At 43.3% G+C, this 46,479-nt stretch carries 35 protein-coding genes (1 of these 35 running past the window's edge); 17 read left to right on the top strand and 18 right to left on the bottom strand.

The window, feature by feature from the left end; all coding sequences use genetic code 11:
* Positions 1-483: 483 nt before the first annotated feature.
* From BLW16_RS18220 to BLW16_RS18195, 6 genes are all read left to right on the top strand, one after another.
* Positions 484-1,419: an outer membrane protein assembly factor BamD gene (locus BLW16_RS18220; protein WP_090559232.1), complete on the top strand. Its 936-nt coding sequence runs from the start codon at positions 484-486 to the stop codon at positions 1,417-1,419.
* On the top strand, positions 1,419-1,745 hold the full coding sequence (locus BLW16_RS18215) for a DNA-directed RNA polymerase subunit omega (RefSeq protein ID WP_090559230.1): 327 nt from the start codon (positions 1,419-1,421) through the stop codon (positions 1,743-1,745). The genes BLW16_RS18220 and BLW16_RS18215 overlap by 1 nt, the downstream gene beginning before the upstream one ends.
* Positions 1,746-1,791: 46 nt before the next feature.
* The gene (gene coaBC, locus BLW16_RS18210) at positions 1,792-2,991 is read left to right on the top strand and encodes a bifunctional phosphopantothenoylcysteine decarboxylase/phosphopantothenate--cysteine ligase CoaBC (protein WP_090559228.1); all 1,200 of its coding nucleotides are present in this window, start codon (positions 1,792-1,794) and stop codon (positions 2,989-2,991) included.
* Positions 2,988-3,887: a type IX secretion system protein PorD gene (porD, locus tag BLW16_RS18205; RefSeq protein WP_090559225.1), complete on the top strand. Its 900-nt coding sequence runs from the start codon at positions 2,988-2,990 to the stop codon at positions 3,885-3,887. The genes coaBC and porD overlap by 4 nt, the downstream gene beginning before the upstream one ends.
* Before the next feature lie 99 nt (positions 3,888-3,986).
* Entirely contained in the window at positions 3,987-4,370 is a 384-nt protein-coding gene (locus BLW16_RS18200; protein ID WP_090559223.1) for a BlaI/MecI/CopY family transcriptional regulator, read from the top strand.
* A 1-nt stretch (position 4,371) separates the two neighbouring features.
* On the top strand, positions 4,372-6,195 hold the full coding sequence (locus BLW16_RS18195) for a M56 family metallopeptidase (RefSeq protein WP_090559221.1): 1,824 nt from the start codon (positions 4,372-4,374) through the stop codon (positions 6,193-6,195).
* Positions 6,196-6,256: 61 nt separating this feature from the next.
* Here the strand turns inward: BLW16_RS18195 and BLW16_RS18190 are convergent, their stop codons facing one another.
* Entirely contained in the window at positions 6,257-7,450 is a 1,194-nt protein-coding gene (locus tag BLW16_RS18190) for an ATP-binding protein (RefSeq protein ID WP_090559219.1), read from the bottom strand.
* Positions 7,451-7,743: 293 nt separating this feature from the next.
* On the opposite strand from BLW16_RS18190, the gene recN reads away from it, so the two are divergent.
* The 3 genes from recN to BLW16_RS18175 all read left to right on the top strand — a co-directional run bounded on the left by recN (position 7,744) and on the right by BLW16_RS18175 (position 11,910).
* Complete coding sequence (gene recN / locus BLW16_RS18185; protein ID WP_090559249.1) at positions 7,744-9,405, top strand: DNA repair protein RecN; 1,662 nt, start codon at positions 7,744-7,746, stop codon at positions 9,403-9,405.
* Positions 9,406-9,560: 155 nt separating this feature from the next.
* Positions 9,561-10,790: a carboxypeptidase-like regulatory domain-containing protein gene (locus BLW16_RS18180; RefSeq protein ID WP_090559217.1), complete on the top strand. Its 1,230-nt coding sequence runs from the start codon at positions 9,561-9,563 to the stop codon at positions 10,788-10,790.
* A gap of 46 nt (positions 10,791-10,836) precedes the next feature.
* Positions 10,837-11,910 (top strand): PA0069 family radical SAM protein, encoded by a 1,074-nt coding sequence (locus BLW16_RS18175; RefSeq protein WP_090559215.1) that lies wholly within the window; start codon positions 10,837-10,839, stop codon positions 11,908-11,910.
* Between the two features lie 54 nt (positions 11,911-11,964).
* Here the strand turns inward: BLW16_RS18175 and BLW16_RS18170 are convergent, their stop codons facing one another.
* Positions 11,965-14,490 (bottom strand): ATP-dependent Clp protease ATP-binding subunit, encoded by a 2,526-nt coding sequence (locus BLW16_RS18170; RefSeq protein WP_090559213.1) that lies wholly within the window; start codon positions 14,488-14,490, stop codon positions 11,965-11,967.
* A gap of 785 nt (positions 14,491-15,275) precedes the next feature.
* On the opposite strand from BLW16_RS18170, the gene ettA reads away from it, so the two are divergent.
* The gene (gene ettA / locus BLW16_RS18165) at positions 15,276-16,955 is read left to right on the top strand and encodes an energy-dependent translational throttle protein EttA (RefSeq protein ID WP_090559212.1); all 1,680 of its coding nucleotides are present in this window, start codon (positions 15,276-15,278) and stop codon (positions 16,953-16,955) included.
* Between the two features lie 10 nt (positions 16,956-16,965).
* Here the strand turns inward: ettA and BLW16_RS18160 are convergent, their stop codons facing one another.
* The 4 genes from BLW16_RS18160 to BLW16_RS18145 all read right to left on the bottom strand — a co-directional run bounded on the left by BLW16_RS18160 (position 16,966) and on the right by BLW16_RS18145 (position 21,627).
* The gene (locus tag BLW16_RS18160; RefSeq protein WP_175470635.1) at positions 16,966-19,617 is read right to left on the bottom strand and encodes a TonB-dependent receptor; all 2,652 of its coding nucleotides are present in this window, start codon (positions 19,615-19,617) and stop codon (positions 16,966-16,968) included.
* Positions 19,618-19,799: 182 nt separating this feature from the next.
* Complete coding sequence (locus tag BLW16_RS18155) at positions 19,800-20,048, bottom strand: DUF1456 family protein (protein ID WP_090559208.1); 249 nt, start codon at positions 20,046-20,048, stop codon at positions 19,800-19,802.
* Positions 20,049-20,050: 2 nt separating this feature from the next.
* Positions 20,051-21,358 (bottom strand): DEAD/DEAH box helicase, encoded by a 1,308-nt coding sequence (locus BLW16_RS18150; protein WP_090559206.1) that lies wholly within the window; start codon positions 21,356-21,358, stop codon positions 20,051-20,053.
* 50 nt (positions 21,359-21,408) lie between these two features.
* Positions 21,409-21,627 carry a hypothetical protein gene (locus tag BLW16_RS18145; RefSeq protein WP_090559204.1) on the bottom strand — a complete coding sequence of 73 codons (219 nt, stop codon included), beginning with the start codon at positions 21,625-21,627 and terminating at the stop codon, positions 21,409-21,411.
* Positions 21,628-21,884: 257 nt separating this feature from the next.
* On the opposite strand from BLW16_RS18145, the gene BLW16_RS18140 reads away from it, so the two are divergent.
* On the top strand, positions 21,885-23,666 hold the full coding sequence (locus tag BLW16_RS18140) for a glycoside hydrolase family 15 protein (protein WP_090559202.1): 1,782 nt from the start codon (positions 21,885-21,887) through the stop codon (positions 23,664-23,666).
* Between the two features lie 53 nt (positions 23,667-23,719).
* Here BLW16_RS18140 and BLW16_RS18135 read toward each other — a convergent pair whose 3' ends face one another.
* Positions 23,720-25,912, bottom strand: a complete 2,193-nt coding sequence (locus tag BLW16_RS18135) for a bifunctional alpha,alpha-trehalose-phosphate synthase (UDP-forming)/trehalose-phosphatase (RefSeq protein WP_090559201.1) — start codon at positions 25,910-25,912, stop codon at positions 23,720-23,722.
* Positions 25,913-26,129: 217 nt separating this feature from the next.
* Here BLW16_RS18135 and BLW16_RS18130 point away from each other — a divergent pair, with 217 nt between their 5' ends.
* Positions 26,130-26,603, top strand: a complete 474-nt coding sequence (locus tag BLW16_RS18130; protein ID WP_090559199.1) for a ribonuclease H-like YkuK family protein — start codon at positions 26,130-26,132, stop codon at positions 26,601-26,603.
* A gap of 286 nt (positions 26,604-26,889) precedes the next feature.
* On the opposite strand, the gene BLW16_RS18125 is transcribed toward BLW16_RS18130, so the two are convergent.
* The gene (locus BLW16_RS18125) at positions 26,890-28,266 is read right to left on the bottom strand and encodes an ammonium transporter (protein ID WP_090559197.1); all 1,377 of its coding nucleotides are present in this window, start codon (positions 28,264-28,266) and stop codon (positions 26,890-26,892) included.
* Positions 28,267-28,693: 427 nt separating this feature from the next.
* Between BLW16_RS18125 and BLW16_RS18115 the strand changes: the two genes are divergently transcribed.
* On the top strand, positions 28,694-29,176 hold the full coding sequence (locus BLW16_RS18115; protein ID WP_090559194.1) for an SRPBCC family protein: 483 nt from the start codon (positions 28,694-28,696) through the stop codon (positions 29,174-29,176).
* On the opposite strand, the gene BLW16_RS18110 is transcribed toward BLW16_RS18115, so the two are convergent.
* Together BLW16_RS18110 and BLW16_RS18105 are read right to left on the bottom strand one after the other, a co-directional pair.
* The gene (locus BLW16_RS18110; protein ID WP_090559193.1) at positions 29,155-30,111 is read right to left on the bottom strand and encodes a tRNA modification radical SAM protein MnmL/YtqA; all 957 of its coding nucleotides are present in this window, start codon (positions 30,109-30,111) and stop codon (positions 29,155-29,157) included. The two genes, BLW16_RS18115 and BLW16_RS18110, sit on opposite strands and share 22 nt — an antisense overlap.
* A 66-nt stretch (positions 30,112-30,177) precedes the next feature.
* Positions 30,178-31,602: an APC family permease gene (locus BLW16_RS18105; protein ID WP_090559192.1), complete on the bottom strand. Its 1,425-nt coding sequence runs from the start codon at positions 31,600-31,602 to the stop codon at positions 30,178-30,180.
* 205 nt (positions 31,603-31,807) lie between these two features.
* Here BLW16_RS18105 and BLW16_RS18100 point away from each other — a divergent pair, with 205 nt between their 5' ends.
* The 3 genes from BLW16_RS18100 (at position 31,808) to BLW16_RS18090 (ending at position 36,371) form a co-directional block, all read left to right on the top strand.
* Positions 31,808-34,063, top strand: a complete 2,256-nt coding sequence (locus BLW16_RS18100; protein WP_090559191.1) for a sodium-translocating pyrophosphatase — start codon at positions 31,808-31,810, stop codon at positions 34,061-34,063.
* Positions 34,064-34,194: 131 nt separating this feature from the next.
* Positions 34,195-35,709 (top strand): amino acid permease, encoded by a 1,515-nt coding sequence (locus BLW16_RS18095; RefSeq protein ID WP_090559189.1) that lies wholly within the window; start codon positions 34,195-34,197, stop codon positions 35,707-35,709.
* A gap of 95 nt (positions 35,710-35,804) precedes the next feature.
* The gene (locus BLW16_RS18090) at positions 35,805-36,371 is read left to right on the top strand and encodes a MarC family protein (RefSeq protein ID WP_090559187.1); all 567 of its coding nucleotides are present in this window, start codon (positions 35,805-35,807) and stop codon (positions 36,369-36,371) included.
* Between the two features lie 2 nt (positions 36,372-36,373).
* Here the strand turns inward: BLW16_RS18090 and BLW16_RS18085 are convergent, their stop codons facing one another.
* Genes BLW16_RS18085 through BLW16_RS18065 form a run of 5 tightly spaced genes read right to left on the bottom strand, consistent with a single transcriptional unit; the run spans position 36,374 to position 42,325 of the window.
* The gene (locus BLW16_RS18085; RefSeq protein ID WP_090559185.1) at positions 36,374-37,537 is read right to left on the bottom strand and encodes an RsmB/NOP family class I SAM-dependent RNA methyltransferase; all 1,164 of its coding nucleotides are present in this window, start codon (positions 37,535-37,537) and stop codon (positions 36,374-36,376) included.
* Positions 37,534-38,766, bottom strand: coding sequence for an ABC transporter substrate-binding protein (locus BLW16_RS18080; RefSeq protein WP_090559183.1), 1,233 nt, complete (start codon positions 38,764-38,766; stop codon positions 37,534-37,536). The genes BLW16_RS18085 and BLW16_RS18080 overlap by 4 nt, the downstream gene beginning before the upstream one ends.
* Entirely contained in the window at positions 38,723-40,252 is a 1,530-nt protein-coding gene (gene guaA / locus BLW16_RS18075) for a glutamine-hydrolyzing GMP synthase (protein WP_090559181.1), read from the bottom strand. Before guaA ends, BLW16_RS18080 begins: the two co-directional genes overlap by 44 nt.
* 8 nt (positions 40,253-40,260) lie before the next feature.
* Positions 40,261-40,680, bottom strand: a complete 420-nt coding sequence (locus BLW16_RS18070) for a deoxycytidylate deaminase (protein ID WP_090559248.1) — start codon at positions 40,678-40,680, stop codon at positions 40,261-40,263.
* A 37-nt stretch (positions 40,681-40,717) separates the two neighbouring features.
* Complete coding sequence (locus BLW16_RS18065) at positions 40,718-42,325, bottom strand: MFS transporter (RefSeq protein ID WP_090559179.1); 1,608 nt, start codon at positions 42,323-42,325, stop codon at positions 40,718-40,720.
* Between the two features lie 148 nt (positions 42,326-42,473).
* On the opposite strand from BLW16_RS18065, the gene BLW16_RS18060 reads away from it, so the two are divergent.
* A complete protein-coding gene (locus BLW16_RS18060; protein WP_090559178.1) occupies positions 42,474-43,100 on the top strand; it encodes a LysE family translocator in 627 nt (208 codons plus the stop codon).
* A gap of 386 nt (positions 43,101-43,486) precedes the next feature.
* Here the strand turns inward: BLW16_RS18060 and BLW16_RS18055 are convergent, their stop codons facing one another.
* From BLW16_RS18055 to BLW16_RS18045, 3 genes are all read right to left on the bottom strand, one after another.
* On the bottom strand, positions 43,487-45,388 hold the full coding sequence (locus BLW16_RS18055; protein WP_090559175.1) for an amidophosphoribosyltransferase: 1,902 nt from the start codon (positions 45,386-45,388) through the stop codon (positions 43,487-43,489).
* 187 nt (positions 45,389-45,575) lie between these two features.
* Positions 45,576-46,400 (bottom strand): glutamate racemase, encoded by an 825-nt coding sequence (gene murI, locus BLW16_RS18050; RefSeq protein WP_090559173.1) that lies wholly within the window; start codon positions 46,398-46,400, stop codon positions 45,576-45,578.
* Between the two features lie 59 nt (positions 46,401-46,459).
* Positions 46,460-46,479: the 3' end of an OmpH/Skp family outer membrane protein gene (locus tag BLW16_RS18045; protein ID WP_090559171.1), read on the bottom strand. It continues 559 nt past the right edge of the window; the window shows 20 of its 579 coding nt (coding positions 560-579); its start codon lies beyond the right edge, outside the window — the gene reads right to left on this strand; it ends in the stop codon at positions 46,460-46,462.

Raw genomic sequence — 46,479 nt, 5'->3', positions numbered from 1 at the left:
CCAACCCTAACACAATGGTTTCCAAGTAGAAAAACTTCAGGGAGATCAAAAAGATCAGCACGCTATTTAGCTTAGATAGCGCTCCGAACACTATAGATAGGCTATAACTGCGTTGCGACTGCGCTTTTCCGCCACAAATAGCGCAGTCGCAACGCAGTTATCGGTCAATCATAGCGCTAGCGCCAACATCTTGCAACGAATAATGCAGTAAGAAGAAAGCCCAAACATATTCTATAATATATATACTGAATGTGCTTTGTTCTCTCTTTCTTCTGCTTAAAAGAATTCTGGCTGAGGGATGGAAAAGAGATAAACACATGTATACTATAAGGTGCCTGCAGTATTGAAAATACAATTTCTATATCACCCCTTCCCCCATTTGTTAAATTATGTTAACGGCTTGACTTATAAAAAGCCTTTATCTAGCTTAGCGGACAATTATTTTTAATTGACGTTATCGTATTATTAACTTATCTTTGCAGAATGTTTAAAATTAAACACGTTTTTATATTAAGTTTTACAGTAATTGCCTTGACTATTGCAGGTTGCAAAAGCCGTTTCGAGAAAATCAGGCTGAGCAATGACGTGGCTAAAAAGTACCAGGAGGCCATTAAACTGTATAATAAAAAGGATTACTCTAAAGCGCTGATCTTATTCGAAGATCTTTCTCAAAAATACAGGGGAAGAACTGAGGCCGAAGATCTGAACTATTACTACGCGTATACTTTATTCCGTTTAAAAGATTACACTACTGCACGGTACCAGTTTAAATACTTCGCAGATACTTACCCAACAAGTAAAAATGCAGAAGAATGCCGGTACATGGGCGCTTATTGTTATTACCTGGATTCTCCGGATTATGCATTGGATCAGGAAAACACTTACAAAGCAATTGATGCACTGCAGTTGTTTATCAACTTATATCCTAAAAGCGAACGTGTTGCACAGGCAAGTCAGTACATCACAGACCTTCGCGCAAAACTTGAATTAAAAGCCTATACCAACTCCCGGTTATATTATGATCTGGGTGGGTATGATATCGCCAACTATAAATCATCAGTGATCTCGCTGAAAAACGCAGAAATAGATTTCCCGGATATTAAATATATCGAAGAAATGGACCTGCTGATCGTTAGATCCCAGTATGATTTTGCTAAAAACAGTTTCCCGTTCCGTCAGGAGGACCGTTTTACTGAAGCAATTGGCTATGCAAACGAATTTATTGAAAAACACCCTGAAAGTAAGTATCTTGCAGAAGCAAAAACTTTGAAGAGCAATAGCGAAGCAGGGATAGCAAATGCCAAACAATTGATGCTGCTGGCAGCAAATCAGGAGGCAAAATATAAAGCTCTAATGGCAGAAGAAGCAAAAACAGACAGTACTGCTACTAACAAGAAGATTAAAACCCCCAAACAATAATGAATACGAATAAACCCGCAATACCAAATACTACGGTAACAAGAAATGTAAATGATTTAGATCAGAAGACAGAAAATATCTATGAGTCTTTAGTGATTATTTCTAAAAGGGCTAATCAGATTTCTAACAACATGAAAGAAGAACTTCATGGCAAATTAGCTGAGTTCGCTTCTTCTAATGACAATCTGGAGGAGATTTTCGAAAACAGGGAACAAATTGAAATCAGCAAGCACTATGAACGCATGCCTAAACCTTCGCTGATTGCTATCGATGAGTTTCTGAACGACAAAGTCTATCACAGAAATCCGGCAAAAGATCCTCAATAAGACTTGCATATCCGTTAATTTGCATAAACATTTGCATTAATAGACCATGCTCAGAAATAAAAACATTATCCTTGGCGTTTGCGGCAGCATCGCAGCATATAAATCTGCTATTTTAGTCAGGCTCCTGATTAAGGCCGGTGCAAACGTCAAGGTAATTCTCACTGCAGATGCGGCAAATTTCATCACACCGCTCACCCTCGCTACGCTTTCCAAAAATCCTGTTTATACCAAATACTTCGAAGAAGAAACCGGAGTATGGAGCAATCATGTGGAACTGGGCCTCTGGGCAGATTACATGATCATCGCTCCTGCAAGCGCTAATACTATAGGTAAAATGGCCAATGGTCTTTGCGACAACCTGCTCAGCGCAGTGTACCTGTCTGCAAAATGTCCGGTATTTTGTGCCCCTGCGATGGATCTCGACATGTGGAAACATGAAAGCACAAGGGCGAACGTCCAAAAACTTCAGGAATTCGGAAATATGATCGTCTCCCCAAATAGCGGGGAATTAGCGAGCGGATTGCATGGGGAAGGCAGGATGGCAGAACCCGAAGAAATTATCGAATTTATAACTGGTATCATCAAAAAAGGCCTCCCGCTGGCAGGAGAGAAAGTAATGGTTACCGCAGGCCCTACTTATGAGCCTATAGACCCTGTACGTTTTGTTGGTAACCATTCTTCAGGAAAAATGGGCTTTGCCCTCGCAGACGAGCTAGCGCGACTGGGAGCTGAGGTAACTTTAATCAGTGGACCCACTGTCGAAAAAAGCACCCTGCAGGTAAACAGAATTGATGTGGTAACGGCTGCCGAAATGCTGGAAGCCTGCAAAAAAATTTTTCCGCAAAGCAGCATCGGCGTCATGAGTGCTGCCGTGGCTGATTATACACCCGCCGAGGTCTCATCGCAGAAGATCAAGAAAAAGAATGAAGAGTTTAGTGTCACGCTCAAAAAAACCACCGATATCCTGCTTACACTCGGCCAGTTAAAAACCCCGCAGCAGATCCTGGTAGGCTTTGCCCTGGAAACAAACAATGAAGAAGAAAATGCCGTTTATAAACTGAGAAAAAAGAACCTTGACCTGATCGTTTTGAACTCACTCCAGGATAAAGGCGCAGGTTTTAAAAAAGACACAAACAAAATTACTATCTTTAATCGTGCAGAAGAAAAAACAACCTATGAGCTGAAGTCTAAAGCTGAGGTCGCAAAAGATATCTGCACCGAAATATTAAAGCTATTCAAAGCATGAAAAAGAGGCTATCGCTGACTTTGCTCTCCCTATTGCTGTTCATCAGCGGGTATGCGCAGGAATTAAATGCAAGGGTTCAGGTTACTGCCCCCAAAGTACCTAACATCAATAAGAGTAATGTAGACCTCATCCAGTCCACTATCCGCAATTACCTCAACAATAATAAGTGGAGTAACCAAAGCTATCAGCCCCAGGAACGGATCGAGTGTAACTTCGTGATCACCATTACCGCATGGGACGGAAGTTCATCATATAAAGCAGAAGCACAGATACAAACCAGCAGGCCTGTTTACGGAACATCCTATAACACCACTCTCCTCAATTTAAGCGATAAAGATTTCGATTTCAATTACAGCGAAGGACAGCCCCTGGATTTTTCTGATCAGAATTACCTGAGTAATCTGAGTTCCCTCCTATCCTATTATGCCTATACGGTCATCGGGCTGGATAAGGACAGCTTCAGCAAGCTCGGCGGAACCCCATATTATCTGAAAGCACAAACCATACTTAACCTTGCACAGGTATCCGGCAACTCAGGCTGGAAGGCGTTTGACGGACTCCGCAACCGCTATTGGCTAAATGAAAACCTGCTGAGTAAAAGTTTCCAGGAGCTAAGGGTATTCATCTATAACTACCATCTGAATACACTGGACCAGATGCAGGCCGATCCGGCAAAAGCTTCAAAACTGATGCTTGGCTATTTGCCCGAACTAAAACAAATGGACAAGAAAAAACTGGGTTCCATTTTTCCAAATGTCTATTTTGCCACTAAGGCCGAAGAAATGGTAAACATCCTCTCCATGGGCACAGTCCAGGATAAGACCGATGGCTATAACCTGCTTAACGAGATTGACCCCGCCAACCTCAATAAGTATGACGCACTGAAAAAGAATTAAGAACACTCTTATTTCAGTATTTTACAGATATTTTAAAAATTATTTTGTTTATACGAATATATTCGTACATTTGAATACGAAATAATTCGTACAATAATTATGTCATCAGAAGTTACAGCAAAACCAACGGAAAGTGAACTGGAAATACTCCAGATCTTGTGGGAGAAAGGAAACTGCACGGTTAGGGATGTACATGATATCCTTACCAGGAACAAGGAAGCCGGTTATACCACTACGCTCAAACTCATGCAGATCATGCATGAAAAAGGACTCGTAAAAAGAGATACCAGTTCAAAAACACATATATACAGTGCCCTGGCCAGTCAGCAGAAAACACAGCAGCACCTGGTATCACGGTTAATTGACAACGCCTTTAACGGATCTGCAGCGAGGATGGTCATGCAGGCATTGGGAAATCATAAATCCAGTAAAGATGAAATCGAAGCGATAAAGAAATATTTAAACGATTTAGATCATAATTAATATGGAAACGTTATTACACAATCTGATACAGGCAACAGGGTGGAGTATATTACACTCACTATGGCAAAGCGCCCTGATCTATGCATTGCTTCTTCCCTTCCAGCTGAAGGTATTCAGGCTGAATGCAAAACTGAAGTACATATTGGCCTACAGTTCAATATGCCTGATGTTCGTCTCCTTTGTGTTTACGTTTACACTGGCTTTTCAGTGGCCTTCGGAAAATGTCTCCCGGAACATGGCTACCCATGCAATAGCACTGCCCGCAGCAATGCCCCTTAACCTGGCCCATTACATAGAAACGCTGTTCCCTTATGTTGTATTTTGTTATGGCCTGGGACTGATCGTGCAGTCAGTGATCGTCATCCAGGGATATAAAAAAGTACAGTTGCTTAAAAACGCCGCTTATACCATGATCCCCCAGGAATGGAAAACATTTTTTGACGGCCTGACAAAAGAACTGAACATCAAAAAACACATCGACTTTCGTCTTTCCGACCATGTAAATGTACCCCTGGTGATCGGTTTCTTTAAACCTGTAATCCTTTTTCCTATCGCCCTTGCCGCACAAATGGACCTGAAACAGGTAGAGACCATCCTGATACACGAGCTTTCCCATATCAGAAGAAACGACTATGTCTTTAACCTGATCAGGACAATGATAGATATCATCCTGTTTTTCAATCCCTTTGTATGGCTTGCAGGAAGGTTCATCAATATCGAAAGGGAACATGCCTGTGATGACCTGGTCGTAAAAGTAACCGACACCCCTCTTACCTATGCCCATGCACTGTTGACACTGGAGCTGATTACAGAAAAAAGCAGTCCCGCACTGGCATTAGCCGCAACAGGAGCAACAAATCAATATTTATATCAACGCATTAAAAGAATCACAGATATGAAAACTAATTATGCCAATTCAAAACAAAAGCTCTTTGCAATAACCTTAACCATTGCAACGATCATCTCACTGGCATGGATCAACCCTGCTAAAGAAGAAAAAACCTCTAAACATATCGGTCCTGATCTATCTTCCAAAAACGGCAGCGCGGTTATGCTGACGGAGGAACTCTGTCCTATAGACACAGGAAAGAAAAAGAAGAGGAAAGCCATTAAAATTGTAAATACTGATTCCGTACGTATTAAAGCGCCAAATGCTCCCGAGGCTACAGAGAATATCGCGGCAGCTCCCAAAACACCGCCTGCCCCGCCAGCACCAAAAACTCCTGCCGTAGCACCATTGCCGCCAATCGCACCGGTAGCCCCGGATCTGAATATAGACACTGCTCCCATCACTGCCGGTCTTTCTGATATGGTCATCAATTTCTCTGCTGATGTGAAAGATATGGCAATGGCCCATTTCAATGGGGAAAATGCTGAAGAAGTCAAAAAAATGCAGGCAGAATTACAGAGAAAAGGGATGGAATTACAGCGTAAGTTCAACTCACCTGAAGAAAAAGCCAAATGGCAGAAAATTGCTGCTGAAATGAAAGCCAAATATGACAATCCGAAAGAAAGGGCCAAATGGGAAAAAATCGCAAAAGAAGCAGAGGCCAAAGCCAATTCTCCTGAGCAAAAAGCAATGATAAAACGTATTCAGATCCAGGCAAAAATACAGGCTGAACAGGCTCAAAAAATTGTTAGCGATCCCGAATTCAGGAAAAACATTCAGCAAATTGCAATTACTCAGCAACAGCCGTTTAAAATAATGATTGAAAACGAAAACACCCAAAAGGTAAAACAGACCCCTGAGTACATTGAACTGAAGAAGAAATTTGACAAGGACGTAGAAGATCTTGCGAATAAAAATACTAAAAAAGAAAATTAATACACAATTAGACTAAAAACGGCAGGAGAAAATTTCCTTCCGTTTTTTTTATTTACATATTTTAATATAAAAACCCAAATAACCACAATGGCACTTTCGGCCCAAATCCGCTCTCGATATCATCTGCCGCAACAATAAAGGAATCTTGCTCTTTAACCTGCTTGATCGTCTTTGATCTGCCACCAACTTCTATAGTTAAGCCCGAAACAGAAAAATCACCATTAATAGGTGCCCTAACGTCATTCCCTGCATTGATCAGTTGATTAAGCAGAAATGTTTCTCTCACATTTCCTTTGTCAGGATTCGTATCTATTGCGTAAGCAAGATTAGTATTTTCTAAAAATATTTTATCCGGCTTTTGTAACCTGGAGAGACCTTTACCTTCTGCAGAAAGGATGTTTAATAAGCGGGCATCACGAAGCTGATAAATATACTCATAGATGTTTTCCCTGCTAATTTCCATTTTACGCGCCAGGGCCGATATATTAGGCTTAAATGGTGCCAATTCAGCAATTACCCCCAATAATCGCTTCACTTTTACTGCTGTACCTGCATTATAAGATGCTATATAAGCAAGGTCAGTATCAACTATTGCATTAATCACCTGCTCAAGCCTTGGCAAATATTCCGCCTCGCCCTCTACAATAATAGGCAGGTAACCGTTCTTTAAATATTTGTTGAATAAAGGAAGGGGCTGCATTTTCTCAAGTATTGCTAAACTAATCTCCCTGTGCCTTGTACTGATATCTTCAATAATGAAAGAATCAAACGATAAGTTTTCAGTAAACATAAGATACTCCCTGAAGGATAGCCCCGCCAGCGTATAACTGATAACCCGACGGCTAAAATCAGCCTCTCCCCTATAAATATCTAATGCCGATGAGGCCGAAAAGATCACTTTCATTTCAGGCAAACCATCATAAATGTTTTTTAATTCTCTTGACCAGCCGGGATATTTATGCACCTCATCAATAAATAATATCCGTCCGCCGTTTTTAAACCAGTCCATGGCCGTATCCAATAATGTGTGATTGTAAAACCATGTATGGTCTGCAGTTACATAAAGAGATTTCTGACTCATCTCTTTTAAATCAAACTTGAGGTATTGTAACATCAGAGTTGTCTTTCCGGCTCCCCTGGGCCCTTTAATACCTATCATCCTTTGATTCCAGTTGATATTTGGATGAAGGTATCTTCTGAAAGAGTTATTAACGACCCTTAACAAATTATCCTGATATTGCAATAATGGCTCCATAATTGCTATTTTGTATTTTCAAATATACAAAAACACATTCATTTTGTATGTTTGAAAATACAAAATATAAATAAATTGCATTTTTATCAATACAAAAATTGAGTAATTTTGTAGTTATAGAAATACAAAAATGAGATAAAATTATTCTCTATAAACAATTACAGATCCTGTTAGCCCACAGAATGCCCCAACATCATATGGTACAGATCTCCATGCATAAAATGCAATCATCTTTTTTTGTTGACAAAGAAATAAACATCCATTGGCTAAGTTTTTATAATTTAGCAAAGAATATGCTACAGAAACTTTCTATACGTAATTACGCACTGATCGATAGTGTTGACCTCGAACTTGACAAGGGGCTGAATATCATTACCGGGGAAACAGGTGCGGGTAAGTCTATTATGTTAGGTGCATTATCCCTGATATTGGGACAGCGCGCAGAAACAAAGTATTTCTTCAACCAGGACAAGAAATGTGTGATCGAAGGGCAGTTTAATCTTTCCGGCACTGCATTACAGGCTTATTTTGAAGAACTTGACCTGGATTTTCAGCAGGAAAGCATTTTAAGACGGGAAATCTCCATTGATGGTAAGTCCAGGGCTTTTATTAATGATACGCCGGTAACACTCGCTGTAATGAAACAGGTTGGCGAAAAACTTATCGATATCCATTCCCAGCATGCCACTTCAGAAGTAAATGATCCGGGATTCCAGCTATCAGTTGTGGATACCTTATCAGACCATCTGCCTTTACTTACAGATTACAGGCAGAAGTTTAAAGCATATAAAAAACACTTGCAGCACCTGATCAATCTGCAAACTTCTGCTGATGAAGCCAGAAGCAAACAGGATTATGAACAGTTCCTGTTCAATGAGCTTGAAAACGCCAATCTCAGTGCAGACGAACAGGCTGCACTTGAAATGGAACTGGAAGCATTAAACCATGCCGAAAGTATAAAAAGAGGACTTGTTAATGGTCATACCCTGCTTGACGGTGAAGAAACCGCAGCAATCCCTATTTTGAAAGAGGTCATTAATCAGATCCAGGGAATAGAGAAGTTCAATCCTGCCTATGTGGCTTTAAATGAAAGGCTGCGCTCTGTGCTGATAGAAATCAGGGATATCGCTGAAGAAACATCCGTTTTTGAAGAGAATATTGTTTTTAACCCGGCCAGGATCGAAGAGATCAATACGAGACTGGACACTGTATATACGCTGCAGCAAAAACACCGCGTAAACAGTATTGAAGAATTACTGGCGATACAAATCGAGCTTTCGGATAATTTAAATACGCTGCTGAACAGCGACGAAGAAATAGAACGGCTGATCAGAGAGATCAACACCTTAAAGATTGATCTGGAAAAGATTGCAGATGTGCTGTCGAAAAACCGCAGCAAGGCAATCAGTATTGCACAGAAGCAGGTTGGCGAGATTCTGGTGCAGGTAGGTATGCCAAATGCGAAGATCAAGATTGAACAAACCGTTGTTGAAAACCTGAACAAAGATGGTAAAGATATGATCACGCTGTTGTTTTCTGCCAACGCAGGACAGGCACCGGCACCTGTAGGCAAAGTTGCCTCAGGAGGCGAACTTTCCAGGCTGATGCTGGCAATCAAATCCATCATTTCCAAACATACGGCATTGCCTACACTGATCTTTGACGAGATAGATACCGGAATTTCCGGAGAAACAGCCCTTCGTGTAGGTGATGTAATTGGTGAACTGGAACAGAATATGCAGGTGATCTGCATTACGCACCTTCCGCAGATCGCAGCAAAAGGAGAAGCCCATTACTTTGTCCATAAAAAGGAAGATGCCGATAGAACCACTACCGGAATCCGCAGACTGAATACCCAGGAACGCATACAGGCTATCGCCGAAATGTTAAGCGGTAAAAACCCCGGAGAGTCTGCATTAAAAAATGCACAGGATCTGCTCAGCTTTAAAAATTAGCCCATTCCTTTAAGCGGCCAGATGGTCACGCTGAAACAAGTTGTACCGGCTTCTTGCTCTCATAGCGGTTTTTTTAACCTATTTTAACATTTTCAACGCTCCTTTGGGGCGTTTTTTTATTGCGAAATAACTGTGAGATAAGTTAAATTAGTCCCATGATTAAATATCTCCTCGGGACAGTTTTGCTGCTGGCATTTTGCCTGAATGTACATGCCCAAAAGCTGTATTCCATTACGGGGGTTGTGCAGGATAAAAAAGGAGAAACACTTCCCGGAGCAGGGATATATTTAAGCGGCTATACTACTGCTACGGTGACGAACAGCGATGGACAATTTAACCTGGCCAAATTAAAACCCGGTTCATACGAGGTGGTGGTTCAGATGATGGGTTACCTGCCTTACAGCAAAAGTGTTGTCATATCCGATCAGTCGGTAAACATTACGATCGTGCTGCAGGAGAACACCGTACAGCTGCGCGAAGTTGTCATCACAGCTGACCCAAACAGGGAAAAGAACCTGCAGTTATTTAAGGAATTCTTTATCGGCAGAACCCCAAATTCTGCAAAGTGCAAAATTCTGAATCCCGAAGTATTGTATATCAAATATGATGGTGATAACAAGGTATTGACTGTAACGAGCAATGAGTTCCTTGTCGTAGAGAATAAAGCACTCGGCTACCGCCTGAAATATATGCTCAACCTCTTTGAATATAACTACAATACCAGGATCGTATATTTCTCCGGACTCCCTGTATTCGAAGATCTGAAAGGCTCAGGTGGTAAAAGGAGAACCTGGCTAAAGAACAGGGAAATTGCCTATGCGGGTTCACCGCAGCATTTTTTCCAGTCGCTTTACCGTAATAAGGTAGAAGAAGAGGGCTTCATTATCTATAAACGTATCAAAATACCAAATCCAAACAGGCCGTCCGACAGCTATATTGCAGCTGCCAGGGCGAGGCTGATGAGAAAGAGAAAAAGTGTAATCATACCCGTGTCAATCATTACCGATTCACTCACCATGCTTCAGCAACTGCAGGAGCTGCCAAAAGAATATACCAGCCTGGACATGTCTGGCGTGGCAACAGACACTCTCGTTAAACAGATTTATCCGAACATGAAGACCATCAATTATAAGGATGAGCTGTATGTAATGTATACCAAAGAGGAGGAAAGTATTGGTTATTCGAACACGGGCCATTATGTGATGCGGCCGCTGACAATTCCAAACTATGAGATATCAGTAGTGCAAATGCTGCAGGGGCCGGTTAGCTTTTATGCCAATGGAGGCATGCACGACGCCAAAGCACTGTTATTTGAAGGTTTCTGGGCATATGAAAAGATCGGCGACATGGTTCCCATGGATTATGTTCCAATAAATAAAAGGTAAATTCCCTATTGCACAATACTAATATTATTAGTAATTTTAACTAACTATGTTAGAAGATAAAAATACAGGCAATTACCTTAAAGGAAGGGGCGCTCAATATAACCCGCACAATCGTTTTGCAGCGAATTTTTATGTACAGGAACATGCAGAAGGTATTGACGACTGGGAAGTTGAGAATCATAAAACATCATTTATTATTGGCACATCGAAATCTATTGTTAACAAAGTTGACAGTCCTGATGTGGGCATGGCCTATTCCCTCAATCCTTACCAGGGATGTGAACACGGTTGTACCTACTGTTATGCCAGGAATGCACATGAATACTGGGGATTTAGTGCAGGACTGGATTTCGAAAGGAAAATCATAGTAAAAAAAGACGCGCCCGAACTCTTTAAAAAATTTCTGGAGCGTAAAGGCTGGAATGCAGAGACCATATCACTTTCCGGGAATACAGATTGTTACCAGCCTGCAGAACGCGAATATAAACTTACCCGCCAGCTGCTGGAAATTGCCCTGGCTTACAAACAGCCTATTGGCATGATCACGAAAAACTCCCTGGTCCTGCGCGATAAAGATATCCTGCAGGAGATGGCTAAACTCAACCTCTGCATGGTTTATCTTTCTATCAACAGCCTGGATGAAAAGCTGAGGCTTGTGATGGAACCCAGAACCACCACCGCAAAGCAGCGGTTAAAGGTAGTGGAGGAATTAAGTGCCGCAGGCATCCCTACCGGGGTGATGGTTGCTCCAATTGTTCCCGGTCTGAATGACCATGAGATCCCCGCTGTGTTGAAAACTATCGCTTCCTGTGGTGCTTTGAGTGCAGGATATACCATCGTAAGATTGAACGGAGCCATCGGAGGAATCTTTGAGGACTGGCTGCGACAGAACTTCCCGGACAGATTTGACAAAGTATGGCATATGATACAGTCCTGCCATGGAGGAAATGTGAATGACAGTCGTTTTGGCAATAGGATGAGGGGCGATGGAAACATCGCACAGATCATACGGGATACCTTTCAGCTGCATTGCAGGCTGAATAAGCTGAACACTACACTTATAACTCTTGATTCGGGGATCTTTTCTGTACCCAGACAGCAGTTAAAGCTATTTTTGTAAATAAAAAAGGCTGCCTGTTTCAGGCAGCCCAATGATTTGAATAAGAATAAATCCTTATACTTCTTTCTTCTTTTTACCAGGACTCTTGTTCTCTACTACAATCAGATCAGTTTCTTTATTGTAGTCAATTTCAAGTGTATCGCCATCGTTGATCTCTCCTTTAAGGATTTCTTCAGCGATAGGATCTTCCAGATATTTCTGAATCGCACGTTTTAACGGGCGGGCACCGAAGTTACTGTCAAAACCTTTGTCAGCTATAAACTCTTTAGCCACATCAGTCAATTTGATCTCATAACCCAGGCTGTGTACCCTGCCGAACAATGATTTCAATTCGATATCGATGATCTTAAAGATCTCTTCTTTACCTAGCGAGTTGAAAACGATCACGTCATCTACACGGTTCAGGAACTCAGGAGCAAAAGCACGTTTCAGTGCATTTTCAATCACTCCTCTTGAGTGCGAATCTACCTGGTTGGTTTTGGCAGTTGTAGAGAACCCTACACCCTGTCCGAAATCTTTCAGCTGACGCGCACCAATATTTGAAGTCATGATGATGATCGTATTTCTGAAGTCAACCTTACGGCCTAAGCTATCAGTCAGCTGACCTTCATCAAGCACCTGCAACAAAATGTTGAATACATCAGGATGGGCTTTCTCAATCTCATCCAGCAGGATCACTGCATAAGGTTTACGACGAACTTTCTCCGTTAACTGCCCGCCTTCTTCATAACCTACATATCCCGGAGGCGCTCCCACTAAGCGGGATACCGCAAATTTCTCCATGTACTCACTCATATCAATCTGGATCAGCGAGTCATCACTGTCAAACATGAACCTTGCCAGCTCCTTAGCCAATTCAGTCTTACCTACACCCGTAGGACCTAAGAAAATAAACGAACCGATAGGTTTTTTAGGATCTTTCAATCCTGCTCTTGTACGCTGGATAGCCCTTGTTAACTTTTTGATCGCATCATCCTGTCCAATGATCTTTGCTGCAACAGTTTCCTGCATGTTCAGCAATTTCACACTGTCAGTCTGGCCAACACGTTGCAAAGGAATACCGGTCATCATAGAAACCACTTCAGCAACATTATCTTCGGTAACCGTATAACGTTTCGTTTTAGTCTCTGCTTCCCATGCTGATTTGGCACGGTCAAGTTCTTCCAGCAGGTTTTTCTCTGTATCCCTTAACTTGGCAGCTTCTTCATATTTCTGGCTTTTAACCACCTTGTTCTTTTCAACTTTGATATTCTCAATCTTGGTTTCGATATCAATGATGTTCTCAGGAACATGAATATTGGTTAAATGCACTCTTGAACCAGCCTCATCCAAAGCATCAATTGCTTTATCAGGAAGGAACCTGTCAGTAATGTATCTTGAAGTAAGTGAAACACAGGCGTTGATAGCCTCGTTTGTATACGTTACACCGTGATGCTCTTCATATTTCTCTTTGATACGGTTAAGGATCTCAATCGTTTCATCAGGAGAAGCAGGTTCGATCATCACTTTTTGGAAACGACGGTCTAAAGCCCCATCTTTCTCAATATACTGACGGTATTCATCCAGGGTTGTTGCACCGATACATTGTATCTCTCCCCTTGCAAGGGCGGGTTTAAACATATTCGAAGCATCCAGTGAGCCTGAAGCTCCGCCTGCACCGACAATCGTATGGATCTCATCAATGAACAGGATCACATCCGTAGATTTTTCAAGTTCATTCATGACCGCTTTCATACGTTCTTCAAACTGACCACGGTATTTGGTACCTGCGACCAAAGAAGCCAGGTCTAAAGTAACCACTCTCTTATTGAATAATACCCTCGATACCTTACGCTGAACGATACGCAGTGCAAGACCTTCTGCAATAGCAGATTTACCTACACCCGGCTCACCAATCAGGATAGGGTTGTTCTTTTTACGACGCGAAAGGATCTGCGAAACACGTTCTATTTCCTTTTCACGGCCAACAATAGGGTCCAGACGACCTTCTTCCGCAGCCTTGGTCAAATCCCTTCCAAAATTGTCCAGTACCGGAGTTTTTGATTTGATGTCAGAAACTTTCTTCGGACTGGAGAAACTTTCCTCCTCACGGTAATCATCATCACCGCCGGTTGAAGCACTTCCCTGCGTTTCATCTCTGAAACCGTTTTTGTTTACTTCAACTTCCTGTTTGAAAATTTCGTAGTTGATACTGTATTGCAGCAAAATCTGGGAAGCAATGTTATCATCATCGCGCAGAATGGACAACAGCAAATGCTCCGTTCCAATCAAATCGCTTTTAAATATTTTAGCTTCAAGATACGTGATCTTTAAAACCTTTTCGGCTTGCTTGGTCAATGGGATATTTCCCAGGTTAACCGTCACACTTGATGTACCCCTAACTGCCTCTTCAATTGAGCGGCGTAATTTAGACGTATCGACCCCCAGTGACTTCAATATTTTGATAGCCATTCCATCGCCTTCGCGAATCAGGCCCAACAAAAGATGTTCAGCGCCTATATAATCGTGACCTAATCTCAGGGCTTCTTCCCTGCTAAACGAAATCACGTCTTTTACTTGTGGTGAAAATTTAGCTTCCATATATACCTTTTCTAAAAACAGGAACGCCCTAAACTATAAAATATGTTATAAAAAGCGTCACCAATCTGATTTATTTTATCAACAATTACGCCATACGAAGGAAGAAAGATTTAGATCCTGACGTTATTTCACTAAACTTACTAACTTTTGACACTAATAACAATAAAATTTTCTTCACCTCCAAAAAATAAAAACTACTTCTAAGGTAGCTTAAATAAACATTACATCTTAAACAACGGCAGGTTTTGTGAGAATTGTCCCGGCAATGTAATGATTTGATGCTTAAAAACGACCTGTCATTTTGTAAGTTACAACTTTGATCAAGTACTAAAATGTCAGTCTCATAAGAAAGATTTCTGCCGGTTTTTCCTGTATTTGAATGGAAATTGATAATTATCACAAAAACAGTAAAAAATTACCAAACAGCGCCACCGGTTTGGCCTTCCTTATCGCTATATATAAATTTCGGAAAAAAACGCAACAAATCTGACTTCTGAGAGTCTCATAAAAGTCATTATCTAATACCTGAAAGCTTTATTATAACAAAGATAAAACACCACCATATCCAACCCGGCAGCTCATTTGCGTTACAGGATTCCTGATTTCAAACATCGGCGCAAAAAACGTAAAATCTGAGAAAGCTTTCTAACTCCCTTACCTTTGTTATCTTTGCGATAAACACAGGGTCTGAAAATGTAATTGTGGGATGTTTTTAGCTGGTTCAGGTAAAAACATATCCCCTTTCTTGCCCTGTCTTATTAAACAGCATTAAAATACGCAAAACGATGGCAGACGAAAAGATAATTTTCTCAATGGCGGGGGTCAATAAGATCTACCCTCCTCAAAAACAAGTATTAAAAAACATATATCTGTCCTTCTTCTACGGCGCCAAAATCGGGGTAATCGGTCTGAATGGTTCAGGAAAGTCATCAGTCTTAAAAATCATCGCCGGCATAGATAAAGCCTTTCAGGGCGAAGTGGTATTTTCACCGGGTTACACCGTGGGTTACCTCGCACAGGAACCAGAACTTGATGAGAGTAAAACAGTACGTGAAGTTGTTGAAGAAGGCGTTGCAGAGATCACCGCTATTCTAAAAGAATATGAAGCTATCAATGAACAGTTCGGATTGCCTGAAGTATATGAAGATGCTGATGCCATGGATAAGCTGATGGCAAAACAGGGAGAACTTCAGGATAAGATCGACGCAACCAACGCCTGGGAACTGGACACCAAACTGGAACGTGCGATGGACGCACTGCGCTGCCCTGACCCTGATACCAAAATAGGTGTGCTTTCGGGTGGTGAGCGCCGCCGCGTAGCCATGTGCCGACTTTTATTACAGGAACCTGATGTACTCCTGCTCGATGAGCCAACCAATCACCTTGATGCAGAAAGTATCGACTGGCTGGAACAATTCCTGAAAGAGTATAAAGGGACGGTAATTGCCGTTACCCACGACAGGTACTTCCTTGATAATGTAGCAGGATGGATCCTCGAACTGGACCGCGGTGAAGGTATTCCATGGAAAGGAAACTATTCTTCATGGTTAGACCAGAAGGCCAAGCGACTGGCACAGGAAGAAAAAACAGAAAGCAAACGCCAGAAAACACTGGAACGCGAGCTGGAATGGGTACGGATGGCTCCTAAAGCGAGGCATGCAAAATCTAAAGCAAGGTTATCAAATTATGATAAACTGGCCTCGGAAGACTCTAAAGAAAGGGAAGATAAACTGGAGCTGTTCATTCCGGCAGGCCCGAGACTGGGTAATGTAGTGATCGAAGCGAACAATGTCACCAAGTCATATGGCGACAAGATCCTTTTCGAAAATCTGAGTTTCTCTCTACCACCAGCAGGTATCGTGGGGATCATTGGTCCCAATGGCGCAGGTAAGACAACGCTTTTCCGCCTGATCACGGAACAGGAAACACCGGACGAGGGAACATTCAGAGTAGGTGAAACCGTATCCCTGGGATATGTAGACCAGATGCACAACGACCTGGACGGCGATAAAACAGTTTACGAAAATATTACTGACGGACTGGATAACATCCAGCTGGGCAACAAAGCAGTGAGCGGACGTGCCTATGTTTCCAAGTTCAACTTCAATGGTGGCGATCAGCAGAAAAAAGTAAACATCCTTTCGGGTGGGGAACGTAATCGTGTGCACCTGGCTATTACCTTAAAGAAAGGTGCCAATGTACTGCTGCTCGATGAGCCTACCAATGATATTGACGTGAATACACTGCGCGCGTTGGAAGAAGCACTGGAAAACTTTGGCGGCTGTGCCGTTGTGATCAGTCACGACAGGTGGTTCCTGGATCGTATATGTACACATATCCTTGCTTTCGAAGGCAATTCACAGGTGTACTTCTTTGAAGGTAACTACAGCGATTACGAAGAAAACCGTAAAAAACGTTTAGGTGATGTAACTCCTCACCGTATCCGCTATAAAAAACTGGTTTAGAAAGCCGGGCTTACTTACGCCCGAACTTTTGCAGACGATAATTGAAACTGAGTAAAAAATATCTGGTAATTTGATTGTACCGACTATCGGTGATCGAATTATCAGATATACTTCTTACCAGGTTGTTTCCCTGGTTCAGGAGGTCGTACGCCTGTAAGGTGACCGTCGCCTGTCTGCTCTTGAACATGGTTTTCTCCAAAGCAAAATTAAGCAGCAAAGGATCGGCCACATCGATGGTATATCCTGAATTCACCCGCTTGGACATATCGGTACTTACCACCCAGCTTTTACCAACATTCAGACGCCCGTTCACATTGAACTGCCAGGTTTCTATATTCCTTAAATCAAGGAGCGCAATAGAATACCGGTTGCTGCTATAGTTATAGGTGGCATAACTGGAAAGCGTAAGCCTGCGTTCATTCATCCTTAGCTTTAGGCTTTGTGAAAAATTAATATTCTTATTGTTGTTCAGCACGTTATTGGCAAAAGATACCATATTGATATAATCCCATGTACCTCTCAGCTCCAGATTGAATTTATTTTTCGAAAAAGGCACGGCATAAGAATAAGTGCTCCCGAACTGGTACGCACCATTTGCATTTTCAAAATGTGTTTGCTGTTTCAGGCTATTTAGCGTGTCTTTTACCAGCACTACGTTACTGACTACCTGGTCTTCCACTACCGAGCCATTCATAGCAAGCATCAGTGTTGCGCCGTTATCCTCATCGGTATGCTGAAAGCTCAGGTTCCCGGAATGGGTAAAGCTTGACCGGAGATTAGGATTACCGATGATCACATTCTGAAGATTGGTGATATTTGGTACGGGCTGCAACTGGTAAAAGTCGGGAGCGGTACTCGCCCCTCCATACACAAAGGCCAGGTTATCCCAGTCGGACAAAGCATAATTGAGGTTCACGATCGGCGAAACATTCAGCTCCACATGATCGATCCTGGTTTCATTGCCTTCATATTGTCCGGTCAGCTGACTTGGCTGAGCCGTAACCCCCAGGCTGTAATTGAGCTTCTTCGACTGGTATCTGTAGCTTACTGCAAAGCGGTGAAGGATAAATGAAGAAGAATACAGGGAACTGAGTGAGTCCACAACAGTGTTGTTCCCAATGCTGTTATTTACCCTCGTGTATAAACTATTCCTGGTTTTATTAAAAGAAAAGAAATAGGCAAAATCTATGTTCTGTTTCACTGCAGAATCCAGACTGGCACGCAATGGCTCGCTATAGCGGAAATCTGCAGAAACATTGTTGGTCCGGTTTTCAGTCTCCACAAAACGTTTCACCAGGGAGTCTTTCAGCAGGACATCCTTATCCTGACTGTAATAACTGATCCTGTTGCCAAGATCGTCTTCCACCTGGTTGATACCTGTGGACAGCGTTACACCGCCTGACATACTTCTGCCGAGTTTCTGCATACTTCTTGCCCAGACAAAATTGCCATTCAGGTTAGGGGTCTCCGAATTGGACAGGGTATTGCTCAGCAAATCCTGCATGATCAGCCCTGTCTGGTTTGAGATCGTATTCGCGTCCCTGTTCCTCTTTACCATTGAACCTCCGAGTGAAGCCTGGAAATAACTTTTATCAGCAATGGATTGGATATTGAAATTGATCGTATTGTTATTGTCTGTAGACCTGCTGTCGGAGTTCATTTTGTTGAATATCGTTCCACCAGGATTTACGGTTTCAATGGAATTATCCAGGCTCGACAGATTTTTGATATAAGCATAGTTATACACTGCGCTGGCCGTTATCCCGCTGGAGAGCTTGTCCCTGTAATTCAGGCCTGCACCCGCATTGGTGTTGATCCCGGCATCGTTACTGGTGTTATTGGAATTACTGTTCAGGCCGATCTGCTTACTTCCTTCCCAGAAATTGCCGTTCCCCTGCAGCCCGTACCGGTGATCGGTTCCTCCGCTTGCAGCAATATTTCCGAATTTACCGTTATTCTGACCCGCTTTTGTCACCAGGTTGAGCATCTTCTGTGAATCTCCGTTTTTCATGCCGGTAAAGTTAGCTTCATCACCATAATCATTGATGATTTGCAGCTTGTCGATCATACCGGCAGGCAGCTGCCTGATAAAGTCCTTCACATTGTTTGTAAAAAAATCCTCACCATTTACCCGCAGCTTCTGCAGGGGCTTGCCCATGGTAAAAGCATTGCCGTTGGCATCTACTTCTACTCCAGGCAGTTGCCGTAGCAGGTCTTCCACCCTGTCGTTCTCATTGATCTGGTAAAAAGATGCATTGTATTCAACAGTATCTGCTTTAATTCTGATCGGTTTGTCACGGGCTTTGATGATCACTTCATCAAGCAGGTTAGCTTCCTGGTGAAGCATAATGGAATAGAGAAACAGGTTGAGCTGATCTTCCCTGTACTGGTAGCTCATGGTGTAGGGCTTAAATCCTACCCTCATGATCAGGATGGAGATATTATCTGTCTGAATGCCGCCAAAAGAAAATCTGCCACGGTTATCTGTAACCGTAGTCAGCGTGTCTTTATCTGCGATCATGAAAACATCTGCACCTGATACAATATCCTTCAGGGAATCTATCACCGTGCCGCTTACTTTGCGCGGGGTTTGTGCATCAGCCCCAAAGGAACAGAACAGCCAAAAGGCATTTAATAAAATTATGCATTTTAAATGAGCCAAATTTCCTGGAAATTTTAAAAAATCAACCATTTGCCATGCAATACTATTATCATCGGTGTTCATAAAATATTTCCCTTATCAAGGGATGCTATTCAATCCTCCGTTCACAAGTATAACGGTTTGTTCTATCAAATTAGCCGAATATTTAAGAATATTAAGATAATTTTTCGAACAATGGTCTTTTAATCTGCTTTCGGAGCTTCAGTTTTTTCCGGTCTCGGACCTCTTTTGTAGATCACTAATCCGTTTAAGAAATTTCGCAGGATCTGATCACCGCAGGGCTTGAAATTAGGGTGGTCATCACTTCTGAAAAATGACCCGAGTTCACTTTTAGTGATTTTAAAGTTCACCAGTTCAAGGATCCTGATAATATCTTCGTTATTCAGCTCCAGCGCTACGCGGAGTTTTTTAAAAATGTCGTTATTGCTCATAATTACATTGCTACTTCTATCTTCACTTTTTTATTTTTGATCTTCTCATCGCGCAGGGCAGCAAGTATCTTATTGACCATATTCCGTTTCACAGCTACATAAGAACTCTGGTCTTTCACCTCTATCAGCCCAACATCTTCTTTCTGAAGCCCGCCTTTTTTCAGCAGCAGGCCAACGATGTCTATCTTGTTGACCTTATCTTTTTTACCCGCAGCAATGTAAAGCGTTTGCCACTGGCTGTCTTTAGGCAGCTCATAGTTTCCTTTCAGCTTTTCAATCTCGATGTCCCCTTTCAGAAAAGGATACTTCTCTTCTTCGGTCATGATCAGGAAAGCTGTGCCCTTGGCATTCATCCTTGCGGTACGTCCGTTCCGGTGCAGAAATGCATCTTCAGTATAGGGAAGCTGATAGTGAACGATATTGCCTACTTCAGGAATATCCAGTCCGCGTGCGGCGAGGTCTGTAGTGATCAGTATTTTGATACTCCCGTTTCTGAACTTTAATAAAGCACGTTCCCGTTCATCCTGCTCCATCCCTCCATGAAAAATATCATGTGCAAGGTCTTTATCGATCAGCAGGTCGCTGATACGGTCTACAGTTTCCCTGTGGTTGCAGAAGATCAGCGAGGTCTGGGACCCGATCTTACAGATCAGGTCAAATAAGGCATCCAGTTTATCCTCTGCCGTAGTAATGATCTTTTTCAGCTTCAGGTCCGGGACAACTTTTACGTCTTTTAAAAAGTTAACTTCTACAGGGTTCTTCAAGCCTGTAAATTCAGGGATATCGGTCATTGCCGTTGCAGAGGTCAGCATCCGCTGTTTAAGCGACCGCAGGTTACCAATGATATAGGCCATATCTTCCTGAAAACCAAACTCCAGGGCTTTATCAAATTCATCCAGTACCAGTGTGCTGATACCAGATTCATCAAAGTTTTCTTTTCTTAAATGGTAAGCTATCCTTCCCGGCGTACCGATCAGTACCGCAGGAGGCTGCTCGAAATTGTTGCGCTCAATTTTCACGGGGTGGCCGCCATAACAACAGTTCACTTTAAAACCGGTGCCCATCAGTTTGAATACCTGCTCAATTTGTAAAGCAAGCTCCCTTGAAGGAACCAGGATCAATGCCTGAACGCCCTTCGCATCAGTACTGAGATTTTTTAATACCGGCAATAAAAAGCCTATTGTTTTGCCGGAACCCGTCGGGGCGAGCAAAACAACATCCTTTCCTTTATCTGCAGTGGCAATTGCTGCCTGCTGCATTTCATTTAAAGAAGTGATTTTTAAATTACCCAGTACCTTTTCTACCATCATGCAGCAAAGATAAGGGAATTAAGATAAGAATAGCGGCAAAAGAAAGCAGACTAATACTTCAGGAACTTCTTCCTGATCTTACCCACTCTCATCTGGGCCCTTTTTTCCAGCTTCATCAGCATGGTGCCCCTTTTGTACATCCATGACGTCACCTTATCGTTCGCTTCCTGAATCGGAGAGCATATTTTTTCATCCAGGATATCGAGGTATTTCGCATTAGACCTGCTTTGCTGGAGTAAATAGAATTCATTCATCAGTTCCGTGTTCATCTTTACCTTATTTAAATGAGTATTCGATTAGTTAAATAGTCAACGCCCTGCTGACAAATAATAGTACTATTTGCAGTAGTATAAATATAAAAATATTCTTTGTCACAAACAATAGCACAGCTGTTTTTATAGCAACAGCAATGGCCTTTTTTTGTTTTGCGGCATGACGATTGCAATGTTTTCAAAATCGCGCTCTTTATTTAAACAGCACCATCATCGTAAGATAATTGTGCGAACATGTATTTAAAAACAGATTAATGGATAGACATACCTACCAGACAGGAATCATTGGAAATTGTGCATTCCTTGCTCATATCAATAAAAACACAAATGTTGACTGGCTATGCTGGCCGCGATTCGACAGCTCCTTCGTTTTCGGCGGACTGCTTGACCAGGAAAAGGGAGGAGAATATTCCATCCGCCCTGCCGGCGAGTATACCTCAGACCAATACTACCTGGAAAACACGAATATCCTTTGCACGGAGATCAGCAACGAAGAAGGCCGCTACAAGATCACAGATTTTGCCCCCAGGTTCTTTCAGTATGAACGTTATTACAAACCATTGATGTTCATCCGCAAGATCGAACCCCTGGAAGGAAACCCCAGGATAAAAGTAACTTGCAAACCTACCTTTGAGTATGGCGAAGGCTTCCAGGAAGGTTCAAGAGGAAGCAACCACATCCTGTTTACCGGCAGCGAACATCATATGCAGCTGAGCACCAATATTTCCTTATCTTATATTGAAGACGAAAAGTATTTTGCCCTCAATGACGTCAAATACCTGATACTGACTTACGGCTACAATCTTGAAGCTCCTATTGAAAGTACTGCGGAAAGGTTTCTGCTTGAAACAAAAAAATACTGGAGAACCTGGATCAAACACTCTACCATAGCCGGATTTCAGCAATCACTGGTTATCCGCTCTGCGCTGGTCCTCAAAATCCACCAGTATGAAGATACGGGGGCAATCATTGCGGCCAGTACCACCAGCCTGCCGGAATCACCGGGAAGCACAAGGAACTGGGATTACCGCTATTGCTGGATGAGGGATACCTATTACGTAATCACTGCATTGAACCATATCGGCCATTTTGAAGAAATGGAGCGCTATTTCAATTATATAACCGACATTTCCTTCCGTGATGACAAACGTTATCAGCCACTTTTCGGCATCGCCGGTGAGCGTGTGCTGACAGAAAGGATCCTTACCAACCTGAAAGGTTACCTGGGCAACCAGCCTGTACGTATAGGGAACCAGGCTTTTGAGCATATCCAAAACGATATTTACGGACAGGTGCTGATCTCTATGCTGCCCCTGTATTCAGATAACAGGTTTATTTATAGCGAACGCAAGGACTCAACCATATGGCTAGACTACCTGCTTACAAAGATAGAAAGCACAATAGATGAGAAAGATGCCGGAATATGGGAATTCCGTAACCTTGCCAATATGCACTGTTATACCAATCTCTTCCAGTGGGCAGGTGCCAATGCTGCATTGAAAATGGCAAAAAGGATTGGCAACCAGGAATTCCAGGACCGTGCTACGCAGCTGATCGACCGTGCAGCGGCACATATTGAAGCATGTTATGACCCCGAAAGAAAAGTATATAACCATGCAATAGGAAGTGCCCATCTCGATGCCAGCACTTTGCAGCTCATCCTGATGAACTACCTGGATCCGGAATCACAGCGCGCCAAAGATCACCTGATTGCCCTGGAGGAGGAACTAAAGGCAGAAAATGGTCTTTTCTACCGTTACCGCCATACTGATGATTTTGGCAAGCCAAAAACTACCTTCCTGATCTGTGCCTTCTGGTATGTAGAAGCACTGGCTATAGTAGGCCGTGTGGATGATGCCGTGAAAGCCTTTGATTCATTGATCAGCTATGGCAATCACCTTGATCTTTTTGCAGAAGATATAGATGAAAAAGACGGCAGCCAATGGGGTAATTTCCCGCAGGCTTACAGCCATGTCGGACTGATGAACGCCGCCCATAGAATTGCCATTAAGCTGGACAGGCCCGTTTTCCTATAGGGAAACGGGCCTGTCTTTAGAATGATAACAGCTGCAATTCATTTGCGGCTGTTTTATTTCAATTGTGTAGTGCTCGCAGAAAGTATCTTCAGCAGCTCACGTACCTCCATAAAGTTCCGCAGGTAATTCCTTGCTGCAGAAATATTGCTGCCTACTTTAATGGTATAGGCCGTTGGCGGCAATGCTTTAAAAATATCTTCATCGGTATGGTCATCACCCAATGCAAGGATAAAATCAGGATCATTGCCATAAAGCCAGCTTAAGGCGGCTTTCCCCTTGTTTACCTCTATATTTTTAAATTCAATTACTTTATTTCCCGGCATCATCTGTAAACCCTTATCGGCTACAGTTACCTTCAGGTGGTTGATGATCTCATTTGCCCTGAGCTCCCCAAGGCCGTCCTCAACCTTACGGTAGTGCCATACCAGTGAATAACTTTTATCCTCGATGAATGATCCCGGAGTTCTGTCGGTATAGGTGTCAAGCACCGTCCTTACATCCTGTTTCCACTGGTCTGTTAAAAGAGGCAGTGACTTCCATTCCTCCTGGTCACGTTTTTGCCATGCGCCATGCTCAGCGATGAGGTCAAGTTTCATATGACCAAACCATTGTTCCAGTGTCTGGTTTCTTCTTCCGCTGATGATGATCACACGGTTGGCAGGATCAGCCGTAAGGGTTTCCAGTATCTGGTATAAATCCTCATCAGGAGCCGTTTTCTCCAGGTCTCCGTTAAACCCGACAAGGGTTCCGTCATAATCCAGAAAGATATATCTTTCGCTTGCCGCGACATAATCCTTCGCCATCTGCTCTCTTACTACTCTCACTGCAAATTTTGTCAATAACGATTCCTGCAGCTGCTTCACTTCTTCCAGCTTATCCATAAAATTTTTTACCCAAAGGTGTATATCAAACTTCTTAACAATGCCCCTCATTACAGACATCCTTGTGATCTGCTCTTCAACAGGCATATTCAGGGCCTGGACAATTGCCCTCATTACATCCCCGATGTTATTGGGGTTAACGATCAGCGCGTCATTCAGCTCTTTGGAGGCTCCTGCCATCTCGCTTAAGATCAGCACACCTGTATTATCTATCCGGGTGGCTACATATTCTTTACTAACGAGATTCATTCCATCACGCATTGGCGTAACAAGACATACATCTGCTGTGGCATATAATGCCGACAGGAATTCTATAGGAAATGACCTGTAGAAATAATGTACCGGAAGCCAGTTCAGGGTTCTGTAGGTGGCATTGATGTTACCTACCAGCTGATCGATCTGATCACGCAGTTCTTTATACTGCGGAACGGTGTCCCTTGAAGGAACAACGATCATATACAATGACAAGTCATCTATATATTCCGGATGCTTCTGTAACAGCAGTTCATATGCCTGCAACCGTTGCAGGATGCCTTTACTGTAATCCAGCCTGTCAATCGTTAAAACGATCTTACGGTCCTGCATCGTCTCTTTGAGCGAAGCAATCTGTTCCACAACAGCCTGCTCAGTCACCAGGCTTTCAAATTTCGCTTCGTCAATTCCCATTGGAAATGACTCTACAACGATTTGCCTTTCTTTAAAGGTGACCACATTGTCCGAAATCTTGGCATTGGTTAAGCGCGAAGCCGCACTCAGAAAATGCCGTACATCATCAAATGTATGGAATCCGAGCAGGTCTGCTCCAAACATACCCTCTACGAGATCTTCCCTCCATGGAATCAGGCGAAAAATCTCATAGGAAGGAAAAGGGATATGCTGAAAGAAACCAATAGTTACATGGGATTGCTCTTCCCTGATCAGTCCGGGCAATAACAACAGCTGGTAGTCATGCACCCAAACTGTATCGCCTTCATTTAAATGTTCGATAACCGTATGCTTAAATTTCTGATTTACGATCTGATAGAAATCCCAGTAGGTTTGTTCAAAATTTGCATAAGTGACCATATAATGAAACACCGGCCATAAAACTTCATTGGAGAAACCTTCATAATAAAGGTTGATTTCTTCAGGACTTAAGAATACAGGTATGAGATTTAATTCGGCAAGTTTTTCCGTAACTTCCTGTTGCCTTTCTTCCGGGACATCAATCCCGGGCCACCCCATCCAGATATTATCTCCTTTTTTGTAGACCGATCCGAGGCCTGTTGCCAGTCCCCCTTCACTCGGACTCAGGAGATATTCTCCATTACTTTCTACTATTTTGACGGGTAAGCGGTTCGAAACTATTATTGTTTTGTTTACCATATTACAACTTATACAACTGTTCTGAGTCCTGTTTTGTTTCATATTTCTCAGTTAACGCCGTAGAAAGGAGATGAAGCAGACATTGTAACGTCTGACACAAATGTTGACAACCGGCTGATTGTTAGCAAATAAACCACAGCAAATTAATGTATATTTAACATAATCAACTTATTTTTAGAAAACCTGAATACGGGTTGTTACCTAACACCAATAACGTATGACCTGGAAGAAATTTAATGGTGAAGTGATCCACGCACCAATTTTAGAAGAAGTAGAAAAAGCCATCATCAGGGAAACTGAAAAAGGCTATCACCTCAAAGTTTGCATTGGTACCGATTCACAGGTGAAGGGGCCCTTCACTGATTTCGCCACAGTTATTGTTTTGCTGAGAGAACAACATGGGGGATTTATGTACATCCACCAGGAAAAGTCACAGCAAAAGATGACGATCAAGGAAAGAATGCTGATCGAAGTACAAAAGTCTATCGAGACCGCTTACGCCGTTTGCGACCTGCTGGACCTGTACGATGTGGATCTTGAAGTACATGCCGATATCAATACCAACCCAATGTTTAAGTCCAACAAGGCGCTGAACGAAGCAATGGGTTATATTCTCAGCATGGGCTTTATCTTTAAAGCCAAACCGGAAGCTTTTGCCAGTTCTACCTGTGCGGATAAAATGGTTCACTAAAAAAGAGGTCTCTCTTGTGGAGGTCTTTTAGATTTACTGGCTTCGCTGAAAAAAGGGGGTATACGCTATTCCGGCTGCATTAATTCGCTGCGCGAAAGAACGACCAGGCCGGAATAGCGTATATCCCCTTTTTTTAGTTCCTCCCCCCAGAAAAAACTAAAAGATCACCACTGCGTTCGCCCCGGAGAATCATCCATTGCAGGGTGCTTAAAAGCATGATCGTTATCAAACGGTCGCTATTGTAAGGTAATAAATACCGTCTGCCTTTTTTTTAATCAAGAGGTTACTATGCACTATGTTCAACCTCTGCTCCCGTAGAAACTACGATCAGGGTACCCTGAGAATATTTTTCATTATGCTGACTTACATCCAGTCCTTCTTCTTCTTCTTCAGAAGATACCCGGATTGGCTGGAATACATTGATGACCTTAAAAATCACGAATGAAACCACGAAGCTGTATACCCCAACGATCAGCACACCTTTCAGCTGAGTGAAGAAGAAATCAGGATTTCCGTAGAACCATCCGTCAACACCGGCCGGGTTCACTGTTTTTGTAGCAAAGACACCGGTAAGCAGCATACCGACGATACCACCAATACCATGACAAGGAAATACATCCAGTGTATCATCAAGTGTAGTTTTTTGTTTCCATGATACCGCAAGGTTTGAAATGATCGCCGCAAAGGCACCGATGAAGATACTGTGCGGAATAGCAACAAAGCCGGCTCCCGGAGTGATCGCTACCAATCCTACTACTGCGCCGATACAAAATCCAAGCACCGATGGCTTCCGGCCTCTCAGCACGTCAAAGAACATCCACGAAAGCCCGGCAGCACCAGCTGCAACATTTGTGGTTGCAAAAGCGGAAACTGCAAGACTGGTAGATCCCAATGCAGATCCTGCATTAAAGCCGAACCAGCCGAACCATAATAAACCTGTTCCGATCAGTACATACGGAATATTTGAAGGAGGTATTTCCTGGTGCTCCATGTGCACCTTTCTTCTTTTAAGAACGATCGCACCTGCAAGTGCCGCCATACCTGCAGAGATATGTACTACGGTACCACCGGCAAAGTCGAGCACGCCCATTTTGAAGAGCATACCACCAGGATGCCATGTCCAGTGCGCAAGCGGCGAATACACGAACAGCGCAAACAATACGATAAAAGCAATATAAGATGTAAAGCGGATACGTTCGGCAACGGCGCCTACAACAAGGCCTGGTGTAATGATCGCAAACATCAGTTGGAACAGCGCAAATAAGGTCAGTGGAATAGTCGGGGCAAGACTCCACGACGGACCTGAATTTACACCATCAAAGAACATATATGTACCTGGATTTCCGATCAATCCATGAACACTGTCGCCAAATGCAAGACTGAAACCAACAGTTACCCATAACACACTGATTACTCCGGCAGAAACGATACTTTTAATCATCGTGGAAAGCACGTTCTTTCTATGCACCATACCGCCGTAGAAAAAAGCCAACCCGGGTGTCATTAAAAATACCAGAGCAGTTGCTACCATGATCCACCCCACATCGGCCGCATTATACTTACCCTCGTCGAAATTTGGGTGTAGAGGTACAAATAGGGCCGCAATCGCTACAAACGCAAGAATTACGAATGGTACAATCTGCTTTAACTGAATTTTGTTCATGAAAATTTGATTTTATAGATTTATAGATATTTAAGATAGTTAACTGGATAAAATTGGATTTAAATTCCATAAAGATAATTATAAACTGCAATCATTTCAAAATTTACTCAGTAAATTGGGAATAATATTGAATTTTACTAAATAAATGCCAAACAAAAATGAAATTATGAAATCCAAGCAAGGCAAAAAAGCAATTATTTGACTAAAATTTGAAAAATGATACTGAAATAACTTCTGTATTTTACGCTCCGGATGAATACAGACATCCTAAAAACGTAAAAAAACATCAAATCTTATTGCTGCGAAGAAAATATGATAGAAATTATTTAAGGACCTTCTCCCCGGCGGACAACACAACCATTGGCTCTATTCAGCGGAATTACAAACAAAACCCACTGAAATGCGTTTCTTTAACAACCCAGCTATTATGAAAGCTTTCCATCTTAATTTCTCTCAGCGCATTCCGATTAGCCTTCCTGAAGCCTGGGACTTCTTCTCCTCACCAATGAACCTGGCAAAGATCACCCCAAAAGAAATGGCTTTTACCCTCACTTCCCCTTTGCGGCCTGAGGAAAAGATGTACCCGGGAATGATCATCACCTATAAGGTATCGCCGGTAGCAGGCATAAAGCTGAACTGGATGACAGAGATCACTCAGGTGGAAGACCAGAAATATTTTATTGATGAGCAGCGCTTCGGCCCTTACAAGTTCTGGCACCACCAGCATCACTTCAAAACTATTCCCGGAGGAGTAGAAATGAATGATATCCTCACCTATGGATTACCGATGGGCATATTCGGCAACATTGCCAACAGCGCATTCATTGCAGGTAAATTGCAGGAGATCTTTAATTTCAGAAAACAGAAAGTGACTGAACTATTCGGAGATTATACCAATACAGAAACATAAGCAGATCCCTGTACAACCCCACGTTTCTCTATTTCCCTGTCAATATAGGTCTGAATGGATGATTTATTTAATCCCCAGTTCGGCGCAATCAGCAGGTCCCAGTCTGATATACCGAAAAGGCGCTGGATGACCACGTCCGGTCTGAGCAAGGGAATCAGTTTACACAGCAGGTCTGTATATTCTTCAAGGCTGAATAATTTGAAGGGCTGTTTTTTATATTTAGCCCCCATAATAGAGCCTTCTACAATATGTAAATGGTGGAACTTCACAAATTTGATCTGGGGGAACCTGTTGATCTCATGAATATATCCCATCATCATTTCTTCCGTTTCCCAAGGAAACCCGAAAATAGTATGTACACAGAGATCAAGCTTACTGTTCTCCAGTAATTCTACTGCAGCTACAAATTCAGCATGACTGCATCCCCTGTTGATCTGTTCAAGCGTCTCATCATAGATAGATTCCATACCCATTTCCAGATCCACATCAAAACGGTCGGCATAACTTTCCAGCAGGGCCACTTTCTCCGCGTCAATGCAGTCCGGCCTTGTACCTACTGAAAAACCAACAACGTCGGCTGTATTGATGGACAAGGCTTCGTCATACATCATTTTTAAATAATGCACGGGCGCATAGGTATTGGTATTCGGTTGAAAATAGACAATAAATTTATCTGCTTTATAAAAGCCCTTGCCACGCTCCATTCCCTGCTCCAACTGCTCGCGGATCGTAGGGAGTTTCCTGGAAAGTTCCGGAGTAAAAGAATCTACATTACAATAAGTACAGCCACCATAGCCTTTACTGCCATCGCGGTTCGGACAGGTAAACCCCCCGTCAACAATTACCTTGAATACTCTTTGCCCCTTATATTTTGTTTTAAGGTGAGTGCCGTAGTTATTATATCCTTTTATGCCTGAATCTAATGGAGTTCCCAAATTGCTTTTATTTTCTGCAAAAATACAGCTTTTAATTTATACTTCGGAACATGGAAAAGCAAGAATTTAGACAGCGGCTTCCTCCGCAGGTTTAGATAGGTAATATATAGGTATACCCAATAACATGATCAGCACACCCCAGCCACAGGTACTAAATCTGGTGATCAGTAAACCTACGCATAATGCACCTGCCAGAATGATGTAAAGAAAAGGCAGCAGTGGATAACCAAAAGCCTTATACGGACGTTCAGCATCGGGCTGTTTCCTTCGTAAAATGAATATGCCATAGATGGTAAGGATATAGAAAATGATCACGATGATCATGACGAAATCCAGCAGATCGCCATATTTTCCGGTCAGGCATAAGAGGGAAGTCCAGACACACTGTATCCACAGTGCCCATGCAGGTACACCTGCCTTATTCAGCACAGATGCCTTTTTAAAGAAAAGTCCGTCTTTGGCCATCGTGTAGTAAACACGCGCCCCGGCCATAATCAGTCCGTTGTTACAGGCAAAGGTACTGATCATGATAATCACGGCCATGACCAGTGTTCCTGTATCGCCAAATGTATGTTGTGCCGCTGCCACAGCAACCCTGTCAGATTTGGCAAAGGCGATATCGCTAAGCGGCATTACCGAAACATACATGAGATTAGCCAGGATATAGATCACGGTCACGATGAAAGTACCGAAGAACAAACTTAAGCCTACGTTGCGCTTCGGATCTTTGATTTCTCCGGCAATAAAAGTTACTCCTACCCAGGCATCACTCGAAAACAGTGAACCCACCATCGATGCAGCGATACCTGCCAATAATGCGCCGCCGCCAATAGAAACCCATGAAGCGCTGCCGGCATCAAAGGCACGGGTATTCCAGGCATCCGTCCAGTTTGCATTCCAGATCTCTGCTTTCGCACCAAACATGAACCCGCCGATGATCAGCCCGAATAACGAAAGGATCTTAATGATCGTCATCGTCGTTTGCAGAATCTTACCCTCCTTCACCCCGCGGCTGTTAATATAGGTTAGCAGGATAATCGTGACGATACTGACCAGCTGCGCTGCATTCAGTTTAAAGGAACCAAGGCTATATAAAATATTTTCATCACTTAAAGGTTCATACAAGTAGGCAGCAAACTTGGAAAAGCCCACTCCCACGGCAGCAATGGTACCAGTCTGGATCACCGCGAAAAAACTCCATCCATATAAAAACGCGATCAGCTTATTGTAGGCTTCTTTCAGATAAACATACTGCCCGCCGGCTTTGGGAAACATGGCGCTCAGCTCAGCATAACTTACCGCAGCGATCATCGTAATCAGACCAGACAATATCCAGATCAGAATGAGCCAGCCAGCAGAACCTACCTGTCGTGTAATATCAGCACTGACAATAAATATTCCGGAGCCGATCATTGAGCCCACAACTAGCATTGTCCCGTCTAAAAGGCCAAGTTCTCTCTTAAAGGACGCATCCTGGTTTTCGTTTTCCATACAGGTATTCTATTTTAATGAATAATTTAAACTTTTTTTTAAAAATGCTAATATATAAAACCATAAAGGTTTCGCAATTATTCATTTATCTTCAATGAGGTGATTGCCACATAACTATGATTAATTTGGCAATCTCAGAAACTCTACTTAATTTGTATATAAGCGCCTATATGCCTAACCTGAGCAACCAAATATAAAACAACATATGAATTTTCTACAGCAAAACTTAATTAATATTATCCCTGTCTTCGGGGGTATCGGAATTCTGGTCATGTTATTCCAGAGTGCCTGGGTAACACGGCAGGACGCGGGTGATCAAACCATGTCTGAACTGGCAGGTCATATTGCAGATGGTGCCATGGCTTTCCTCAGGGCCGAGTGGAAAGTACTCAGCTATTTTGTGGTCATAGCCGGCGTTTTACTGGCCTGGTCGGGCACACTCAAAGGAAACCCGGCAAACCCGATCCACTCCAGTCCTGTAATTGCCATTGCATTTTTAATTGGCGCGGTATTCTCTGCATTTGCAGGATATATAGGTATGCGCATTGCCACTAAAGCCAATGTCAGGACAACACAGGCAGCAAGGACCAGCCTGGCACAAGCCCTTAAAGTATCTTTCAGGGGAGGAACGGTAATGGGATTTGGGGTGGCCGGACTGGCCATACTGGGTCTCGGCGGACTTTTCATCGTCCTCTACCATACTTTTGTGCATCCCGGAACAGCTGAATCTCCGGCAGAATTAAAGAAAACCATTGAGGTGCTCGCCGGATTTTCACTGGGCGCAGAAAGCATAGCGCTGTTTGCACGTGTCGGAGGTGGTATTTATACCAAAGCTGCCGATGTAGGGGCCGACCTGGTAGGCAAGGTAGAAGCGGGAATACCCGAGGATGACGTAAGGAATCCTGCAACCATAGCCGACAATGTGGGCGATAATGTGGGCGACGTAGCCGGGATGGGGGCGGACCTGTTCGGTTCCTACGTTGCAACTATCCTGGCAACGATGGTACTGGGCCAGGAAATCGTCTCTGCCGATCAGTTTGGAGGAATGGCACCGGTGCTGCTGCCCATGCTCATTGCAGGCCTGGGGCTCATCTTCTCCATTATCGCCTCTTTATTTGTAAGTATCCGTAAGGATACAGACAGTGTACAAAAGGCGCTGAACCTGGGTAATTGGCTCTCCATCCTGCTTACCGCTGTCGCCTCCTATTTCGCCGTGCGGTGGCTGTTACCTCCGGCCATGTCCATCCGAGGTTTTGAATTCAACCCCATGTCAGTTTACCACGCTATATTGGTAGGGCTTGCTGTCGGTACGCTGATGAGCCTCATCACGGAGTATTATACCGCCATAGGCAACCGGCCTGTACAGTCCATTATCCAGCAATCCTCCACGGGGCATGCCACCAATATCATCGGCGGCTTATCCGTTGGAATGGAATCTACAGTGCTGCCTGTCCTTGTGCTGGCGGCAGGCATATATGGCTCTTATTTTTTCGCAGGTTTCTACGGTGTGGCAATTGCAGCGGCAGGAATGATGGCCACCACAGCCATGCAGCTTGCCATCGATGCCTTTGGCCCGATCGCCGATAATGCAGGAGGAATTGCAGAAATGAGCGGCCTGCCCAGAGAAGTAAGGGAACGTACAGATATTCTCGATGCAGTGGGCAATACCACCGCAGCCACCGGTAAAGGTTTTGCTATTGCTTCGGCAGCACTCACCTCACTGGCATTGTTTGCTGCCTTTGCAGGAATTTCAGGGATTACATCTATAGATATCTATAAGGCAAATGTTTTGGCCGGCCTGTTTGTTGGGGGCATGATCCCGTTCATTTTCTCTTCCCTGTGCATCTCCGCCGTTGGACGTGCCGCTATGGCAATGGTTCAGGAAGTAAGGCGGCAGTTTAGAGAAATTCCCGGGATCATGGAATATAAGGCAAAACCTGAATACGAGAAATGTGTAGCGATCTCTACGGAAGCTTCCATCAGAGAGATGATGCTGCCGGGTGCTATAGCCCTGATTGTTCCGCTGATTGTAGGTTTCACGTTTGGCGCCGAAGTACTGGGAGGACTGCTGGCAGGAGTTACCGTTTCGGGTGTGCTGATGGGCATATTCCAGTCGAATGCCGGTGGTGCCTGGGATAATGCCAAAAAATCCTTCGAAAAGGGAGTGCTCATTAACGGAGTAATGGAGTACAAAGGTTCTGAGCCGCACAAGGCCTCCGTAACAGGCGATACCGTGGGTGATCCCTTTAAAGATACGTCCGGACCGTCAATGAATATCCTGATTAAGCTAATGTCTATCGTTTCACTAGTCATTGCACCACATATTGCTGTAGGAATTAGTAATAATTCGCGCGTAGAAATTAAAAAAGAGATAAAAATTGTCAAGTCGGCTGATTCTGAGGGTAAAATAGTGCTCGACACAGTTAAAAATAGTATTGTTGCGCTAGTAACTCAGCAATAATTGCTTATCATTGTTCTGAATAAAAGGGATTTTCATAAAAAGTCCCTTTTATTTTTAATTTTTTTTTAATTAGGTTTGGAATTGAATTCAATTATATCACAAATAAAAAAACTTAACACTTAAATTAACTTATGCTTTTTAAAAAATCTATTCCACAATTACTGGCTGAGGCAAATGAGAGTGGTGAGGGCACGCTGGTCCGTTCCTTATCCAGTTTCAACTTGGTTGCCTTGGGTGTTGGTGCTATTATCGGTGCTGGACTATTTTCCCTGACAGGTATAGCAGCAGCGGATAATGCTGGTCCTGCGGTTATTCTCTCATTCATTATTGCTGCGGTAGGTTGTGGTTTCGCCGGACTTTGCTATGCGGAATTTGCCTCCATGATCCCCGTAGCAGGTAGTGCATATACTTATTCTTACGCCACCATGGGTGAATTCATGGCCTGGATCATCGGATGGGACTTAGTACTGGAATACGCATTGGGTGCTGCAACGGTAGCGGCCAGCTGGTCACAGTATTTTTCACAGTTTATTGAGGGATTTGGCGTCCACTTCCCTGTTACCCTTTTACACGGCCCATGGGACAAAATAGACGTTGCCGGTCAGATGGTAAATGCAGGTGGCATCGTCAATCTTCCTGCAATTGTGATCGTTTGCCTGCTGTCCTTATTGTTAATGAAAGGAACAGGAGAATCTTCAGCAGTAAACAACGTACTTGTAATTGTAAAAGTTGCCGTTGTTTTGGTCTTCATTGCATTAGGCTGGTCATTTATCAATCCTGCCAATCATCATCCTTTTATTCCTGTTAACTTAGGTGAAGAGGCGGTGAAATCAGGAACCAAAGGGTTCTTTGAATTCTTTGCCAGTGATGAATTCGGCCATTTCGGGATCAGTGGTATCCTTCGTGGTGCTGCCGTGGTATTCTTTGCCTTTATTGGTTTTGATGCCGTGAGTACTGCAGCGCAGGAAGCTAAAAACCCGCAAAAAGGAATGCCAATCGGAATTATCGGTTCACTGGTAGTATGTACCTTATTGTATGTGCTGTTCTCTTATGTAATGACAGGACTGGAAAACTACACCAAATTTGCAGGTGACGCTAAACCAGTTGCAACAGCTTTTGCACAAACCGGCTATACGTTCTTAAACAAGTTCCTGATTGTGGCCATCCTTGCAGGTTATACATCTGTAATCCTGGTGATGCTTTTAGGGCAGAGCCGTGTATTCTACAGTATGAGTAAAGACGGGTTATTGCCTAAAGTATTCTCCGACCTTCATCCAAAAAATCAAACCCCTTATAAAACCAACTTAATGTTCATGGTTTTCGTGAGCATTTTTGCAGGTTTTGTACCTGTTTCAGACCTGGGACATATGGTAAGTATCGGTACATTATTTGCCTTCTCGCTGGTATGTATCGGTGTATTGATCCTGAGAAAAACAGATCCTGATCTGGACAGGCCTTTCCGTACCCCATGGGTGCCGCTGGTGCCTATTCTGGGAATCATCGTTTGTTTACTGATGATGGCTTCATTACCAATTGTAAGCTGGTTTCGTTTAGCGGTCTGGATGGCCCTTGGAATACTGATCTACTACGCTTACAGTAAACAAAACAGTAAGATCAGAAAACAATACCAGGACACATTAAAATAGTATTCTTATACTCATTATAAGATTTTAACTAAAAAGCCACTTAATAAGTGGCTTTTTAGTTAAAATCGTTTTACATTTACACAAACATCATGCTCATGGAATTCAATTTAAGCCAGATCTTATCAACTTCAATGGTACTGTTTGCTATCATTGATATTTTAGGAGCCATCCCCGTAGTAATTGAACTGCGCAGGAAGGCGGGCCATATTGAATCTGAGAAAGCAACACTTGTTGCAACCGTATTGATGATCATCTTCCTTTTTGCGGGTGAGACTCTGCTGAAAATTATCGGCCTGGATGTAGAATCCTTTGCCATTGCGGGTTCACTGGTGATCTTCTGTATAGCGATGGAAATGGTACTGGGCTTAACAATCTTCGTTGAAGATGCGCCGGAAACGGTATCCATTGTTCCGCTGGCCTTTCCGCTGATTGCCGGGGCAGGTACAATGACCACCCTGCTATCCCTTAAAACAGAGTATGCCACTCAGAATATCGTGGTGGGTATAATGATCAATATGATGTTTGTTTACATCGTATTAAAGAACACAGAACGGCTGGAAAAACTCTTTGGTAAATCCGGGTTAAATGTTTTGAGGAAGGCCTTTGGTGTGATCCTGCTGGCTATTGCAATTAAGCTGTTCAGGAACAATACAGGGCTGTAACCTTAAGTTTTGATCAGCCTTGCGATAAACATCGTATCGGCCTTGTCATTATAACCGGGAATACTTTGCATGCTTTCCAGTTTTAAGGGAAGGTTTTCCAGCAGATGGGCAATTACCTCTTCATTTTCTTTCTTAAACACGGAACAGGTAATGTAGATCAGCGGCTTATCCGTCTTGAGGTATTTTACCACCCCTGCAGCAATGCTCTTCTGTAAACCAGAGAAGAAATCAATCTTATGTTCTTCAAAATGATAGAGCATTTCAGGAGTACGGCCCCAGGTTCCCGATCCCGAACAGGGTGCATCCAGGATGATTCCGTCAAAGAAATAATCATGCAGGTCCTGGTCATTGTTCTGAAGAAGATCAAGTACTTTTTTCTGGTACTTTTTAATCCCGGCAGCCTGAAAACGCTCATCCAGGTTATGCAGACTGTTCTCCCGCACATCACTCACCAGTAACTGCACTTTGGGTTCAATATCATGCAGCAGGAGTGATTTCCCTCCAGAGGCTGCACAGCAGTCCCACCAGTACTCGTAAGGTTTTGGGAGGAAGTATTCGCCTGTTTGCTGTGAAGAAAGGTCCTGCACCTGATAGTATTCATTTTCAGGAAGCAGTTTCTCCAGTTTAGTACCGTTGGGCAGTGATAAGGTCTTTTCGTTAACAACCTTAACGTTCACCTCAGCCTTTACCAGAAGGTCAAAAAACGCCTGCTGCCGGTCGGCCTTAACCCTTAGAAACAGATCAGGCTGGATAAAGAAAGAATATAAAAAATCCAGCTTACTGATTCCGTCAGACAGTTCAGCTTTAAAATGAAAAACATCCTCCAGCCGGAATGCCGGAAAGGCATCCTCAATCAGCGCTATTTTAGCCTGCACAGGCAATAACAGCTGATCTTTCAGCTGAGGCAGATAGTGATCGATCACCATGCTCTCCGTTTGGTTACACAGAAAATCTGCAATAGCCAGGCGCATCAGCTGATCTTCTTTTTTCAGTGCCTGGCCCAGGCGAAAATAACTGTACAGGTACCGGGTGGTCCAGCGCCTGTCTGAAGAGCCCATCTGTTTATGCTGTTTAAAATAGGTGAAGAGAAACCTATGTAAGGGTAATACCCCATCATATTTAGCGAAGACCTGTTCAAAGGCACGTACCTGATATTCTAATTTCATTCTACGGGGTTTAGCGCATAGTTTTTATACTCCAGCAAAAACAGGCTGGTATTGATATACCCTAACTGGTCATCTTTTTTAAACAGGTATGAATTCTGCAGTCCTTTATATTTTTCTGATGGAAGATAACGGAGATAATTTGCTCCGTGTTCAGCCATTACTTTACCAAAATAGAAACCCGCATCAAATCCTTTAAACGCATATTCACCGGGCTCAAAATGATTGAGGTTACGGTACTTCCTCACAAAACTGCTCACAGCCGGGTTTTTATAGTCTACCCAATACGATGAAGTGATCCTCGTATTCAATAACTGAAGTTTTTCTGTACTGTAATTTTGTTTAGACCAGTTCGGATGCCCAAACAGATCAATTTGCATGCCGTTGTTTTTCATTTTCACCAGTTTGTCAATCGTAGCAATAACAAACGGCCTGTCTGACGAGGACATGATCACGATATACTGTTTAGACGGGTCCCTGGCTGTTTCCAGTGCGTATACAGAACTGTATTCCTGAAAGGTAAACTTAGTTCCCTTATCCTTTTTAAAATAACTGCGGACAGGTATAGCAAGTGTTTCATCGGCAGACTTCCTGGTACTGATCAGCGCCACAATCGTTTTAGCCGGATCAAACTCTTTGGCAATAAAATTGCCGATCTTCTCTGCGTGGAGATCGATATTATTTACCACCGAGATCAGGTTAGGGTTCAGGAACTCATCAGGATGTGTAGCAGCGAGAGGTGAAACCACCGGAATGCCATTGGCCACTGAATAATTCGTAATGAACTTTATGCCTTCGGGGAAAACAGGGCCTACAATCAGATCACTGCCTGTAAGTTGCCCGGATTTGATCAGCGACAGGATCTGGTCATTGTTATCTCTGGTATCCAGGACCTTCAAACGAAAGTTCAGCCCGGCTGCGGCAGCAGAGTCTATTCCCATTTTAAATCCCTGGTAGAAATCTATGGCCATGACAGACTTTTCCATCTCGGCCTTACTGCCCGACCTGATACTGGCAAGATTAAGGTTGAAGGGAACGAGTAAGGCAATGCTGGCTTCAGTAAACTTTTTTTCTGCTTTTACTGCGGCCTCCGGCTTTTCCGCTTCTTCCTTTTTTGGTGTTTTCTGAGTGGTTACCTTTGGCGAACAGGCCAGCAGGAAACAACTCAGAAAGATTACACACCAGAATTTATTCCCACTCAATTGTTGCTGGCGGTTTTGAGCTAATATCATACACTACTCTGTTAATACCTTTTACTTTATTGATGATTTCATTAGAAATTTTCGCAAGTACCGGGTATGGCAAATGACACCAGTCAGCCGTCATCCCATCAACAGACTCTACTGCACGAAGGCAGATCACGTTCTCGTAAGTACGTTCATCTCCCATTACACCGACCGACTGCACCGGAAGGAATATCGCTCCTGCCTGCCAAACCTGGTCGTATAACCCTGCTTCTTTAAGGTTATCTATATAAATTGCATCTGCATCCTGCAGGATAGCCACTTTTTCCGGTGTTACATCACCCAGGATACGTATGGCCAGACCCGGACCAGGGAAAGGGTGACGGCCAAGGATAAAATCTTCAAGGCCTAATGATTTCCCCACTCTTCTTACTTCATCCTTAAATAACGTATTCAGGGGTTCCACTATTTTAAGCTTCATAAAATCAGGCAGACCACCTACGTTATGGTGTGATTTGATCGTTGCAGACGGACCTTTTACAGAAATGGATTCGATCACATCAGGGTATATGGTACCCTGGGCAAGCCATTTCACATCCTGTACTTCATGGGCAGCATCATCAAATACTTCGATGAACACACGCCCTATCGCTTTACGTTTCAGTTCAGGGTCCTTCACACCGGCCAGCTGGCTTAAGAAACGCTCTTTTGCATCAATGCCTTTGATGTTCAGCCCAAGGTGTTTGTACTGTTCCAGAACAGACTCGAATTCTCCTTTGCGGAGCAGTCCGTTGTCTACAAAGATACAGTGCAGGTTAGTACCTATGGCTTTATGCAGCAGGATGGCGGCTACACTAGAGTCTACCCCTCCTGAGAGGCCAAGCACTACTTTATCATTTCCTAATTTTTCTTTCAGGTCCGCAATTGTAGTTTCTACAAATGCATCTGCCGTCCAGTTCTGGCTGCAGCCGCAGATATCTACCAGGAAGTTTTCCAGCAGTTGTTTCCCGTCGGTACTGTGGGTAACCTCCGGGTGGAACTGAATGGCATAAGAAGAAGTATCCTTCACCTGGAAGGCAGCAACCCTTACGCTGTCTGTGCTCGCAATGACCTCAAATGATTCCGGAATATCTGTGATGGTGTCACCATGTGACATCCAGACCTGGGAACCAATGTTTATATTTTTTAATAATTTATTGTCTGCCTTGATATAATTAAGATTTGCTCTTCCATATTCACGGGTTGATGAAGCCTGAACCCTGCCACCTGAATGCTGGGCAAGATATTGTGCGCCGTAACATACGGCTAAAACAGGTTGTTTCTGATGGAAACGGGCTAAGTCTATTTGAGGGGCATCTTCCTGAAGAACTGAGTAAGGGCTACCAGAAAAAATGATACCTTTTACCTCTGATGTGATTTCCGGAATATGATTAAAGGGGTGTATTTCACAAAAAACATTTAACTCACGAACCCTGCGGGCTATCAACTGCGTAAATTGAGAGCCATAATCTATAATTATGATTTTTTCTAGCATGGCCAAAGTTAGTATTTATTCACTTCAACACCGAATCTTTTTAAGAAATCGACACCTTCGTCACTTGGCAGGCCTTTATACTCCGCATAGGAGTCTTTGTAAACTACTACTTTAATACCAGAAGAAAGGATCAGCCTTGCACAGGCGATACATGGTGAAAGGGTGGTAAACAATGTTCCACCTTCAATTTTTGAACCGTTCCTCGCCGCATAAAGGATGGCATTTTCTTCCGCATGGAGTGCCAGGGAGCAGCTCCCCCTTGAATCTCTTGCACATCCGGCATCCGGCCATTCCTCATCACAGTTATGCGTTCCGGCAGGAGGGCCATTGTAACCTATTGAAATAATGCGGGTATCTTTTGTCAGCACTGCCCCTACCTGCGCCCTCACACAATGAGATCTGGCAGCAAGATCTACTGCCAGATTCATATAAATTTCATTAAACCCGGGTTTTACGCTTACCAATTTAGTGTCCTCCCTCTGCAGCAATATTTTCTACATTTATCCCCTGTTTCTTTAATACAGCACTTACTTTCCAGGCAAAGAAGATCAGGTAGCAGAACCCGATTGCCGGGATGATATAAGAATGGTGTATGCCCTGGGTATCGGCCAGTTTTCCCTGAACCGGGGGCAGGATGGCACCACCAAGGATCATCATGATCAGGAAGGACGAGCCCTGGCTTGTATACTTACCCAGTCCTGTAATGGAAAGGGCAAAGATGGAAGGCCACATGATCGAGCAGCATAGTCCACCGCTGATAAACGCAAGCGTAGCCACTTCTCCGGTATTTAACAGCCCTACGATCATTGCAATTACGCCCAGCGTAGAGAAGATAGCCATTGTTTTCGCCGGCTTTTCCTGGCCGATAAAAAATCCGATTACCAGTACAGTCACGCAGATACCATATACATACAGGTTGCTGACATCTGTCCCGGTCAGCTGGTTTACCAGCAGAATGATGCCAAACGCAATGAATGGCACAACTACGGTAAGTACAGACTTGGTAGTTTTTGTGAGGCTGAAAGCACTTACTGCCCCTGTCCACCTTCCAACCATCATACTGCCCCAGTATAAAGCGATATAAGGTTTGATATCTGATTCATGAAAACCACCAAATTCTTTCAGGTTTAATAAAGCCCCTAAGTTACTCTGGATGGTTACCTCCACGCCGACATAAGTAAACAGGGCAATCATTCCCAGGATCAGCTGAGGATATTGCATAGCGCCCCACTGGTTCAGGTTCTCCTTCTTTTTCAGATAGACAAAAAGCAGTGCTCCAATAATGATCACCAGGGACGAATAAACAAAGTTAGCTTCGGCAATACCGGTCAGACGGGATAAAGGCTGGGCAGCCAGCACCATCAGGAAACCAAGGATCACCACAACCAGAGGGCCGTTTGATTTAGGGCTGGCTTCAAGCTGTTCATCACTTGTTACTTTTGGCAGGGTGCTGATGGCATAAAAACCGGCTACCAGCAGGAATAAACCTGCAAGGGCATAATACAAGGTGGTGATAGAAGAGATCTCCACCACTTTGGCTACGGCATCATTCGCGGAACCAAAAAGTACGATGCTGACAATAACCGGCCCCATCAGGGCACCGAAGTTATTTACACCACCGGCAAGGTTTAACCTGTGGGTGCCGCTTTCAGGAGCACCGAGGGCTACAACAAAAGGCTGTGCTGCTGTCTGTTGCAGAGAAAAACCTATTGCAATAACGAAGAAGGATACCAGGATAAAGATAAAGGAGCCCGAATGTACGGCTGGCACCATCAGCAGTGCCCCGCAGGCAGAGATAGCAAGCCCTGCAATGATACCGTTCTTGTACCCGATTTTATTCAGAATATCTACTTTGCTGGCCTGCGAAGCAAAATACAAAATCAGAGATCCGATGAAATACCCGCCGTAAAACGTAAAATCAATCAGCTGTGATTCAAATTGTGTAAGGTGAAAGTGTGACTTGCAGAAGGGTATAAATATACCGTTCGACGCCGCCACAAAGCCCCAGAAAAAGAACACGGTGATAATTGTATATAGCGCCGTGCCATAGTTTTTTTGTGTTTTGTTATCCATATAATTGTTGATGTAAAGTTTCAGTTTATAAACATAAATAAAATAAACTGTTTGTTAAAGTGTATCCTTAACACAATAAATGAAGCAAAAAAAAACGGGGTAGTTATACATTAAAATCGGATATTAGCAGCAAATATATGTGAGTTGAATGATTGAAGCAATATTACAGGGGATTTGTGCGGGTATTTTGTTTTCGTTTTTAACAGGACCTGTTTTCTTTTCCATGATAAAGACCAGTATAGAAAAAGGGTTTAAAGCCGGTTTTTCTTTGGCAATAGGAGTGATACTAAGTGACATCATATTTATTAGTCTTACGATCTTTAGCTCTCAGTTCGTGAATTACAATCCAGCCTATACTAAATATGTAGGTACGGTCGGCGGCCTTTTCCTTCTGGGTGTGGGTCTGTATTATCTCATCGTTAAAGTAAAAGTGAATTACGAAACCTCGGAGATCCTCAAAGTCAAGAGAAGCGGTTATATACTCAAAGGTTTTCTGATGTGCCTGCTCTCTCCCACTACACTGATGTTCTGGGTTGGCGTAGGCGGCATAGTTTCCGGTCATTTACATTATACAATGGCAGAAAAGATAGCCTTCTTTGTAGTAGCTCTGACTACACAGCTGTTCGTAGATTCTCTTAAGACCTATTATGCGGCCAAGCTGAGGTACCGTATCAAGGAGAAGAACATCAAGGTACTGAACAGGGTGGCGGGTGCGGTGATCATCGTTTTTGCCATCAGGATATTTTTTGAGGTTGTTACCAAGTACTATAAGTAGACCATCATCTGAACTTCCCCGCCCTTACATACAAGGGTCTTCAGCGGGTAGCACAACATTACAAATTCGTTTCCGGACTGGTATTCCAAGACTCCCTAAAGATTTTTAAGGGGGTGTTAACAGGCTGTCAATACAAAATAAGAACCCTACCTGAACCAGCTGAAAAATTGTTCTGATAGCTGAGAAACCTGATCAGGCACAATATCGCCCTGCACAGGAAAATGACACACATGGGATCGTCTTTCATAGGTATGCCCTTGTATGGATATACTTCAAAAAAATGACTTGTGGTTTCAATGCCTTCCGGCGCCCTTCGGCGGCAGACAGCATTGAAACCACAAGTCATTTTTATCGGCGAAGCCAGGAGCTCTTAGCCCCCTGACGATCTAATAAGCCCTCTGGTTACTTCCTTCTTTCCAGTTCATGAACGCCTTGTTCACTACCTTGTTACCACCCGGGGTAGGATAGTTTCCTGAGAAATACCAGTCGCCTTTATGGTTAGGTATAGCAACGTGCAGGTTATCTAAAGTCTGATAAATGACTTCAACTTCTGCCACAGTCTCCTCAGGAGTTATGATCTTCGCTATCTGCGCAGAGATCTCTTCCTGTTTGAATGGTCTGTATATTTCTTTGACGTGATTGATAATCTGATCTTTGGGCAATAAAAGGGACGCTTTACATTTTTCGTAAACTTCATCAATGACATGTGCCATTCCACGTTCTCTGAGCAACTGGATAGCGGCTTCAAAAGCTACGAACTGACCCATTTTAGACATGTCAATACCATAACAGTCAGGATAGCGTATCTGAGGTGCTGATGATACAATGATGATCTTTTTAGGGTGCAGCCTGTCAATGATCTTAATGATACTTTGTCTGAGTGTAGTGCCCCTTACAATAGAATCATCTACTGCTACGAGCGTGTCTACATCATTTTTGATCACACCGTAGGTGGTATCATAAACGTGCGCAACCATTTCCTTACGGTCGGCATCAGCGGTAATGAACGTACGTAGTTTGACGTCTTTAATAGCAAGCTTTTCTACCCGTGGTGTCATGGACAACAGTTCTTCCAGTTCCACATCGGTAAGGTTTTCCTGGTTTCCGATCAATGTCTCTTTCTGGATTTTCCTGATGTGGTCATGCAGGCCTTCTACCAAACCGTAAAACGAAATCTCGGCGGTATTGGGAATAAAAGAGAAAACAGTATGTTTCAGATCAGATTTAACTGCAGCCAGGATCTGGTCGATCAATAGTTTTCCCAGTTGTTTTCTTTCTGTATAGATTTCAGCATCACTGCCGCGGGAGAAATAGATACGCTCAAATGAACATGATCTTTTTTCCATTGGCTCCCTGAATTGTTCCATACTTACGGTACCGTCTTTTTTCACAATTAAGGCATGACCGGGAAGAACTTCTTTTACCTCTCCAAAAGGAATATTGAATGCCGTTTGAATAGCGGGACGCTCAGAAGCACCAACAACAATCTCATCATCCTGGTAATAATACGCAGGGCGGATACCTGATGGGTCACGCATAAAGAAGGCATCCCCGTTTCCGACAATTCCTGACATGGCATAACCACCATCCCAGGTTTTAGCTGAACGGCGAAGGATATTTGCGATATTAAGGTTATCAGATATTTTGTGAGTGATCTCCACATTTGACAGTCCTTCCTTTTTGTAGGTATCAAAAAGATCCTGATTTTCATCATCAAGGAAGTGACCTATTTTTTCCAGTACGGTAACAGTATCAGCCTGCTCTTTCGGGTGCTGGCCCAGTTCATAGAGCTGTTCAAGTAATTCATCCACATTGGTCATGTTGAAGTTACCTGCAATAACAAGGTTACGGGTCATCCAGTTGTTCTGACGAAGGAACGGATGGCAGTTCTCAATACTGTTCTGCCCGTGTGTACCATAGCGAAGGTGCCCTAACAATACCTCCCCGATAAAACTTACATTTTGTTTCAGCCATTCAGCATCCTGCATGAGTTCAGGAGTTTCATTCTGGATGTCTACGAATTTGTTGTGTACATAACCAAAAATGTCTGCTACCGCATTTTGGGCCATCGATCTGTAACGGCTAATGTAACGGTGTCCTGGTTTTACATCTAATTTGATTGTTGCAATCCCGGCGCCGTCCTGCCCCCGGTTGTGTTGTTTCTCCATTAAAAGATACAGCTTATTCAGGCCATAAAGCGCAGTACCGTATTTTTTCTGGTAGAATGAGAGCGGTTTTAAAAGACGGATAAAAGCAATTCCGCATTCGTGTTTTATCGAGTCACTCATTGTGTGTGGTTTGAGCCGCAAATTTAGAGTTAATAATAGTATGAACCTAGAAAGAAATACAATCTTTCATTATCCTGACTTTGCCATGAAAAACCACCTTTTTATCTATAAAAAAGCCGATTTCAACAGTTATCATAACATACCTTTAACATTAATTTGACGCTAAAACTACCAATTGATATGCTCATTACCACCTCAGCCTGGAGGAAACAATAGTTTCATCAAAAAAAATGGAGGCATTTTTATCAAAGACTTTTTCGTCGCCTGAGGTGTAAAACCTTTTAGCACGCTCTTTACCGAGCCTGACTTCCATTTCGGGGTGACGTTTCAGATAGTCTGCCAGACTGTTTGCAACGATGTCTCCCTGGGCCACCAGCTTAAATCCTTCGGGCAGAATTGCGGCCATTTTCGACATCAGCAGAGGGTAATGGGTACAGGCTAAAAGTATGGTATCTATTGCCGGGGATTTCGCCAGCAGCTCATCTATATATTTCTGAACAAAATAATCTGCCCCGGGATGGATGTGTTCATTGTTTTCTATGAGCGGTACCCATAAGGGGCAGCTTTGCTGGATCACTTCCAGTTCAGGATAGAAATGACGGATCTCAATGGGATAGGATTCTGAGTTCACTGTACCGCGGGTACCCATTACGCCAATGGTATTGGTTTCAGTAAAATTACCTATCACTTCAGCTGTAGGCCTGATTACTCCCAGTACACGGTGATCCGGGTATTTAAGGGGAAGTACCTTCTGCTGGATGCTGCGCAACGCTTTGGCAGATGCGGTATTACAGGCCAGAATAACCAGCGGGCAGCCCTGTGCAAAAAGCCATTCCACGCATTCGAGTGTATACTGGTAAACAGTTTCGTAGGAATGGTCTCCGTAGGGTGAACGGGCATTGTCACCCATGTAGATATAGTTATAGCCGGGCAGCTTGTCTGCGATCGATTTGAAGACCGTCAGCCCTCCGTAACCTGAATCAAAAATGCCAATAGATTTCGTATCGTTCATATCAAAAAAAAGCGGAACCAGGTATATACCTGGTTCCGCAATTTAATATATTTTCAGGACTATTTTTTAGGAGCAGTTG

Origin of the sequence: Pedobacter hartonius (assembly GCF_900107535.1) — a bacterium.
Lineage (GTDB): Bacteria > Bacteroidota > Bacteroidia > Sphingobacteriales > Sphingobacteriaceae > Pedobacter > Pedobacter hartonius.
This window is presented reverse-complemented; position numbering and strand designations above follow the sequence as displayed.

Excerpts from the sequence above, each read along its gene's own strand:
- BLW16_RS18220 (WP_090559232.1), top strand. The coding sequence starts at position 484 with ATGTTTAAAATTAAACACGTTTTTATATTAAGTTTTACAGTAATTGCC.
- BLW16_RS18215 (WP_090559230.1), top strand. The coding sequence starts at position 1,419 with ATGAATACGAATAAACCCGCAATACCAAATACTACGGTAACAAGAAAT.
- coaBC (WP_090559228.1), top strand. The coding sequence starts at position 1,792 with ATGCTCAGAAATAAAAACATTATCCTTGGCGTTTGCGGCAGCATCGCA.
- porD (WP_090559225.1), top strand. The coding sequence starts at position 2,988 with ATGAAAAAGAGGCTATCGCTGACTTTGCTCTCCCTATTGCTGTTCATC.
- BLW16_RS18200 (WP_090559223.1), top strand. The coding sequence starts at position 3,987 with ATGTCATCAGAAGTTACAGCAAAACCAACGGAAAGTGAACTGGAAATA.
- BLW16_RS18195 (WP_090559221.1), top strand. The coding sequence starts at position 4,372 with ATGGAAACGTTATTACACAATCTGATACAGGCAACAGGGTGGAGTATA.
- BLW16_RS18190 (WP_090559219.1), bottom strand. The coding sequence starts at position 7,450 with ATGGAGCCATTATTGCAATATCAGGATAATTTGTTAAGGGTCGTTAAT.
- recN (WP_090559249.1), top strand. The coding sequence starts at position 7,744 with ATGCTACAGAAACTTTCTATACGTAATTACGCACTGATCGATAGTGTT.
- BLW16_RS18180 (WP_090559217.1), top strand. The coding sequence starts at position 9,561 with ATGATTAAATATCTCCTCGGGACAGTTTTGCTGCTGGCATTTTGCCTG.
- BLW16_RS18175 (WP_090559215.1), top strand. The coding sequence starts at position 10,837 with ATGTTAGAAGATAAAAATACAGGCAATTACCTTAAAGGAAGGGGCGCT.
- BLW16_RS18170 (WP_090559213.1), bottom strand. The coding sequence starts at position 14,490 with ATGGAAGCTAAATTTTCACCACAAGTAAAAGACGTGATTTCGTTTAGC.
- ettA (WP_090559212.1), top strand. The coding sequence starts at position 15,276 with ATGGCAGACGAAAAGATAATTTTCTCAATGGCGGGGGTCAATAAGATC.
- BLW16_RS18155 (WP_090559208.1), bottom strand. The coding sequence starts at position 20,048 with ATGAGCAATAACGACATTTTTAAAAAACTCCGCGTAGCGCTGGAGCTG.
- BLW16_RS18150 (WP_090559206.1), bottom strand. The coding sequence starts at position 21,358 with ATGATGGTAGAAAAGGTACTGGGTAATTTAAAAATCACTTCTTTAAAT.
- BLW16_RS18145 (WP_090559204.1), bottom strand. The coding sequence starts at position 21,627 with ATGAACACGGAACTGATGAATGAATTCTATTTACTCCAGCAAAGCAGG.
- BLW16_RS18140 (WP_090559202.1), top strand. The coding sequence starts at position 21,885 with ATGGATAGACATACCTACCAGACAGGAATCATTGGAAATTGTGCATTC.
- BLW16_RS18135 (WP_090559201.1), bottom strand. The coding sequence starts at position 25,912 with ATGGTAAACAAAACAATAATAGTTTCGAACCGCTTACCCGTCAAAATA.
- BLW16_RS18130 (WP_090559199.1), top strand. The coding sequence starts at position 26,130 with ATGACCTGGAAGAAATTTAATGGTGAAGTGATCCACGCACCAATTTTA.
- BLW16_RS18125 (WP_090559197.1), bottom strand. The coding sequence starts at position 28,266 with ATGAACAAAATTCAGTTAAAGCAGATTGTACCATTCGTAATTCTTGCG.
- BLW16_RS18115 (WP_090559194.1), top strand. The coding sequence starts at position 28,694 with ATGAAAGCTTTCCATCTTAATTTCTCTCAGCGCATTCCGATTAGCCTT.
- BLW16_RS18105 (WP_090559192.1), bottom strand. The coding sequence starts at position 31,602 with ATGGAAAACGAAAACCAGGATGCGTCCTTTAAGAGAGAACTTGGCCTT.
- BLW16_RS18100 (WP_090559191.1), top strand. The coding sequence starts at position 31,808 with ATGAATTTTCTACAGCAAAACTTAATTAATATTATCCCTGTCTTCGGG.
- BLW16_RS18095 (WP_090559189.1), top strand. The coding sequence starts at position 34,195 with ATGCTTTTTAAAAAATCTATTCCACAATTACTGGCTGAGGCAAATGAG.
- BLW16_RS18090 (WP_090559187.1), top strand. The coding sequence starts at position 35,805 with ATGGAATTCAATTTAAGCCAGATCTTATCAACTTCAATGGTACTGTTT.
- BLW16_RS18085 (WP_090559185.1), bottom strand. The coding sequence starts at position 37,537 with ATGAAATTAGAATATCAGGTACGTGCCTTTGAACAGGTCTTCGCTAAA.
- BLW16_RS18080 (WP_090559183.1), bottom strand. The coding sequence starts at position 38,766 with ATGATATTAGCTCAAAACCGCCAGCAACAATTGAGTGGGAATAAATTC.
- guaA (WP_090559181.1), bottom strand. The coding sequence starts at position 40,252 with ATGCTAGAAAAAATCATAATTATAGATTATGGCTCTCAATTTACGCAG.
- BLW16_RS18070 (WP_090559248.1), bottom strand. The coding sequence starts at position 40,680 with ATGAATCTGGCAGTAGATCTTGCTGCCAGATCTCATTGTGTGAGGGCG.
- BLW16_RS18065 (WP_090559179.1), bottom strand. The coding sequence starts at position 42,325 with ATGGATAACAAAACACAAAAAAACTATGGCACGGCGCTATATACAATT.
- BLW16_RS18060 (WP_090559178.1), top strand. The coding sequence starts at position 42,474 with ATGATTGAAGCAATATTACAGGGGATTTGTGCGGGTATTTTGTTTTCG.
- BLW16_RS18055 (WP_090559175.1), bottom strand. The coding sequence starts at position 45,388 with ATGAGTGACTCGATAAAACACGAATGCGGAATTGCTTTTATCCGTCTT.
- murI (WP_090559173.1), bottom strand. The coding sequence starts at position 46,400 with ATGAACGATACGAAATCTATTGGCATTTTTGATTCAGGTTACGGAGGG.